Origin of the sequence: Bartonella sp. AD13SXNS, from assembly GCF_042196465.1 — a bacterium.
Taxonomy (GTDB): Bacteria; Pseudomonadota; Alphaproteobacteria; order Rhizobiales; family Rhizobiaceae; genus Bartonella.
Genome location: NZ_JBHIQI010000011.1, coordinates 1 through 53,518 on the forward strand (window position 1 = coordinate 1; position 53,518 = coordinate 53,518).

Here is a 53,518-nt window from a genome sequence, read left to right on the forward strand (position 1 = left end):
AATTTTGCCCCCTCTGTTGCTAAGCTATCCGCCGCCGCATAAAGCCTTTTGACATGACTTAACAAATATTTTTCCCATCGAAAAGCTGTTTGAAGGGCATCTTTATTGATTTCAAAACGCCCCCCTTCGGTTAATTCAAAAATCAATGCAAGACTTACTATGGTCTTAGGCATTTTCAAAAGATGCGCTTGTAAGCTTTCAGAAAGGTTATTCTCTTTGGCTTCTTTAAAAATCTTTTGCATCCATTCACGAAAGATCTCTTGAGCATCAGCAGAAAAACGCATCACAAGAGGGGGTTCAGGAGAACCAAGGGGTTTATATCATAATGAGAACGTATTAAGCTAAGAGGAGATGCCAAATTCTCAAAGGAGAAGTGCAATGCACCTTTACGAGTTTTTTGGACTTCATGATTTTTTGTACAACATTATGCCCCCCAAGATTATGTGCCCTTAAGCAGCTACAGTCGTTGATACAATATCCTCAGCAAGCATTTGTTCATCTTGCACATATATTTTTAGTATTTTTAATAATTTTTTTTTGGAAGATTTCTTGGTACGGCACGCGATACATCAGTGCTAACGTTCTCTTAAAAAACACCCAGATAATTAATCAGCTTCAAAAAACAACCTTACCAATGAAGTACTAGCTAGAGGGTTGCATGCACAACGCAATAATGGCACACTGATTCCCACAAGCGCGCTTCACATATTGCACGCATAGCCTGTACAGAGTCTACCGCTCCTAAATACTCAAATGTAAAAACGTAATGCTACTGGATCGTATAGTGACCGCAGTTGCACCCTTAAACACCGGTTCCTACCCATATCATAATGCTTGACAAAAGCATCATGCCATCATAGCAACGGCTTGGCGTAGGGGTTCCACAACATAGTTCTACAAATTGTTGACGCATTGCCAAGCTAACAGTTTTCTTGCCCACCTACGCCAATGAGACCATCACTATCCTCTTTTTGAATCGTAAAACAAAATGATTTCCCATGAGCGATAAACCATCTGCTCAAAGTCCAGCTAGCTCAAACTCATAGCATTCTAAACCTTTAGGCTCGCTCTTCCCCCAAGGGGGCATAGTCAGATATATCACTTCCCTCACCTCTTCACGCGCTGGGATAAAAAAATCTGAAACTACGAGGCAACGCTGCATTTGTATGCAGCGTTGTTGTTAGGAATAAGCTTCTATTAAGATAGTTCTAATGGGAAGCACCCACAGCTAATAGTATAGGGATTAATTTGGATTCTTTCGAAATGCTATATATAAATTTAATGTTCCGCCCCAAAACACACCATCAGTGAACCCACTTAAAAGACCAAAAAGAAGATTAAAATCAAATGCATATTTCAAATCAGGTTCAATATTGAGAAAAACAATCAATGTGAATTTGATGACAAAAGCGATAAGAATAAATATCAGCGTCAACGGCGTACCATGCCGAATAATTAAATCCGTTCCCTCTTTGATTTTTAAACGCGCAGTAGCACGCCAGAGCAACCAGCCAACGCCAAAGCCGATCATCAGCCCTGCCAACATTGCGATTGCTCCCCAGCGTGGGAAAGCCAGCTGGTTAATCACATCGCTTGCGCCCAAAAAAAGAAAGACTAACGGCAAGAGAAAAAGGCGGTAAACCTTCGTTTCCCTATCTTTCAATGCGATTATTCCCCTCGCAATGAGAAAAATAAGCAAAATCCAAGCCCATAAAGGGGTTCCGGTCAGAATGTTAAACAATGACATATTATGCTCCATGATGTTTGATGCGATAAAAATATTGCATGATGTTAGGAAGATATTTAGAAAAAAGAATACCAGTACAAATTAAACCCATAGTGATTAACCAAATCTGGGGGGGCCATGTAAAAAAAGCCACTAGAAGACCATTGGCAAAAAAGATGATTACCCAAATCCATGTAATATATTTATTGATGAGATAAAATAGGATATGTTTGCGTTTTTCTTCAGAAACACCAGCACTGGCATAAAAAATGGTAAAGGGTTTCTTTACCAGCAAGCTAATCAATGAAACCAGAGCAAGTGACAGATAGCAAAAAACTGTGGGGTAGTTCAGTAAAAGTGTAGACCATCCAGCGAAATAATTAACAAACAGGACAATAACTGTCAGAATGTTAGTAATCATCACGGGTTCTCCCTGCCGGACAATTTTAATATTCCTATGAAGAATACAAACAGAACTAAGAAAATGAGAAATGAAGTTTTTTTGATTGAATGAAAAAAGAAACCAGCAGGGATATCTCATTTGACAGTTTTTCCCTTCAAAAAAGCTATACAAACGAGAGATTTTCATTTAACCATTACTTTTAAAGATGTGTGAATAAACTAATGTAAAAAGCTTTGTTATAAGTATTTTATTGAGTTAGAAATCTATACCAATAACTTTGGCTTGCATCTTTTCGTAGAGCTTGCGCATAATCGTCATATTTTCTTTACGCACATCAATAATTGATTTTTCAATTGACGTTAAACGAGATTTATCTAAGTTTCCTAACCGTGCATAATGGGATGCTATTGCTTGACGTGCTTCATCGTAAGGCAATCCGCCTTTACGATTTTTGGGTAAACTATGAACTTCATTTACTGTCTTATATTGCGCAGGATTACTAACAAGGATTATGTGCTTCTTAATAATATCTATTTCCATTAATGCTGTTTTAAGACTACTAATCATAGCCTTACTATTGGCATATCTTAGCAGATCGTTTTCTACAAGACTACGCTCCGTATCAATAAGTAATGACAAACCACCGCTTTTCTCAATGTTACGAAGATAACTACACAAATCATTGCGCACATCATGTAGTTTCTTGGTCATCAATGCTTCATCAAGACTTTTTACATAGTTATTTTCGCGAACAAAAATACGTTCTAACTCCTCAAATTCTTTAGAAATGATGACCTCCTATGATAACATCTTTATCTAACCAATCGGGACCATATTCTTTATCAGCATCTTTAGTAGAAAATCCCATATCACGAATAAATTGTGCTCCATGCCGCTTTTTAAGAAACAGAAGTGTATGTGCTGGAGGTTCAGTCATTGCTAACCATTCCCACGCCGCTTTGCTATCGTTAGCACGGTCCGCTGCTTCTGATTCAGCAGTATAAATGCAGTTTTGATCTAACCCGCCTGCTCGTAACTCCTCACGTTCAGCATTCGTCATATAACTTTTGGGTAATTTCTTTTGCATAGGAAATTCCTTTCTGTAATCTGTCTTGAAATATTAATCTAATGGTTAAATCTGATCAATCAAATTTCCTATGAATTTTTCAATTTGTTGTTTGGAAATGAAAATAAGATATCTGTTTTTATCTTTGATCATTTTGATTGTTTGTATCAAAGAAACTTATCGTTTTTTCTGATACTTATACAGTTAATTGATGGTCTTTATTGAACGTGACAATTTTACGCATATTTACGAGTTTCTCCTGATGACAAGATACAGAAAATCAAAAACTTGGATTGTTAGAATATGCTAACAAAAATGCTTTTGCTTCACTCCATATTGAAGATAAACTATAAATAGAAGGAAAGCTTGGTGCTTTAATCGAAAGAACAGAGCAGGGGATTGTTATTGACACCTGAGTTTTTTGTATAACCGATTTTCTCTTGATGTTTTAGAAATTCTTAAAGATGTTAGTGAGCATAATTTATAAAGTACGCCAATTTATTAAGGAATAACAACCTATCATCATGAGCAAGACAACGGGCTATTTTAAACGCCCATACCCCCCGGCACAGCACGTGTAATGCCCTACGCATTCTTAAAAGAACACATCATTTTAAATTCTATAACGTTGCGTCACAGGACGGATTGTGCTATTCATATAAAGTGTGAAAATGAAAAGCCTTGTCCGTCCTTATGTGACAAGGTTTTCTTTTTATGCCGCGTCGTTATAACGTTGCTGTTTTGCTTGCTCGATGACATTGATAAGATCCGATTGTAACCAACGGGATAAAAAGCCAAATTTTAAAGGTTTTGGGAGAGAGCCATTGGTAACATGACGGCGGAAAGTTGAGACACTCATATGAAGCAATTTTGCACTTTCACGGTCTGTTAAAAGAATATCATTTTCTGTCATTCTAAAATCCTTTCATAATTAAAAATGGAAACAAATCATAAGTATTTATTAACCACATTTTGGTTTATTTAGAAAGATGTTTTATTTATAGAAAACAATATATTATCATATAAATTCTCATGTGATAAATTATGAGTCTAATTGAGAGGGAATGAGAGGGAAGAGAGCTAAAGTTATCCACAGATCATGGGGTTATGCACCCCATATCTTAAGATTGATCAGTGACATAAGCAGCCCATTTATCCATATAAACACGGCGCTGTTCTAGATAGTCAGTACGACGATAGGCACGTTCTACTTTACCGCCGACCGTATGACTTAGAATAGTTTCAGCGACCTCATAGGGGGCATCGGTTGTTTCAGCAAGCCAATTGCGTAAACTAGAGCGAAAACCATGGGGACGTGCTTCAAGTCCAATCTGTTGCATATATTTTGCCATACAATTCTCACCAAGAGAACCGCGACCGGTTGCAGAAAAGAAGAAATCATTGCGAGAAAGCCCGCGCGCTTGTTTTAAAATTTCTAATGCTTCAGATGATAAAGGCACACGAAATTCTGTTGTAGCATCACGCTTTCCTTTCATATTTTCAGCAGGAATAGTCCATATATCCCCATCAATCTGATTTTCACGAATATGACGCAAGGGATTAGTACGGACACCTGTAAGAATAAGCAAACGCAAAGCCAGTTGTGTTAGGGCTGTTTTTTGGCAAAGTGTTTTATAAAAAGCAGGAACATCTTTCCAATCCATTGCTGGTATATTTTGCGTTTTATGGAGTTGTTTGCCTAGGAGCGCGCGTGCTTTTGTTGTTGCTTGTAAATCAACATCCAACCCTAAGGCAGCAGCATGTTTGAGACAAAGTTTGAGACGTATCAATGCTGTCCGAGCAGTATCAGCTTTTGTATGCCATATGGGGGCAAGGGTATCGCGTATCTCTGTTTGTGTAATCTCAGAAACGGGAAAGCAGCCTAATTTGGGGAGAATATGAAGTTGTAAAGGCGCAAACCAACGCCCATCTTTACCATCATTTTTTAACTCAGCTTTCCGAGTTTCAAAAGTATCTAGTGCAATATCTTTTAAGTAATGGAGATTGCTTATTGCTTCACGCTTTTGTTTCTCACGTTCTTTAATAGGGTCACGACCTTCATGTAAAACAGAACGCCATTGGTTTGCTAATTCACGGGCTTTTTTTAAAGAGATATGTCTTAAGACACCCAATCCCATTTCGCGGCGCCGCCCATGAAGGGTATACCGTAAAATCCATTGAGCACCTCCATCTTTACGCTTGTGAAGTAGCAAGCCGGCTTGTGGTGTGCAAGCAAGTGATTTTGATTGATTCAAGATACACAGATTTAAGATGAGAGAATCCTACGTTATTTGGGATTCTTATTCGATATGAATAGTGCTAAATTATCATTATAAATCAATATGATTGTATCTTTAATAAGAAATAAAAGTTTGTATTTTGGCGTCGAGTAGAACCTTTTTTAAAGGTAATTTCACCGCAAGTAGTATTTCACAAAATTACAATTAAAACAGAAAAATAATTGAAAAATTTTTCTTCTGAGAAGCTGATTTACGCAACAACTATTCTTTATTTCAGCCCAAAAAAACCTTTTTAAAATTACTTGATAAAGCAGAGCATTGCATATTTCTTATTGTGATTAAAGTGAAATAGCCATTGAAAACAGGAATAATACTTTTTGAATGAACTTAATAATTAAAATGGAAACTAGCTGAGTACAAGAGTTTTTCGATTTATACCGGTAAGGCCAATTTATTTTCCAAACTGAATATTGCGTAATACAGTTAAATTGACTTTACAATTATAAAGTTGTAAATTTTTAGACTATTTACAAAATAATAATTATCTTTAATATATATCAAGGTACATAATAACAATATGAGGAGGATGTTATGTCATATAAAAAGCCGCAGGTGATTGGTACTGTGAATAGTGCAAGTTTAACTTGTTATAAACCATTGGCGCGAGATAGAAAAAAATAAAAAAGCAGGATAAGGGCGCAGCAGCGCCCTTATCCATTGTATTATTAAGAAACAATTTAGGAGGGGAGATGTTTCGTATTAATCTCGACGAGAATAGCATAACTAGATTAAATGATTTTCAGACTATTGTGCTTAATGATTCAGCTATAATTTTAATTGATTCAGTTTTTTTACAGAATCAGAAAATTGAAACTGTTGCGGCAAAGCTTAATGTAGAGACAGAGGTCTTAGCATCAGATTTTTCAATCTTGTTAAGAGAATTAGAAAAGAATGGTTTTCTTTTAAAAAAGGAAAACTTGATTAGTGCGTCAGATTCGATTTTTGATCTTAAAAAATTATGGGCACCTGTAACACCTATTATACATATTATCCAGAACTGCAATAGCCCTTGTATCATGTGCGATTGCTGGAAGATTAAGGAAAAAAATTGGCATACTCCAGAAAGTTTAATACCCTTATTTAGAATGTTGAAAGAAAAAGGAGCTGCCTCAGTGATGCTTTCTGGGGGAGAACCTTTAATGCATCCGAGGCTTAAAGATATTTTATTAACGTTGAATGAACTAGGTCTGCCTGTTGAATTAAATACCAATGGCATCTTATTGCATAAAAATTTATGGATTTTACAGTATGACATAAAAGAAATTGTTATTTCTATGGATTCGACTAGTGTCCAAGGATATTATGATATACGGGGGGCGAATAAATTTGATCGCGTGTGGGAAAACATTGAAACAGTTAAGAATCTTCAACCTCTGCAAAGTATAGGAATAAGAGCGACAGTTACCAAAGAGATTCTAGAAAATATTATTAATTTTATCGATTTTTGTATAAGCAAAGATGTCGATTATATCGGATTCAACCCGCTCGATACGTCGTCATTTTGTTTTTCTAGAAACAATAATACAAAGGATCGATCTAAGGCTTTAAGCAACAAAATTCTTCCGCCAAACGCCTCACTTTTTCATTTGAGAGATGAGTTATTAAGGAAAGAATCTCTCCTCCAGATTTATATAGATAAAAAGTTCCAAGAAAGGAAAATCTCATGGACGTCACAAAATTTTGTAAATTGTATTAATTATTACTTAGGCGAAAATTCTACGTACGTTTCGTCGTCGTTAATGTGTTTATTTCCATTTTCATCCTTGGTATTGGACTATAATGGAGATTTAAAAAATTGCTTTTATTCAGAAGCTTTTGGGAATCTACAAAATTATGAGGCAATAGATTGGTCTGCTCAAAGCGTTTTAAAATCTTTGAAAGAATCTGGCGCATGTAGCGGATGTCGTGGGAAGGTATTTTGTGGATAAGGTTAAGCAATTTAAGATTTATAGCGTTAGCAAGTCTACTGCTCTAGTGATTGCTGTTTTACCACTTTTTTTGTCGGAAAAATTGCATTTGTCGCAAGCGGATATTGTTTTAATCGGTAGTTATTTTTTATTGCTTCCTTTGATCTTAGAGGTCCCCTTGGGTTTATTATCAGATGTTTATGGAAGTAAGCGCGTTATTTATACTGGACTGTTTTTCTTTCTTTGCGGTTTTTTAGCTCTTTTTATGAATTATGCATTTTTTGCTTACGCTACTTATTTGTTGTGTATTACATTAGCGGCCGCTTGTTTCTCAGGTGCGGAAGATAGTTTACTCTTTTCTGTAGTACCAAAGCATCGCACACTGTTTTCCGTTAAGTCCGAAGTGGCTGCTGTTACCTATAGTATGACAACGGTACTTATTTTTTTAGGGGGAATACTTTATTATGTGCATCCTGCATTGCCTGTGATTTTTCAAGTCTTTTCATTAATTTTTGCTATTTTTATGTTTTCAAAACTGACGAAGGGATTAGATAGTTTTCATATCAACGCTCATCCGAGTATTTTCACAGTTATGTGCGCCAGCCGTAAAGAAGTCAAAAATCCTTATCGCTTCACTCTTATTTTTTTAAGTGCAGTTTCAGCTTTTGCTATTTTGGTTAATAATCGAACTGTTTCTATCGCATTTTCTGATTTTTTGCCGTTTCAACCTGCTATTTTGGTTTCGATTATTTTTATCATTGGGAATTTTTTTTCAGCAAGTTCCAATATGTTGTTTCAGAAGTATTTTTCAAAGTTTCAAAATCCTATTTTCCCCGTCTTAATGATTGGTTGTATGGTAACCATTGCTTTTTTTCTCATGTCATTTCAAATCATTGCGGCTCTTATATTAGGATTTTTACTGCTATGTGTTTTTAAATCTGCTTATCGATCTTATCTGTCGTCTCTTCTTATAAATTCACTGATTGATCCCAAAGCTATCGCGACTGTTTTATCATTTACAGCCATTATTACAGCTGTTGTATCCTTTGCATTCAGTTTTTTATACGGTCATGTTTTTTCAACATTCTGGCAAGCTAATTTGTGGTTGGCAGTAGTTATGGCTGTGATTTTTGGGGTGTCTGCTTTAATTATTTTTGTCAGAAAACAAGAAATCATTTGGTTACAGCCTGAAAATGCACAATCGTCAAAACAACATTTCTTGAAACGCAAGCATCAAGAGTTTTGCTATGGGCAAATTTATCCGGAAGCATCGTGCATTAATGAAAACATCAAGGATGGCTCTTTTCGACAAAGTCTCTATCCTGCACCAAATTTGATAACACTTTGCGATGAAGTCGTCGAATGGGAGTTTATCCGGGGTACTGTATTGAGCCAAATGGATTTGCTACATCAAAAGGCGATTATTGATCAAATCAATAAGATCTTTCAAGATCGATTAAGCAAGAATATAATCTTATCACATGGAGATTTACATCCTGATAATATCATTGTTACTCCTGATAGTTCTTTTATGGTAGTGGATTGGGATTTATGTCAAGAAGCCAGTCCGGAATTGGATATCTTAACATTTTTCACCAGTCCAAGATTATCTCTCAATTTAGAAGAACGGATAGACTATATTTCTCATTTGCTGTCTATATCAAAGGATGAAGCTTTACCAATGATAAAAGCGTTTGTGTCTAAAAAAATTTCTGATCTTTGTCTATACCAAAATATTTTCATGAAACAATTAGTATTGGATTATATGAGCTTGAATAAGGAATTTCATGGGCGATAATATTGTAATTTGTAATGAAAATTGCAGTGCGGGCTGCAATCATTGTTCGTATTCGATGGAATGTATGGTGAGAGATGATGCGTTGCTTGAATCTTTATATACAATAAATGACATAAAATCTGATTTTATTATTCTTTCTGGTGGAGAGCCTTTTGAGCTCGATTATAATTTACTTCATAAATATACTTGTATGTGTCTTATTTGTAAAAAATATTTTCGGATTGCAACAGGGGGGCACATCTCTATTCAACCATATTTGAAGCTATTAAAGAGTAATCCGTTCTTTTTAGGGATACAAATAGGCACAGATGTTATTTCAGAGATAAGAAATCTAGACAATAAAAAATATAAACAAACGTGGGTGCGTAACATAGAATGTATGAAAAAAGATAGCGTACCATATAGTGTAACGATTACTTTATCGGAAAGATTCGATTTGGCAAAAGTGTTAGCTCTAATACGCATCGCTACTCCCGAGTTCATTTTAGTTAATTTTGAAAATAGAAAAAAGTATGAGAATAGATTTCAGTTAAATATGATACGGGATTTTTTTTCTGGCTGTGAGATAAAATATGGATATACGCATCAGAGTTTACACCAATAAATATAAACTATCGGATTCTTTTCACAGTTCTTCTGGTGTGTTAGTTGAAAAAACAGAACTGATAATTTTATTTACTGCTCAGGATAAAGTTATTTCGCCCTTTGCTATGGAGTTGCCATTGTCACCTAGTCACGGAGAAATGCCGGACGATTTTATAAAATCTGTAAATGAACGATCAATAAATAAAAGTAAACACTTTGCAAATTCTTTAAGCTATTTCTTTGGGTTGGAAGATTTTTTTAAAAAAGTTGAAATGGCTAAAATTATTAATTCTGGATTAATGAAATCTATTAAAACGATAGGAATAGGTGCAATTATTGATGATGAGATACGTAATTACGATTTGATAAAATTGAAATCATCGAATCAGTATTTGGATGATACAATTGCAATTGTTAATGAAAACAAAAATGTAAAATTTATTATTGATTTCAATGCAAGTATTAATTTTGAGCAGTGGAATTATTTTATTGATAGGATAGATAAGAATAATTTGTTTGGAATAGAACAGCCTGTGAAATTTCCTTCAAAAATTCCAGATTTGGGTTTCTTAAATATCGCTGATGAGACATTCGTGAAATGTGGTTATGAAAAAATTCACGAATATGGCTATAATGCTTTTGTCTATAAGCCATTTGCAAGTAATATTAAAGAATTATATAAGTGTTTTGAGAATAAAAATAACTACGTTGGTATGGTTGGAAGTAATGTTTCAGGCCCTTTAGATTGTAGTTTTTGTAACATCATAAATCATTATATGCCTACCAAATTAGCAGGAAATCGTGCAAGTAATTTTGAAGCGCATCCGTTAAATAATAAAACTGAGGATTTAATGAGAATTCGAGAAAAAAAGATATCTCTCTCTGATGAATTGTTTATTTATCTTGATAAATTTTGCCAAAAGGTATCGGATTTATATTTTGATATGAATAAATTAAAAGAAATTGCTACAAATATATAGTATTTCCCACTCTGAAGCAGCTATGTTTCGTGAATAGATATAGGACATACCGATGGAAGAACGATATGGTGCTTGTCTCATGTATCGGGATCTTATATACTAAAAGTGTCCAAGATGGTGGCAAAATTGGCTTTGATTTTTTTGATATTAGCAGTAATTTAAGCAGCAACTTGCCTTTTTTATTCAAGATTTTTGATGAGAAAGAATTATAGGTATTTCAGTTTGATGTAACTCAAAATAAGCGAACGGTATTTTTAAGCTTGATGTTTATTATAAAGCTGAGCTCAACCCCAATCAAAACAGTATGGCAGGTGGACTTATTATCTTACTTAAAAGGGGCTAGCTAAGAAGCATACGCTTGTTATTATATCGAATGTTCTCAATTTGCATTCGATTAAACTTACAAATCAAGATGGCTTTTATTCTAATATCATCAATACCGGGCTTTATAGATTAAACATTCAAGCCCAATAGTTCGCAGAACAAATGAGCCATGCATCCAAAATGCCAATTACGAGTAATATAAATCCAGATGATATTGTAGCTGATATTCACGTAATACCATCAATACTCCCAAATGACTCCTATTATCGTAAGTTTTTTTTCTTTTCTCTTGAGATCATCACCAACGTCATAAAAATATATTTTACCATGCTGTTGCACGTTTGGATTTTTTACAAAAATAGAAATTTCCATAGAGTAGATCAAGATCCTAAACAAAAATATTAAAATATAATGTTTTTTATTTTTTATTATTTAAAAAATAACATAAACATTGGAATAACTCTCCAAAAGCAACAAAACTCTTTGTAAGAAGAACTCTGATCATTTTCTTTGAAAAAAGAGCAATGAAGAGAATATCACTAAAAAGAGCGTTGAGCGATTGGCTTGAAAAACTTTCAAAAGAGATTTCTCTATTGTGTGGTCCTATGATTTTTCACCAAGGTGAGCTATTCATAGCGTTTTGTAGGCCGACCGCCTTTTGGGTTTTGCCTTCATAAATTTCACGAAGATAGTTGCAACAGCATAAAAGCTCTAAAGTTTGTTAAATAATTCCTTATGTTTTGGATTGTTTTGGCTTAAATGCACCGCGCCACCCGTTACAGAACCCAACATGGCTTTTGCTGGTCTTTGATCTGTTTTGCAGCCATTGGCTTGTAAAAAGGTTCTATGAATGGCAAAGAAACCAGCCTCCTTAACAAGAGCAATCAACGCGGGCAATGTACCCCCAGAGGGGTGTAGACATTTGTCGTAAAAGCGTAAATCAGCAGGCAAATCACACATGATCCCCCGCATGCGTAAATAGGTTTCTGCTAAAGTATTTTTGATTGGTTGGCTTTGTTGCCAAATTGCTTTTGCTCTCTTTGCTTTCTGTTTTGCTCGTTTGAGATCAGCACAAAACTGTTTTGAGAAAGAAAGCGTATGAGCATAAGCTTTATCAAAAAGGCTTGTTTCCCAAGCAATCCAATTCTAATAAGCGCTTGTATGATCTCTCTAAAAGAGCAGCTAGCATGACAATAGAGTAAAAGACGCCCATCATGTCCATTGGCAAGGGATAAGCTAGGCAGCCTATCGTCATGAGCAGGGCAACGGGCTGTTCCATAACGCGCCCATGCCAAACCCCACGCAAGGCACGAGTAATACCCCGCGCATTCTTAAAAGAACACATCATTTTATCCTATAACGTTGCGTCACAGGACGGATTGTGCTATCTCTAGATTGATGAGTTTGAGAAAGCCTTGTCCGTCCTTACGTGACAAGGTTTTTTTATGCCACGTCACTTTGACGTTGCTGTTTCGCTTGTTCGATGATATTCAAGAGATCCGATTGTAACCAACGGGATAAAAAACCAAATTTTAAAGGTTTTGGTAAAGAGCCATTGGTAACATGACGGCGGAAAGTTGAGACACTCATATGAAGCAATTTTGCACTTTCACGGTCTGTTAAAAGAATATCATTTTCTGTCATTCTAAAATCCTTTCATAATAAAAAATAGAACCAAATCATACCTATTTATTAAGCACATTTTGGTTCATTTTTGAAGATATTTTATTTATAGAAAACAATATATTATCATATAAATTCTCATGTGATAATTTATGAGTCTTATTGAGAAAGAATGAGAGAGAAAGTTATCCACAGATCATGGGGTTATTCACCCCATATCTTAAGATTGACCAGTGACATAAGCTGCCCATTTATCCATATAGACACGGCGCTGTTCTAAATAGTCAGTACGACGATAGGCACGTTCTACTTGCCCCCCGACCACATGCCCCAGAATAGTTTCAGCAACCTCATAGGGGGCATCGGTTGTTTCAGCAAGCCAATCGCGTAAACTAGAACGAAAACCATGCGGGCAGGCTTCAAGTCCAATTTTTTGCATGTATTGAGCCATACAGCGTGCAGCGAGGGGACCGCGACCTTTAGCAGAAAAAAAGAAATCATTGCGAGAGAGCAGACGCGCTTGTTTTAAAATGTCTAATGCTTCTTTTGATAGAGGCACACGAAACTCTTTTGTTGTATCACGTCTTCCTTTCATATTTTCAGCAGGGATAGTCCATATATCCCCATTGACTCGATCTTTATGAATATGACACAAAGGATTGGTACGAACCCCTGTCAGAATAAGCAAACGCAAAGCCAGTTGTGTTAAGGTTGTTGTTTGACAAAGCGTTTGATAAAAGGCAGGGATATCTTTCCAATCCATTGCAGGTAAATTTTGCGTTTTATGACGTTGTGTACCTAAGAGCGCGCGTGCTTTTTCTACTGCTTGTAAATCAACATCCAAACCTAAGGCAGCCGCATGTTTGAGACAGAGATTAAGACGTATCAATGCTTTCTCTGCTGTTGCAGCTTTTGTATGCCATATGGGGGCAAGGGTATCGCGTATCTCTGTTTGTGTAATCTCAGAAACGGGTAGACAACCTAATTTGGGGAGAATATGGAATTTTAAGGGTAAAAACCAACGCCCATCTTTACCATCTCCTTTTAGTTCAGCTTTACGGCTTTCAAAAGCATCTAGTGCAATATCTTTTAAATAATGGAGATTGCTTATTGCCTCACGCTTTTGTTTATTGCGTTCTTTAATGGGGTCACGCCCTTCACGTAAAACAAAGCGCCACCCAGTTGCCAATTCACGGGCTTGTTTTAAAGAGACACCTCTCAAGGCACCCAATCCCATTTCACGGCGGCGTCCGTGAAGGGTATAACGATAAATCCATTGAGCACCACCATCTTTGCGTTTGTGAAGAAGCATGCCGGCAGATAGGGCTTTATTAGCAAGATTCAAGTTATGCAAATATGTGCAAGAGCATATTGATGTCTATAGCTTTTTATGATTCAATAAAAAAAGTAAGAATTAAAGAAAAAATCTCAAATCAAAAAATTAAGGTGGTCTAAAAGGTGGACCCAAAAAGGTGGACGGGCAATGTGTGAAAAGGTGGACGAGAAGGGAAATTAAGTGAGGGGGATTCATAGATTATCAGCATTGCTTGTAAAGTCTGCTTCTCAAGGTAAATATTGTGATGGAGCGGGGTTATGGTTGAATGTTCGAAAAGACAATACGCGCTCTTGGTTCTTTCGTTATACATACCACGATAAACGCCGTGAAATGGGACTCGGTTCAGTTGCACAACTTTCTCTGAAAAAAGCGCGCGAACTTGTCAAGCATTATAGTGCTATTCTCAGAGAAGGCAATGACCCTATTGTCTTTCGAGAACAAACCGTCTTAAAACAGCAAAGCAACATGTTCAGTGAGATTGCAATTGCGGCTTTTGAAAGTAAAAAAGCAGAGTTAAAAAATGAAGGCAAAAATGGGCGCTGGTTTTCTCCGCTGGAATTGCATGTTATTCCACACATAGGCAGCCTCTCTATAGAAAAATTAACGGCTAATATCATTCGCAATGTTCTTGCGCCCCTTTGGCATGAAAAAGCAGATACAGCACGAAAAGCGTTAAACCGTATTACATTTGCTTGAAATATGTGGCGGCTCTTGGTTTGGAAGTTGATCTACAAGCTTGTATGAAAGCACGCGCCCTTTTGGGAAAACCCCGAGCTACACCAACAAATATTCCTGCTATGCCGTGGCAAGAAGTTCCTGCTTTTTATCAGAGCTTGGATGATAATATCTTTTCAAATTTAGTATTGAAGTTACTCATTTTGACAGGAGTACGGTCATATCCATTGCGCTATTTGCGTCTTGAACAAATAGATAAAAATATATGGACAATACCAAAAGAAAATATGAAGGACATTGTAGGGAAAGTTTCAGATTCTCGAGTACCGTTAAGTGATGAATCTTTAAAAGTGATTGAAAAATCTCTTCCCTTTGAAAAAAATGGTTTTATCTTTTCTGGTCTTACAGGCAAGCCAATTTCTGATGCAAGCATGGCAAAATATATGACAGTTTGTGGTTTGACTTATCGCCCCCATGGTTTTCGTTCCGGTTTACGGGATTGGATAGCAGAAACAACATCAACACCGTTTGAGATTGCCAAAACTGTTTTTGCCCATTCAGTTGGGAGTTCAGTGACAAAAGCTTATATGCGAACGGATTTTTTAGAACAACGCCATGCTCTCTTGGAACAGTGGGCAGCATTTATATCAGGAGCGACTTGACAGGATTATAACAATGTGTCTATTGTCGAATCAGGTGCCTAGAAAACACCTTGGATGCATAGCGGATAGATTGCCGAAACAGTTTATTTTCCGCATATTAAAGGCTTTGACTCATTGTATGTTACACGCATATAATGGCTTTGTCGGGTGTAGTTACGCTATACAATACCTTTTATAGGGAAAGCGTAACGACGGACTATGCACCGTGTTTTCTAGCACCCGGCATTCTTTGTTGAGTGTCAATAGAAAACCTCTAACTGCATAGGAGTTCATTATGAACATTCTTATAAAAATTACGGAACAAACAGTTGATCAGGAAACTGTTCAGACAGTAAATGCACGCGAATTACACGCGTTTTTGGAAATAGGGAAAGATTTTTCTACCTGGATTAAAGACCGCATTCATCAGTATAAATTTGAAGAGGGTAGTGATTTTATAAAAACACAAGATTTGCGGTCCCCAAAATTGGGGACCGCAAAATCTAGAGCTGTTACAGCAATAGATTATCACCTCACTCTAGACATGGCCAAAGAACTCTCCATGGTTGAACGCAATGAGAAAGGTAGACAAGCTCGTCGTTACTTTATTGAGTGTGAGAAAAAGCTAAAAAGTCAATCTGGTGATTATGATAATGATACACGCTTTAATTTCCCAAAAGATTGGGATAAAATGTCTCCAACTAAAAAAGCTGTTTACATTTATAGACCTCTTCATATGCATCTCGTTAAAGCTTTTACGATAGCAGAAGAAAGCAGGCATTATAAAAAGCTTGTTGAAGAAGCAAAGCAGGTCTTAGCAAGATCTGTTACGAAAGCTGCTTAAGTTTAAAACCGATTTCATCTCCCCGTTTTAAAAGCGGGGAGGGGATAAGGCTTTCAGTTTTTGAAAACCACTGTTTGAGATGTGCAAAGACATTGTCTATGGCATCCATGAGACGTGCAAAATTAAGAAACCATTTTCTAAAGAATTTCGCGCGTCTCAGAGTATGTTTAGAGTCGGATATTTGGTTTTTGTGTAAAAATACTTACTAATGCATCCATAATACGTGAAAAATCAAGCGCTAATAAGAGTATAATGAGTACAATCCATTTCGTATAACGTGACATCACTTTTATACTTTTGTAGGTCATGATGATTTCTTGAAGGATTTCTTTTTCTGCTTCCGTAAGCTCTGTATCGTCTTGTGTTTTTTTTTCTAGCCATGTTTCCACCCACACACACGTTCACCCTGCTTGTTATGCTTTAAGATCTCTCTTGCTAAATTGGAACTGATGACGTCAATATCTTGCCTCTCTAAATAAATGGGCAACCAACCAACACAAGAAGAAGCGTATTTATTTGTCGCGCAACCAACGAGAGAGAGCAGTACGTACATCAGTATCACTTTTTTGATTAATTTCATTTTCTACCTCAAGACGGGTTGTGGCTGCTTTTAAAGCTTTTTCTGTTTGCTTTTGTTGCTCTGCTTTTTTCCCAAGATTAAAAGCTCTTGCTAAAATCATAAAAAAAGCGGCTAAAGCCGCGCCTGTTAGCATCAGATTTCTTTTCATCCATAAGATCATAGGCGGTGTTCCTGAAAACGTTTGGCAACAAAGAAAATGCCAGCACATGCGGCTAAAACCATGATAGTGGCGAGCGCCCATTGCACTGGACCATTGCCTGCTAATAAGCCTCCAAGCCCTGAAAAAGAACCAATAACTGGTGCAAGAGCTTCAGCTTTAAAAAGTCCCGTTGGTGCTTGCGTTTCTACGGTTTGGTAGTTAGAGGAAACAAAAGCACCTTTCGCCCACAAGCCTGCTTCTGCTGCACGCCGGTGTGCGAGACCTTCAAGACGCTTTCCGCCTGCTTTGGTCCATTTCTGTAGCTCTGCAGGGACAGCTTCATATTCACCTTGATTGAGCTTTTTTAACAGTGTCGAGTTACAAAAGGCTGTTGTTCCTACATTATAGCAAAAGGAGACTAAAGCCGCGAATTGTTCATCGGTTAAAGAAACTTGAACGGCTTGTTCAACGGCATTTTCAAATTGTCTTAAGTCTTGGCAAAGAAGTTCTTCTGCGTGTTTTTCAGTGATTGCCATACCTTTATGAACAAAAGGTTTTCCAGCATTGTTTGTATGTCCATAACCGATTGTCCACACCCCAATGGCGTCTTTGTAGGCATTGAGACGCAAACCTTCCCATTGTTTAATTAGTGCTAGCCCTTCTGGTGATATTTTTCGCATATGTTTCTCCATAAAAAAAGCCCCGCAAAAGCAGAGCTGGATTAAAAATTGATATTTTTCCCATTTGAAAGGATGGCTTGTTAAAACCTATGTAGCTTGTTCATTGGAACAAAAGAATGTATTTGACATTATCTATTATGTAGCATATAAACTACAAATGTTTATTGTGAAAAAAACACACTGTTTTACAGAGTGGTTAGACTCGTTAAAAGACAAACAAGTGCAAAAGAAAATTGCTGCACGTATTTTCCGCCTTGAATATGGGCTTCTAGGAGACGTGAAATATTTCCGTGGCATTGGTGAACTAAAAATAAATTATGGACCAGGCTATAGGGTTTATTTTGTAAAACAAGGGAAACAAATCATTTTGTTATTAAATGCTGGTGATAAATCCACACAACAAAAAGATATCGAAAAAGCCCTTCAATTAGTAAAGGAAATGAAACATGGAAATTACTAAATTTGATGTAAGTGAATATTTTAATACACCTGAAGATTTTAAGATCTTATTAGATGATGCTTTAGAAACCAAAAATAGCGGCTATATTGCACATGTATTAGGCATTATTGCGCGTAAACAAGGAATGACAGCTGTTTCCCAAGAGACAGGACTAAATCGCGAGTCTCTTTATCGTTCTTTAAGCGATAAAGGTGATCCACGCCTTTCTACTTTTCTTAGTGTTTTGAGTGCTTTAGATTTGCAAATGAGTTTAACACCTATTCAAAAGAATTGTAAGGAGCAGAAAGCTTTAGAAGAAGCATCTTAACCACCTCCCCACCTTTGAAGTGGGAAAGGGGCATATTTTTTACTTAAGCAACCTTTTTAATGGGGCTCTCTAGATTTGGTTCATAAGCGCGTAACAAAGAATCCATGCTATGCGGTAACTCTGAATCTCCAAAATCTGTGAGAATTGCTAAAATCTTTGTAATATTGGGTAGTTCATCCTGAAGTTTTGAAATCAAAGCTTTTTCTATTACACTCATAGTGTCAACCAGAGCAGTACAATCTTTATCGCTCATATTTTCATGTCTAGAAAATCGAGATAATGCCATCCATAAGTCACATAAGAAGTTGGTATCTATTTTCATTGTACACCTCCATGGATTTGTTCTCTCAAACATGCCAATCCTCTCGATGTGATTTTCGTTGAAGGGAGCACCTTCTCTAGTACCATCTGGTTTTTGAATGGTGATAGCAGGGCAGTCCATGAAACCTTTCTTAATTTTGTCTTGATAAGGTAACAAGGGAGCTCCTGGAGCCCGTCGATAGACCCAATCATGTTTACGCAAGTAATCCGTTAAATCCTTTGGTCGTACCTCCAACATCTTTGCTGCTTCGATAAGACCAAACAACCCATCAGAGCGTTTTAAACTATCTAAAGCTTCTGCTTTTGGAGCCAATTCGGCAATAACATGATCTTTCTGCTCAATTTGACTTTGTAGGTGATTCAAAACACCAAGTAATGCTTCGGGTTTGGAGTAGTCAACTTGTGATGCAGCTATCTGTGGTGTTGCTACTTGTTTCAAAAGCCGTTCACATTTGATAAAGTATTGACGCGCTTCATGTCCTTTATCATTACGCTCTATCATGGAAAGGTGTTTAGCCATGTCTAAGGTAATGTGGTATTCTATGCTTGGGCGCCCACCTTTTTCTAAATTTTTAGAAAAACCTATAAAGTCGATATTTTCTCGAAAATTACATTCTTTAATGCGATTTTTAATCCAGTCTGCAAACTTTGATGTAATCTCCAAAAATGCGTGCAAATCACGCGCATTGACGGTTTGAACAGTTTCTTGATCAATAACCTGTTCTGATATTGGAATAAGAGTGTTCATGTGAACTCCTTGTGGGTTAGACGTTTGTTAATGACACTCGAAAAGAGTGCCGGGTGCTAACAAACACGGCCACAAGCCCGTCGCTATGCTTTTCCCATAAGGGTATTTTATGGCATAGCTACACCCGACAAGCCATTTATATGCTACAGCATACAATGAGTCAAAGTCTTTAATGCGCGGAGAAGAGATTGTGTCGGCAATCTACCCGCTTGTGGATTCAAGGTGTTTGTTAGGCACCTGATTCGATTATTCATATTGTCGCCACATTGTCAAGTGGCTTCTGATAATTTTTTGATATTTTTGCTAATTGATATCCTCTTCATCCATATGGATAACGCCTTCGCCTTCATCACATGCGTTAGGTGGGGCGTTTGGGTCAAGGGTATCATCTTTGTCTGGTGTGGTGTTTGCAACGTTTCCAGCTGTGTTTTCTTGGGTTTCATCAAAAAGCTCGCAATCTATTTTTGTAGTGTAACCACCCGTTTTATCAAGTTTGTGCTTAACACTTTTGATGCGCCATTCTGCTGGAATATAGGGGCGGAAAGGGGGTTCCTGAACAAGCTTTGCTTCTGCTTGTACAAAGGGATCACCACCAATATCACATGAGAAAGAAGATTTCCCACGAGATGATTTATTGCGATAAGCCGCAATGGCTGCAACAGCCTCTGATTGATTGTGGTAGGTGTATTTGAGTTCATGAAACGGCGGATTACCAACTTTGACTTCTTTTTTTTCACCACTGCGGATATCATGATAGGTTGCGAGAACACCGCCTTTTTTCTCTTTGTCTTCTTCTTCTTTCTCAGATTCTTTTTCTGCTTTTTCTGATTCAGATGATGGTGCTGTTCTGTCATTGTCATCCATATGGATAAAGTTTTCATCATCATCAATCTCTTCTGGTTCTCGTGCATCAGCAGCGGCTTTTTGGTCGTCTCCCACATCTGTTTCTAAGCCATTTGCTGCTCCTGCTTCATCACGCGCACTGTATTTAAAATCCCAAGAGGTACAGAGTTTTTCATGGATAATAACAACGGGGAGTGTTTCACCAGTGATGGCTTTGCCTTCCCCCCCGTTTAGCCAAAACAAGCTTGCCATCAACGGGTTTTGCTACCGCATCATAGTCTTCTGCAAGGCGCGTAGCAAAAGCCATATCGCTTTCAGAAGTTTGATCAATGTGACGCACAACAATTTTAGCAAGAGCAGGGTCAACTTTTGGTGTATAGCCATTGCGCTGTGCTATCTCTTGAACAATACTTCCAAGGGTTTGCTGGTGATAGGATTGGCTTTTGGGGGTTCTGTAAGACGTGTTCATTGATGCGGCGCGCCCTGTCACGCTTAAGCTTTGTGGTGGGCTGCTTACAGAGATTTCATCAATCAGATAGGCTCCCATATCGCGATTTTTGCCCCCTTCATAGCCAAGTGTGACAGAAATGATTGTTCCGATGAGAGGAATATCAAGAAAGCCATTGTCGCACTCACGGGCGCGGTCATCAAGCTCTATGGTAATGCGGTCACTTTTGTCTTCTGCTTCATCGGTAATTTCAATTGATAAAACATAATCCATGAGCGTTTTGGTGATGTCTTCTCCATTTGCCAGAACCATGCAAAAAGGTTTCATGATTTGCTACCCCAAATTCTGATCACTGGTGTGGCTTTCGGATAGGGGAGGGTTGGTAAGAGTATCGTGATACCTGCTTTTAAAATGGGTCCATAGTCTGCAAGACCAAAATTTGCTGCATAAACGCGTTCAACAGCAAGGGCTTGTTGACCCTTTGCATAGTATCTCCAGCAAATGGCATCAACCATATCGCATTCTTTTGTCACGTAAAGATCACTCATAGCTCTTCACCATATTCTCTCAACTTTATTGTAAATTCTTGTTTTTTTGGGGTGCCATTATGATGAAAAACGCTTTGTTTTTCCTCTACGGAAAGAATGACAAACTTGCCTAAAATCTTGCCTTTGCCGGTTACAAGAATGTGAGGTCCTTCATGTGCCATTTGTCGCAAATATTCGAGTTGTCTATGACCACCTTTGAAATCTGGATAAATCACACCAGTTAAAGAAAATTCTGCATTTGCTACAGCAGGCAATTGAAGCGCTGCTTTGCGTCCCAATCGCCCTTGCTCGACCCATGGAATGCCATAAGACATGTCAAGGGTTTGATAAGCAGCTGTTTCAATGGAAAAGATAAAACCACCCAAAGCTAACATCATGGCGCTTAATCCGAAAGGCTAGAGGCTATAGCCAAGCGTTGCTGCTTGGCATAGCGTTCAAGGGCTTGATTGACTGCGTCTCTGATTTCATCTTTAAGACCATTGGGGACAGAAATATTTAAATTTGAAATCATCACGCGGGCATCTACTTCTACCGGCTTATGAACGGTAATGGGCTTGGGAGCTTTGAAGGCGCTCACTTTTGCATTTGTAGCCTGCATTTGTCCTGTTTCGACTACGCTTGTATTAAAGCCACTTTTGCGTTTTTCAGGGGGGGTATTTGTAACCACTGCTGTATCCAGCATTCTTTTTGCCTGTGTATTAGTTTCTTCGGTAAAGGTTTTAATGGTCTTCGTTGAAGTTTTGTCTATTGAGACATTAAACCCTAACTTTTCTTTCATCCAGTTTGGCATCCAGCTGGTTAATTTGCTTACCATGCTGCTAAACCATTCAGACAGAGCTTTCCATTGGCTTTTGATGCCGTCCCATAAGCTACCAATGAGATTGGCACCAGCTTCCATTAAATCAACGCCAAGCAACCATTTAATGAGTTCATTGATTCCTTTTGCTATCCAATAGAGTGGTGAAAAGTTTTTAAAGAGCGTAAAGAGGTTATTGAAAATGTTACTACATAAGCTGTAAAAAGAATTCCATAGCTTTCCTAAGAAGCTTATTACGGTATTCCAGTTTTTGTAGAGTAGATATCCAGTAGCAATAAGCACTGTAATGCCGCCTATTATCCAGCCTATGGGAGTAGACATCATGACGATGCGAAGCGCGGCGAATGCTGTACCAATTACAGCTAATGATGCTACCAACAAGCTTTTTATTTTGTCCCAATATTTGTAAAGCACATATAGAACAGCAATAAGCGCAACAATGCCACCAATTACCCAAGTGATAGGAGAGGACATCATGATGATACCAAGCTTAACAAACGCTGCACCAATTACAGCTAATGATGCAACCAACCGGAAATCTATTTCATCCCAGTATTTACACAGTGCAATAACTGCTGCAATACCACCAAGTATCCAGCCGATAGGTGTGGTCATGATTGCATAGCCAAGCGTGACAAATGCGGCTCCTACGGCTGCTAATGCGGCAATGAGTGGACCAAAAATGAACGAACCAAGTGCCACAAGTCCTACCTTAAAGAGGGTTATTTCACCAATCAACGGCTCCATCCATTGAAACCAGCCTTTAATTCTCTCTGTAAGATCACTGATTCCTCTTCTCAAATCAGAGGTAGGATTAAGCAAATCATTAAAGACTTTTTTACGCTTTTAGCCCAGCTCGCAACGGTTGTTTGAATGAGGTCGCGGTTTTCATCAATTAGGCGAGAAAAACCGTCAATCATATCATTGATGACGGGCATGAAACGCGCGCCAATAAAGCTCGCGATACCGCCTATTTTTTTCTTAAAGGCTCCCATCTTGTTACTTAAGTCCGCTGCATAGCGTGCGACATCGGCACCTATCAGCCATTTTCCTTTCCGCGCTTTTGCAAACAGTTCTTTGATAGGTGCCATCCCTTGCGCAAGCATGGTCGCCATTTCTTTACCATCGCCCCCAAACAGCAGAGCGGCAATATGCTGTCTTTGTGCTTGATTTTTCATCTTACTCATCTTGTCGGTAATTTCTTCTAACAAGACAGAAGTGGATTTGAGTTTTCCAGAAGTGTTTTTGACAGAAATGCCAAGTGCTTCAAAGCCCATCATGCCTCTTTTTGGTCCAGCATAGGCTTGTGCCGAACGCCTATTTAAAACCGCTAAGGATTGTTGAAAAAGTTCGGCAGAAGTGCCTGAATTATCGGCTGCATCACCCCATAATTGAAGTGCCGTAACACTCATATTTAAGTAGTGTGATGCGTGATAAAGACTATCTCCCAGATGCATGGTTTTCATGGTGAGGGCGGTCACACTTGCCACAAGACCACCACCAGCAAGCCCTAAGACACCAGTAAAGACAGAAGCACGACTTGCCGCTGTGCTAAGAGCACCTTGAACACCATGAAGGCTTTTTGTCATGTTTTTTACAGCAGCAGAAAAGCGCGGAATACCCAAACTATGTGATAATTTTTTTGAAAGTGTATCGAATTTCTTTTGTACACGTTTAAGAGGCGCGGTGAGTTCGTCTTCAAGAGACAATTTCACCTTTGCATCGGCGACTTTTTCACTCATTTTGTCTTATACCTTTCTGCTGCTTGTTTTCGCCAGAATATGAGTTCTTGTGGTTCCATTTCCATCATGTCTGAAAGGGACCAATAGAACACAATGGTAATATCGGCTATGAGTTTAGCGGCGGTTTCCCAGTCGAGGTATCCCGCCGTTTGATAAAAGACTCCAAGATCTCTCCAATGCTTGCCAAATCATTGATGTCGAGTTCGCTGATAACCTCATGCGGCCATTCAGAAAGGCGTGCGATCATAGTGATTGTTTGCTCTATACCTTCTTTTTTGTCGATTGCTTGCAAATCTTTTGTTTTGGGGCGCCGTAAAGTAATTGTGGTGTGCTCTTTTCCTTCAAATGTGAGAGGTTCAAGCAATTGATATGTAACATTTTTTTGTAGTGTCATTTTTATAATCCTAAATTGTTTCTATGGTCTGCGAGTTGATTGACGCCATTGAATTTTCTCACCAAGTTGAGGACATCTATCTCAACGATTTCAACGTCCTTCTGGACATATTTGAAATACTGCAATGTGAATGTAGCTGTAGAAGTTGCTTTGCCTCCCGGTTGCCATTCTGCCATTTCAAAGCCTTTGCAAAGCCCTCTCATGGTAATGACAACACCTTCTGCGGGTGTGCCTTGAGCTTGCATTGAACTGCGCAATGAAATGTTGACATCGGTGCGCCCTAAGAGTGCCATCAACTCTGGAGAGCAATCAGAAATGGTCATGCTAAGCGTGAGGGTTTCAAGACCAAGGTCAACTTCAATGGAGCTATCCATGCCACCGCCGCGATAACTTTCAACAACCAAACTCAAATTCGGTAGGGTGACACTTTCACATTTTGCTTGATAGGGAATGCCGTCGACAAAAATGTTAAAATATTTCAAAACTCTTGGTAAAACGGGGATAGCCATTAAAAAATCTCCTCTAAATAATCATTCACAATGCGTGAACGGAATGTGATGTGTTCTGCTGGTGTTGTGGGGGTGAATTCGACATTGAAATAGACTCTACCGCTTTCAATAGCGCTTGCTGTGTTAAGCTCTAAATCAGGCGTACAGCGTCCACCAAGAATAGCGCCTTGTGCTTTTAAATCACGCAAATAGGCATTGACGCTTTCACTGACATCATTCATGTAGGTTTTTTTGATATTGCGGTCGACAGCCCATAGATGTCCGCGCAAAATGGCATCATTGATCATATCTGCGGTGCGTACCACGGATAAGAAAGCAAATTTTGTATCGATTGAGAGTGTGCGATTGCCTCAGAGACGATAGCCATTTTCGCGAATAATGGTTGTGATGTTTTGTTCATTGAGAAGGTTGGCACGGCTTGATCTGTCCCCAATGGAAAAATCAATGGGGCACGCAGTTCCCACAATGCCATTAATCACTTTATTGGAAGGGGAATGCCAAAAGCCATGGGTAAAATCCGTTTTGGCAATGATACCAGCAACCGCTGCACTTGCTGGCTGTTCTATGATCTTTCCATCACGATTTATCTTTACAAACGGGTCAATGAGAATGGCGCGTTTTGAATCAAAATCCTTTGCTGTGCTAAGAGCTGCTTCATCTGTTGTGTTGGGTGCATCAAGCACCACAATGGCGCGCAAACGCTCGGCAATGCCAATCAATTCTGCGGCGACGGGGTTGGCAGTCGCACCCGTTCCATTCTCTTCAATACCCACACTGGAAGGGCGCTGATGTGTAAAGCCTGGAGCAATCAGAATGCGTGGTGTTTGTCCTACAATGGATTGTGCTCCAATGAAAGCATGAACACCTTCATAAGCGCCATTTGCGTTTACACCACCTAGAATATTGGTGAGTGTCGCATTTTCGTTGTCACCTTCTTGCACGCGTACGACAACGACAATAGCCCCCACTTGCTTGAAAATAAGATCAAGGGCATTGGGTAAGGTCCCTTGACGCTTCCCCGTTTTATCGAGTTTTGCGGCTTGTGAAAGAGAGCCCGTTACCAAAACGGGTGTGTTAAGAGGAAATGTTCGGTCATCGGCATCGGGTGCTGTGCCAACAATTCCGATAACGGCAGACTGAACCGCGCGAAGGGGGCGGGTGCCGTCGTCAACCTCGACAACTTCAACACCGTGTAGAAAACCTGTTGCCATTTTATACTCCTTTAAAATATTGGCTAATGAAATGAATGGGAAAAAATGAGGGGATGATTGCTGTGTTTTAAGCGCCCAGCATTTATAGATGAAATTAATAAAAATATTGAAAGATGCTTGACATTATTTCTGCAATGTGTATCTTCGAATCAGGTGCCTGAAAAACACCGAACGATAAGCGGATTGATTACCGAAATAATCTCTTCCCGCCGAAATTTAAAAACTTTGACTCATCACATGCTTTGTAGCATATAGTGATTTTGTCGGGTGTGGTTACACTATACAATACCCTTTGGGAAAAGTGTAACGACGGACTTATCGCCGTGTTTTTCAGCGCCCGGCACTCTCTTTAGAGTGTCAATGAAAAACATCTAACGATAAAGAGTTCTCATGAACACACTTATAGAAATATCAGAACAGGTTATTGATCAAGAAACTGTTCAAACTGTTAATGCGCGTGATTTGCATGCGTTTTTAGAGATAAAAGCCCGCTTTAATGATTGGATTAAAAATCGCATTAAAGAATGTAAGTTTCAGGAAAATATAAACTTTATAACGCTTACTAAAAATTTAGTAAACGGTGGGAAGGTAAAAGAATACCACATTACCTTAGACATGGCTAAACACCTTTCCATGATCGAACGTAATGATAAAGGACATGAAGCACGTCAATACTTTATCAAATGTGAACGACTTTTGAAACAAGTAGCAACACCGCAAATTGACTATTCCAAACCCGAAGCATTACTTGGTGTTTTGAATCATCTACAAAATCAAATTGAGCAGAAAAATCATGTTATTGCCGAATTGGCTCCAAAAGCAGAGGCTTTGGAAGGTTTAAAACGCTCTGATGGGTTGTTTGGTTTAATTGAAGCCGCGAAGATGTTGGAAGTACGACCAAAGGATTTAACGGATTACTTGCGTAAACATGATTGGGTGTATCGACAGGCTCCAGGGGCGCCTTTGTTGCCTTATCAAGATAAAATCAAAAAAGGCTTTATGGATTGCCCTGCTATCACTATTCAAAGACCGGATGGTACAGAAAAGGTGCTCCCTTCAACAAAAATCACATCGAGAGGATTGGCATGTTTGAGAGAGCAAATCCATGGGGGTGTACAATGAATACCAGTATTGATTTCTTATGCGATTTGTGGATGGCGCTGTCTCAGTTTTCCAATCATCGAAGCATTGGAGATGAAAATTGTAATGCCATAGTTGAAGTTATGGAATTGATAGAAAAGGTTTTGATTTTAAAACTTCAAGATGAGATGCCAAGCATGCTTAAAATCTTAACAGTTCTAACAGATTTTGGTGATTCAGAGTTACCGCATAGCATGGATTCTTTGTTGCGCGCTTATGAACCAAATTTCGAGAGCCCCATTAAAAAGGTTGCTTAAGTAAAAAACATAACCTCTCTTCCCTGCTTTGAGTGGGGAAGAGTTTAATAGATAGCCTTGAGAAAGGCTTATTCCAGTTACAAAAGGGTGCTTTTTTCTCCAGTACGTTGTAAAACATCTTTACATAATACATATTATACGTACAATACGTATTATCTATTAAAAGGCTATCGTTATGAAAAAATATAGTTTTACAGATGTAAATCGCGGGGCAGGCGATATTTTAGACGAGGCTATGTCAACACCTGTTGCTTTGACAAAACGAGGGCGTGAAAAAATCATTATGCTTCCTGTCGATTTATATAATGAATTAATGAAATCTCGTTCTAGTGTACAATCTTTTTCCTATGCAGATGCACCGCAAAATATATTAGATGATTTAGATCGTGGTTTAGATGACATTTTAAACAGTGATGAACATGTTTAAAGCGGGGGATGTTGTTCAATATTATTATTTATGGCACGAACAAGCGCAAAAAGGTGAACATTCAGGACGTAAAGCGCGTCCTTCCTGTGTTATGGTTAAAACTGAAAGCCATTTCTTTTTGTTTCCTATCACTTCTCAAGAGCCTATTAATTTACAATATAGCTTAAAAGTACCTGAGATAGAATGTAGACGTGCGGGGTTGCAAAAGCAATCTTGGGTGCGTGTTGATGAATTTAATGTTGTTCCTTGCGAATCTTTGTTTGACTTTGAAGATTTAAAACCACAAGGGCGTTTTAGCCTCGCTTTCGTGCGTAAAATTGCACTTAAAATTAAAGAAGTTAAAGCAATAAAACCACTTGGAAAAGTCTCTAGAGATTGAGTCACAAAGTCAAACAGCGTGGAGTATTGGAACTTTGCTAACATCTGTTTCACGTTCAGCATGCCACGCATCATAATTGGCTTGCATACGTAACCATATGGCAGCTCCATTCCCAAACATTTTGCCAAGACAAGCCGAAAGAGAAGGAGATATAGGCTTTTCGGCATTTAGAATATCATAGAGATGTTGGCGTGATATACCAAGCATCTGCGCAATTTCTGATTTTGTTTTGCCTGTTTCAGGAATAATTTCTGCTAAAACTTCTCCTGGATGAGTAGGACAGCGGTTTTTATCTCTTTGTGCAGGAATGTCATCCATAACTGTATCCTTTCTTAATAAAGTGAATACGAAGTTTAAATTCTATTGTCATTTTGCTCTCCAAATTAATGAAGAGACCATAACAACCATCATCATGCTCCATAAGACTGACACTGTCAGTCAAAAAAGCCCTTTAAAGGGCTTTAACAGGCTTTGAAAGAGTGATAAAAGGATTTAAAAATCATACAAGCTCGCTTATACAATAGCTATCCATTTGACTTGCGCTACCTTTGGTTATGTAATTAATCTTTCCATAATCTTATAAGGACAGCGCCATCAGCTCCAGCGCCACTTGAAGAAGAATCAGAGTGAGCACCAGCACCGCCGCCGCCAAAACCACGCCCTGCTTTTCCTGAACTATAGTAACCTTTGCCGACTCCTCCAGAGCCACCTCTTGATGTATCACCTCCAGCATCGCCGCCATTGCCGCTTGTTTGACTCGTAATTCCACTCGTTCCAGCATAACCATTTCCCCCTTTGGCTAATCCTAGATGTCCGTCTGTTGCTAAACCAAAATTTCCACCAATGCCCCCAACACCACCAGCTCCTGAGTAATGTGAATACGTTTTCTGATTATAATAAGCACCCCCACCACCATGTCCTCCTGTAGCGGTAATAAAATTTTTACCAACGGTCGTTGTTCCTCCAGAATTACCTGTTGCACGGAGTGATGCAACAGAAGTTCCACCCTTACCAATTGTGATATCTTCATGATCCTTTAAACTGGCTTTATAGCCATACCAGACTGAACAACCGGCACCACCACCTCCTCCTCCCAAATATGGCGTATCCGCTCCGCCACCACTACCACCGCCACCCCATGCTTGGATTTCTAACCTAGTTTGGTCTGTTACCCAATCGGGCCATTCAATTTTCCCATCTTGCGTATAGAGCAATTCAGCATCGGCAATAATGAGTTTATTAATCAAATCTTTTTTGATGTTTTTAATTTCCTGCTTGAGAATATCTATGTCTGATTTCGTATAAACAAGATCTCCATCGACCCTCAAAGGTCCTTTAAGAAAGCTTCCGCTTGCGCTTAAACTGGTGACCACTTCATTGTTATGCATAAGGTTTAGTGATGAATTACCCAAAAGTTCTAAGCCACCACTCATGGTGACTTTGCTGGTAAATTTATTGTAATTTTTCCATTCATTTGGGCTTGTGAGGCGCCCATAGCTGGTCATATCTTGATTAATCTTAGCTCTAAAATCATCAAGCCCCACGATATCTTCGGTTTTATGTTGGTGCGCACCTAACAGGGAGACAGCACTGCCAAAGGTAAAATTATTATTGCTTGATTTATAGAGAACATAATTGTTAGCCGCATCTTTTGCCCCCTCGATATCACTTAAATCGGCAAAAGTGAAGGTTTTATCCGCTGCCATCTTGGCTTTGAGAGCGCTTTCTAGATCTGCAACATCACTTATTGTGTGCGTGTGTTTTGAAGGTGCTTTTTCGTTTACCTTTTCCTCAATATCAACAATGGCTTGATCAATTTTGGTCAAGTTTTCGCGCAAGATGGGGAATTCAGAACTGATAAAACGCCCCTCTTTAGGCAATTCCATGTCGAGTTTTTTGGTTTTTGTCATCTCTCATTTTCCCATTATAATATGCCAGCGCCAAAATCACTCACCATGGACCGCGCAGCAGGTCCACCGGTAAGGGTCAATTTCAAGCGCGCTTGTTTGGCTGTTTTGTCACTGCTCACAAATTTTCGTTCTGTCCAAAGTGGTTCAGCGAGTTGTTCTGTTTCGTCAAGTTTCAAAGGGGTGAAACCACCATCATCCAGTTGCATCTCCAGTGAAAAGGTTGCACCACCTGGTAAAAAGGTTTTGATATAGCTGGTCAATCGTGCTTTTTCACCAAAGGCAAAAGCACGCGTGACATAGGTCGCTTCCTTATGGATCTTCCCCGCAATCAATTGAACAGGCGCAAACAAGACGGGTGAGAGCTTTTCGGTGCCTTTGAGAATAGCGCGAAGCTTGACCTTTTCACTGATATATTCAGTAAGACTGAGCAATTGAAAAGGCAGCAGTTGATAAATTGTGCCGTTGTTTCGTTCAATTTCAAAGATGACAGAACACTCACTTGAAGGCAACTCAATGGCTGCGCGTACTTGCAAATCAGAGCAGTCCACAAGGTCAAAGGTGCCAAGATCAATGGTTTTTTCTGTTTGCCTATAGCGTGCCGCCAGCACTCGAAAGGCTAAGGCTTCATCTTGATGGGCTGTCCAACTTTGTGCGTTAACAGAAGAAAAGCGTGGACCGGTCACGTAAGGGTGACTTGAGACATATCTCTGGTGTTCTGCATCAAAATCTCCAAGCTTTGCTAGTGAGACGGCATGATCAGCATCATCGGTTTTAATGACAAAAGCAGTGAGACGGTCATTAGGGACTAACAAGGGGACATCATAGCGTGCTTCTGCCCAACCTAGCTTTGCGCCCTTCATAGAATAAAAGCTTTGTGCTTGAATATCGGCGGTAGGATAGCCGTTTTCGGTTGTCACCAAATCAATCACCAGATCATGGTTCTGATTGCCGATTTTGCAAAGATGAAAGTCAATTCCTATGATTTGCCGTGTTTCATCGGGGGTAAAGACTTGCGCTTGTGGGTCAAATTGCGTCCATATCTTCACCGTGGTGGTGCGCCGCATCACTTTCACATCAATCAGACCTTGACCGGTAAAAAGCCCCGTTGCAATGGTTCCACCTTTTCCCCGTGCCACAACGTTTTTTGTGCCAGCCGTAATATTTTGTGGAATCGTGAAAGTTCCCTCAAGGGCGCCTTGTCTATCGGCAACAAGGCGGCTCGCTGGCAAGATATCCACACCATCAAAGGTAAGACTTTCCAAGATTTCGCTACTGCCAAAACCTTCAATTTTAAAGTGAAGGGTAATTTGTCTTAAAAAGTCGATTTGTTCTTGGTGTGTGTTGATGAAATTATCGCTTACTTCTGTTCTACGTATGGTACTGCCGCGATGTTTTCCCATAATGATTTGATTGGTCACGCTTGAGAGCCAATCGGTGCGTTGTTCATGCCAAAAGTCTGTTGCGGGTTCAAGGGTTACTGTACCAGGCAGGGGTGCAAAATTTTGATAGGGGTTGATCTTTTCGCAAGCCGTTGTCAACTCTTGTGCAATGATCACTTCATTTGCCCAGTCAAGGGTGACAGGCGCTTTTAAAGGAGCAGTATAGAATGTTGGGTCAATGGCAAGCTGCAAAATGCCGTTTCCTACTGCCCCTGTTTGTTGAAAGCCTTCATCTCTGTAAGAGTCATCAAGAAAGGGATCAGCGAACGTGCCTTTTTTGGCAACAGGCTCTTTAGAGTCTACATTGCTTTTAATGCGCTCTAACTGCATCAACCGGTCAAGGGAAAGCACCCGTTGAAAATAGCGCCACATCTCATCATAGGGGGCAACACGGGTGCCATCATTAACCACAAGGGGGGTACTAAGCCAATTGTTGGTAATGGTTGCGAGCGACAACACCTCATCAGGGACACTAGGTGCCATGGGTTGGTCTGAAGAAATCCCTTTGATATAGACGACATTTCCCCCTGTGTTGAGACCAATACGGTCAATGCGGGGGAGTTTGTAAGTGTAACTGACAATGATATCACCATTCTCAGCACCCCCTGAGACAGTGATTTCCTGCGCTGTTACCTTATCAGCCGTGATTTTTGCACGATAGCGATAAGTCACCTTATAGCTGCTCCCTGCTAAAGGTTCGTCTCCCACGGGTGCCCAATCAATGGTGTCTCCGGTTTTTTTAAAATCCGTTCCTTCTTTAAATTCTTTAGTTCCTTGAACAATTTTGATAAACGCGGTGATGCTTTTATCAGGAACACCATCACGCCCTGCGGCAACCGCACCACGGGTGACGTTAACGGTTTTTTCTTTTGTCAACAAAAGAGACTGAATATCAGCAAGAGGAAAATAATAGGGTTTAAAGGTGAAACTTGTTTTCCCTTTTGGGGGCGAAAAAATATGCGTTTCGCTAGGAACAACGCTTGTCGAAAAATCTTACATCTCTTCATGGCGCAAGGCGGCAAGGCGTTTGCGTTTAAAACCATTGATATTGGCTTCTCCTTCTTGAATACTAAAGACTTGGCAACCGTTATTTGCTCCCAATGCGCTCACACGGCAGCCACTCACGATATAATGCCCATGGGCGCGGTCGTACGTCGCAATAGCTTGCATGGCGGGTTCAAGGAGTGAGGGCGATTTTTGATCAATCAAAACGCCATCTTGTAAGATATAGACCGGAAAGAAAGCCCCTTGCTGCTCATCATCTTTGAGAGCCCAGACAAGTTTTGCTACTTCACGTGCCGCTCCGGGCTCTCCTTCTGCCAAACTGCCGGCAACTTGCCCCAACAGCTCTGGATCATCCTCATATGTCACCCATTTCTTTTGTAGCTTTACACCAATTTCCACACGCCCAATCATGGAAATATTCTCCAAGACAGCATTTGAGACAGGAAAGATATCGCCTGCGATATAAATTTTGCCCTCTGTTAACGTGACAGTCCTTGTCTCTTTATTGACAAAAGCATCAGTGTGTTCAACACGGTCTCCTTCTTTTGCCACAAGGCGTCCCAAACGGTCATGACGCCCCCTGATGATGGTTTGAACCTCATTGAGTTCACCCGCTTGAAGAAAAGGGCGCCTGCCATAAAACACCACGCTTTGTTGTTCATCTTTGCCTACCGATCTGTCAATTGCAAAGGGTAAACCACTTTCATGCTTCATGTTAAAACCTCAATAAAATTTTGAATTGTTCGCGAACATCAGCACGCAAAGGAATATTGATAGGTGTTTTGAGAATTTCTACACCACCACGCAATTCATCAGCCCCTAACCAAAGCTTGCCAGGAGGGGTTTGTTGTGCAAGAGAGCCATGAACGAGAAGGGAAACAGCGGCGGTTTGTTTGTCCTCAACATCTTCAAAATCTGTGCGGGCTGCCAGAAAAAGCGCCGTGCCCATCGAGGAGGGCTGGAATCTGTTACCACAATGGCTATACACACCATCCAAAGCCTGTTCGACAGGCGCTACAGCATAGCATCTGCGATACCCAATCACGCTATTTTGGCTGTCTCTTAACACGAGATAAAGCGTGCGGTTGCTAAACCACTCTGCCATGAGTATATCGCGTTCATGTTTTTTAACTGAACACCAAGGAAAATTTGCCAAATCCCATGGGTAATCAATTTGGTTCCAGCTTAACTCCTCGTCGAAGTCATCTATCCAATTGCCAATAAGCTTGCCTTCTTCTTTTGTGAGGGTATGCTTGATTTCTGTTGTGCGTCCAAAGGAAAACAGAGTTCCCCCAGCTTTTAAGTGCACACCACTCTCGAAGTCCAGCATGCACTCATCCAGTCGTGACATATTGCATTCAACAGCTTGCACATCATAACCATAGGTCCCACGACGAAAATCAGAGCGCAAACTTTTGGAGAGATCTGTAATCGCTTCAATAGCTTCAAGGCTGTTTTGTTTAGGGAGGCTGTCAAAGTAAAGTTGAAAGGAATTTCACCATGCACGCTCTGACCAAGCGGGCTTAAAACGCGCAGAAAGCTCTAACCATTGAAGCCCCATCTCTATTGCCATAACAGACCCGCGCAGGCGTTGCCATGCAAGCCCTTGGTCAATCAAATCATAGAGGTTTGGAACATAAGGTGTCAGTTCACCAAGTCCATATTCTTCAATCAACCACGGCAAAAAGCGGGGAGGGCGCGTGATCAATTTAGCACGTGAAATCCCCAAAACAGACCCATCAACATCTTGATAAAAGTCGCAAACATCGGCAAGGCGTTTCTCAAATTCTGTTGCATGGGTGGGGAGGAGGGAGCCAACCATTAGCGTGCACGCCCTTTAAAGTTTAAGGTGATTTTGCCAATCGATAAGATTTCTTCATCACAAACTGCACTGTCCTTTGTGGGTGTAATGGCAATCACTTTCTGGACACCAGGGATCATCAGTTTTTAAACCCACCACGAGAGGCTTAATTCACGACCAATGGCTTGTTCTTGTCTCCATGCTGCTCTTAAATTTGCCTCCATTGTCGTGAGAATTTTCAAAGATATTTCCGGTAACAGCCAAACATCTGCTTCTAAGTCCAGCACTTTTTTGACAGCAGCATGCACAATAATCGTATCATTGGTCATGATGATATTTTTTCTGTGAAGAGCTTGTGAAACTGTTTGTAAGAGATCTTCAGAGGCTGTTCCTTCTTCATTGTTGCCAAAAAGAGCAACATAGATGGTTGGGTCTTTGCCTTTACGATAGATAATGGCATCTTTCACTCGACTATCGGCTGTTAAGGCGATAAGCTTGTAATAGGGTTCTGTTCCACTTCCGTTTCCTCCACGGGCATGAAGCTGTATGCGTTCACGATATCTCTCGTCACTTTCCCCTTCCATGCGGGCAATACCATGCCAGTTTCCCAAAGCATCAAGAGATTCACCGATTGCAAAATCAAGAATGTTGTTGCGTGCTGCCTCATTAATACGCTGTCTTAAAAGCAATTCTCGATAGCTAAAAGCCTCTATGACTTTTACGGCTGGATCACTTTCCAAAAATGTATATTCGGGTAAAAGCTCTTTTAAATGGGTAAGAGCCGCTGCGCGGATTTCCTCAAAAGAAAGTTCTGTAATAATTTCCGGTTTTGCAAGCGCTTTACTCATTTTATCAATAATCCTTCCATGGTAATGGGCTTACCGGATGGCAAATAAATGCCTTCAAAGGATAAAGAAATGTGTCCATTCTCACTCCTTTTAAAATCGATTTTTTTCACTTTAAAACGCGGTTCCCATTTGTCTAAAGCCTCAGCAACGGCGGCATAAAGGGCAACGGCAAAAGCATTATTCACTGGTGCATCAATGAGTTCTGCAACGCGTGAACCATAATCACGACGCATTACACGCGAACCAATCCGTGTTGACAAAATATCAAGAATTGATTGGCGTAAATGATCAATGCCGGTTAATGGCTTTCCCGTTGTACGGTCCATTCCACTGTTCAATTGGGACCTCCAGTCATCGCGCCACCAGAATAAACACCGCCATGAACATGGGTTGCTCCTACATTGGTGCCGTTATGCTTTAAGCCACTTGAATGAATGGAAACACCATCTTGCGAATGGAGTGAAATGTTCCCATCTGCTTTTACAGAAATGTTGCCCTTTGCCTTTAAACTCAGATCACGTTCTGAAGTGATTTGTATACTCTCCGGTGCGCTAAGCTCTAGCTTACCAGCATCTCCTTTGAGAGACACGCCATCAGAGATTGTCAGAATAAACTTTCCACCCGATTTGATATTAAGGGCATAGGTGTTTTGTTCATCATCATATTCAAGGCTGGTTCCATCAGGGTATATCGTTCGGTGAATGCTGCCCTTATCGGCTGCTTGATTAGCATCGGTGTGAAGTGAACCAACAATCATCCCTTGCGATAAATCCCCTGATGATGAAACAACAATCACTTGCTCTCCAACATCGCGTCCTTCATAGGAGCGTGTTTTACCGGCGCGGGCTTGTGTGTCTGGAATCCAGTCACTGATGAGATTGCCACTTTTTACCCGATAGCGTGCGTTTTTATGGTCGATATGGCTAATCTTCCCCACCATAACCATATTTGCCACACGTCTCTTTAGATCTGTGATTTCTTTATCACGTCGCTCTAACATGTCCACCTTCAATTTTATGGTATTTGTCTTCGTTTCCCACACCTGTTTCGGGTTTAAAACCGACAAGGGGTTCAACAACTCTTTCGGTTGTATTTCCTTCATAAGGGCAGGGGATATTGGTGACGTAAGTCACGTCAAAGGTTAGAATCGCACCATGGAGCGCTAGGGCGCCATTATCGCCAAAGGCAAAAGCAATATTTTGCAGGCGGCATGTCTCAACGGTGTTGTTAAAATTGGGATTGGCATAGAAAATTTCCTCAACTTGCCATGCTAATTGGTCAATAAAACGTGCACCATCTTCACATGTTGCATAGCATTCAACATCTAGCGTTAAAACTCGCCGCCTTAAGCCAAAATCATGTCCATCTTCAATTGTTTCACTTTGTGTTGAGATATTAATAGCTGGCATTGCTTCAATAAATAAATTGAAGTCACGCATATTGAAAACATTGTCACCAGCTGCCGTCTTTGCTGCTTTGATCAACGCAACAAATGTTTCTCTTATCGTCTCTCTCGGATGCATGGGGGCTCCTGTTATTTAACATTTATCCTTTTCTTTATATTGGTATCGTGTTATGATACGTAAAAGAACGAATAAAGGTGATTTGGTGATTGAATCTTTTGCTGATAAGCGGTGTAAAGATCTTTTAGAAGGCAATCTGCCCAGAGGCTTTCCCACCACTCTAGTGCGTATAGCCCAAAGAAAGTTGTTTATGCTCGATAAAGCAGTTGATCTTAAAGATTTGCGCAGTCCTCCGGGAAATCGTCTAGAAGCGTTGAAAGGAGAGCGTAAAGGTCAATATTCTATCCGTATTAATGACCAGTTTCGTATTTGTTTTGAATGGCGCTCTAATGGTGCCTATGAAGTTGAAATCGTAGATTATCATTGATCTGTAGGAGGTCGAGATGAAAAATTATATAGCGATTCATCCCGGAGAAATTTTACGAGAGGAATATTTAAAAGAATATGCTCTCTCTGCTTATGCTCTTGCAAAAGCATTAAATGTTCCACGCACGAGAATAGAACGTATTGTTGCTGAAAATAGTCCAGTGACTCCCGATACAGCACTAAGATTAGCCTATTTTTTTGATACTACTGCTGAATTTTGGCTTAACATGCAAGCTGCTTATGACGTTAGTATATTACAAACTGAAAAAGCAGACGAATTTGCCAAAATCAATAAATTTGAATGTAGGGTTTAACCACTCCCTACCTTTAACGATAGGGAGGGGAGTTCTATTTTTTTAATTAAGCAACCTTTTTAATGGGGCTCTCTAAATCTGATTCATAAGTTCGCAACAAAGAATCCATACGATGTGGAAGTTCTGAAGCTCCAAAATCTGTCAAAATTGCCAAGATTTTTGTAATATTGGGCACGTCATCTTGAAGCTTTAAAACTAGAACCTTTTCTATTGCATTCATAGTTTGAACCAGAGCACTACAATCTTTGTCGCTCACATTTTCATCATTAGAAAATTGAGATAATGCTATCCATAAATCGCATAAGAAGTTGGTATCTATCTTCATTGCACACCTCCATGAATTTGCTCTCTTAAACATGCTAATCCTCTGGAGGTGATTTTCGTTGAAGGCAGCACCTTTTCTGTACCATCCGGTCTTTGAATGGTGATAGCAGGGCAGTCCATGAATCCTTTCTTGATTTTATCCTGATAAGGTAACAGAGGCGCCCCTGGAGCCCGTCGATAGACCCAATCATGTTTACGCAAGTAATCCGTTAAATCCTTAGGTCGTACTTCCAACATCTTCGCGGCTTCAATTAAACCAAACAAACCATCAGAACGCTTTAAACCATCAAGTGCTTTTGCTTTTGGTGCTAATTCAGCGATAACATGATCTTTCTGCTCTATTTGGCTTTGTAAGTGATTCAAGACACCAAGTAATGCTTCGGGTTTGGAATAATCAACTTGTGATGCAGCTATCTGTGGTGTTGCTACTTGTTTTAACCGTTTTTCACACTCAATAAAGTATAAACGCGCTTCTCTACCTTTCTTATTGTTCTCAACCATAGAAAGTTCTTTGGCTACACTTAAAGTCAGATGATAATCTTTACGATTGTGACCACCCCTGCCTTTGCTTCCCAAAATAGGGAAGCAAACAAAGTCTTGATTTTCTACCAAATTATATTTGTTGATACGTTCAGTAATCCAGTCCGCAAATTTTTTACCTACTTTTAAAAAACTATGCAATTCACGTGCATTTACTGTTTGAACAATTTCCTGTCCAACAGTTTGTTCCGATATCGGAATAAGAGTGTTCATTATGAACTCCTGTGTAATTAGACGTTTTTGATTGACACTCAATAAAAGAGTGCCGGGTGCTCAAAAACACGGTACACAGTCCGTCGTTATGCTTTTCCCAAAAGGGTATTGTATAGCATAACCACACCCGACAATGTCATTATACGCATGTAGCATATAACAAGTCAAAGTCTTTAATGCGCGGAAAAGAGATTGGTTCGGCAATCCACCCGCTGTGTATTTAAGGTGTTTTTGAGGCACCTGATTCGATTATTCATATTGTCGCCACATTGTCAAGTGGGAACGTAATATTTTTATAACAATAATCAAAACAGCTTGCTAGACAAAGGTGCCTTATTATTTCTGTTCTCGCAAGATCAGCTTATACATACCGGATTCAGAGGCTTGGACATCTGTGACCACGAAGTGTTCTTGAGATGGGGCTTTGTTGTTTTCAGGAGAGATGACCACAATACTATCTTGAGGTTTTGGTGGGACTCCCCCGATATCATTGATACAAAGGTCAAGTTCCTTTTTTGCGATTGTCGTGGGGATTCTGCCACCAGCCTCCGATTCCGAATGTTTAATGCCATAAATCGCTGTAATTTGAAACGATTGTTGATTATCCTTTCGCGTGTAGATGATGGGCTGCCCAAAAGTGTTGCGCACATCTTTAACCATTTGGTTTAGCAGCCCGTGCCATCGCATGTTATTTCGCTCCAATCACTGCTTTAAAGAGCATTTCAGGACGCGTGCAAATATAAAGCGGATAGCTATAGACCTCCGGTTTTACCCATGCATTACGGTCGTGGTCGACGATTAGCATCGTGTAGAGAGGTCTTCCAATCGTGTTGGCAAAATCCAAGCTTTCACCAGGAGCAAAGGTTTTTTGGAAGACACCAGGCGCATCAACAGGAAAGAATTGACATTCATCAGGCTTAATGCCTATAGCGCGTTTTGTTCCAGCTTTTGCATTCAGATTATAGTTATGAATACTTCGGTAATTGATAAAGGTTACACCAGCAAAGTCAAAACTACCAAAGCTCCCTGAACCAATTGCACTTGGTGTTGCAACACCTCCAGCGCTATTCAACGTTTGTGCAAGAGCTGTGTTGAGATAGGTCTCACGAATTGTTTTATGGTTTTTCAATTTGGAGAAAAACTCATTTCCACAAAGCCCAATAATGCGTGAACGGTCAGTGAATGCACCCTTTGAAGCTTCAATCATTTTCATAATGACTTGATCAACATGGTCCGCAACATTGGTTGTCTCAACATTCAGTTTAAAGTCAATCGGCTTTGGTGGAGTAATTTCCCATTCCTTGTACCAATCAACAATGACAGAGCCATCGGCATCAAGGACGACACCTTGAACAGCGCCGAGTTGCATATTTTCCCATGTCAATTCGATTTCAGAAATCAGTTTCTTTTGTTTTCTGGCAATATATTTCATTGCCGTTTCGAGTTGATCTTCTGTACCAAATTCACGCCGGTTCTGGATTTCCTCTGATTTCACCGTGTCACTTTTGGCAATCCGTGTTGTTTTGAAAAACCGAAGATTACGCCCATCTCTGTCACCTTCTGCTAAGGGGGCGCCACGTTCACTGGTTTGAATCAAGGACAATGTATTGTCCCGTCTTTCAATACCAACCACTGTGGTACTTGTTTCCACTTCTTCAAAAAGATCAAGAGAACTAATAAGCCCCGGTTGAAACTCATAGTTTTCAATCGCTTTCATCATTGTGGTGGCAGAGAAAGCGTCGTGTTTAAAAAAGTTCATATCCATGTGCGCATTCTCCTATCGCAATAAAATATTGTTATGGTCTTCGAGAGACTGAATGGCAGCACTTTTTTGTTCATCTGTAATGGCATCTGGCCATAGCAATTCAGAAGCTTTTACAGTGCATAAGCGTGCTGTCATCACGGCACGTTGATCTGCTTGAGAGGCATCAACAGTGGCAAAAGAAATTCCAGCAGGGATTTGGCTGCCATCTGATGCTGCTGGATTAAGGGGGGCATATTTTTCTGATGCTGTAATTTTCCCCATGACAGTTCCTGCTTCAATGAAGGCTCCTGATGCAAAAACCACTTCTTCGTTTGACATATCCGTATCGTAGGGTCCAAGATAAGCGCCATTGCGTACGTCTTCATAAATAATATTATTCATTTTATTGCCCTCCAAGCTGTGTTCCATTTTGTATGAATTTTTGCCTTACTCGTTTCATCACTGTGAGGAACCGTGGGTGATAATTTAAAAGATGAACTTTTCGAGACAGCAGCAGTTAAAACAACATTTTTTGCTTTCTCAACATTCATGCCGCTTTTAATGGCTTTTGCGGCATCAAAAGAAACGCCTAGGCGCTTTGCTTGCCTTTCAAGGTTTATCAGTGCCTTGCCACGTTTTCTTTCCTTTTCAAGAGCAGCTTTTATGCTTTCTTGTTTATCTTCGTCCTCATCTTCGTCTTCGTTTTCTTCTTCATCGTCAAAGACTTCGGCATCTTCGTCAATGTCGCTCTCGTCCTCTTCATCTTCATCTTCGTTGATGATGTCGACAATTTTTTCATCATCCTCTTCTTGGGCGCGGTATTGTGTGCGTGCCATGTGTTTTTTCCTTCTTTTGTTGCTGTTGGGGTTTGTGATATGGAAGCCGTTAAGGCTTCCAAAGCTTGCGCAAGGGTACCCTGCGCATCTGCTAATCCAAGCTCTAAAGCTTGGGTGCCTATAAAAGTTTCTGCTTTTGTGTCACGAATTGCGTCCGCACTCAGAGGTCTGTTTTTTGCAACCCAATCGACAAACATTTCGTAGAGCAGGGCGCAATCGGCTTGCATTTTTATCTGTGCTGTATCGCTCAAGGGTTCGTGAGGATTGCCATGCGTTTTGTGATCACCTTCAAAAACGAAGGTCCATTTAAGCCCGTGTTTCTCATCTGCACGGGATTGGTCAAGATGAGCGCAAACAACCCCAATCGAGCCCACAACACCCGTGCGGGCAACCCATATTTGAGAAGCCGCACAAGCAATGGCATAAGCCGCTGAACAAGCAAATTCATTGGCATGCGCCCAAATGGGTTTATTGTATTGTTTTGAAAGGGTTTGAAACTCTTCAACCAAATCAAAGATGCCACCTGCTTCTCCACCACCACTGTCAATATCAAGTAAGACAGCCTTCACATCAGGCTGTGCCATGGCTTCACGAAAGGAAGCTCTTAACCCTTCATAAGAAGTCAATCCCGATAAAGCTCCAAGCCATGCACCGCGGCGTACAAGCGTGCCATGAACCGGTATTATAGCAACATTGTTTTGCACCACATAGGTTTCTGGTGGTCTTAAAGCTTCTGTACTCCCTTGCGAATAAGCTTCAATGGGAAACTTTTCACTTGCAAAAAGCCGTGGAGCAAGAGCATTGAGAATAATATCAAGCTTTGTGGAGGCAAGCATGTGTGGAACTCCAAAAAGCCGTGATGCCAAAAACGGCATGTCGAGATTATTCACCATTTGTCTGCGCCTTACTGTCTTGGTTGTTTTCATAAGTCTCAGAAGTCTCTGAATCTTCATCACCAATCGCTTGATTTTCACCAGAAGGCGCTGCCATATCCGTGTCAAAAGATAAGCCGCGTGCACGAGCGTCTGTGTGCTCTTCTTCAAGTTCGGCATGAATGCTGTCGATATCAAAGCCACGCTCGGCAAGTGCCATGCGTCGTGTTTTCAAGCCTGCACGAATTTCTTCTTTTTCCGCTGAGATATCCTTGTTTGGATCAATCATTTCAAGCGGGGATGCAAAGCTTTCACATTGCAGCCATGGCAAGGAATTTTCTTCCCACCCTGGCAAATTGACACATCCAGAAAGCACTGCCATTTCAACAAAACGTTCCCAAACAATGCGGTTAAACTGAAAGGCGATGATATGTTCACGCCATTGTTTGACATGCCGTCTAAACTGAATGATAGAGGTTCGCACATTGGAAAAATTCCCCCGCGTAACGTCTCCAGTCACAACGGCATAAGGCATATTGAGAGCCGAGCAAATTTTTGAAATATTGCGAAATTGGAAAGCCTCATAAGAACCTCCAACCTCAACAGGGTTAGAGAATGTAACCTCTTTATTCTCTCCTAAATAAAGAGATGCACCGGGTGCAATGGCAGGTGCTTCGTATTCTTCTTCAACGTCGTTTTTATCACGATTATCGGATAATTTTGCGACGTTTGGGGAATTGTCCTTGACAAACGCTGCGAAAAGAGCCGCCGTCCTTTTTCGATCAAGTTCTGCATCATCATAGGATTCGAGTTGAAAGATCTTTGTCATACAGCGCGTTATTTTGGGAGAACCGCGCAATTGTCCGGCAATCCGGCGTTCTTTGATATGAAGGACCATTTCAGTAGGCACACGTATGCGCTCTTGGCTCTTAAAGGCTCTGTTTGCAGGACAATCATCATAGGGATGATGTTCCCAGAAATGATAAGCAACGCGCTTACCACTGGCATCGAATTCAATTCCCATACGAATGTAATTGCCTTCAATTTCAGCAGGTCCATTATAGGTGAGATCCAGCATTTCAGTAGGATAAACTTGCAACTGAAGAGGCACACCAGAGCGCCCATAAAGGTCAACATAATGCAATCTTACAAAGCATTCGCCGGTTAAAAAGACCTCTCGTGCAATGGTTGCTTGCAGCCCATAAAAGCTGGCATCTTCGTCGTAGTCTGCTTCATCAGCCCATTGCCACCATAAGTCTAAAAGCTTTTTCTTTTCTTCTTGAAAACCTTCAATACGAGGATAGGGTTTAATCCCATCACTAACAGCCGCAGAGACCCATTCTTCTGTTGCAGACCCATAAAGAGATTCATTATCATAGAGCCATCTTGAACGAGCAACAATGGTATCACCGCATTCTTCAATCGCTTTATTGATATGTTTCTTTGCGGGGTCAAAACCACCCATACGGCGGCTTTTGCTTGCCGCTTCAAAATGGGGATTGTGTTGACGAGAAATTTTAAAAAAGCCCGTGAGTTTATTGATAAAGCCAGCCATTAATAGCCTCGTGATATATTAAAATAGAAAACGCGTGAACGCTTGCGCCCTTCAAGGTTGGCTATTTGTGTGTTCAGCATCTCAAGCGCTCTGCGCAGTTCCTCAACAGAGCGGTTGCTTACTTGCTTATCGCCATGGCGCACCGATTGTGCTCCCGAATAAAGAGCTTCTTCAATTTGTTCACGCCGCCTTTTTAAACTTTCCAGTCTGTTAATTTTGCTGTTAAATTGTCCTAAAGTTTCATCCACAAATTACCTCCAATCCCCTCGCATATAAGGATTCATCACTGTTCTGGATTGTTTCCTTTGAGGTTTTGCTATCTGAGATCTTCTTGGAGAAGTGAATGAAGAAATCCCAGATGTTGGTTGCTCTACAGAACCTTCAATTTTAAGTTTTTCCAAACGCTCTTCTAAGATATCAACTTCTCGATTAAGGTTTATTCCCGCCGAAATCAGACCTTGTAAAGCCGCATAAGCATAGACCCTACAATCCAAGGCTTCATTTCTTGCCTTTTCGCTTTTTTGCCATTCAATACGCTTGAAGCCTTTGAAATATTTGATGACTTTTCTTTCAGCGGTTAGCTGGTCAAAATATTCCTGGTCAAGGCTTTTGTGAAAGTGTGTTGCACCAGCCCCCGTTGCTTCAGGACCCGATTTTTTAAACCGTGCTGTAATGATATCTTTCGCGGCATCAACCCCAACAATATAAAGATTAATCTGTCCTTTATTGTTTTTGCTTGGTCGGCGTGGCCATACCGCACGCCATCCCGCTTGCCCCTTAATCCCCCAAATGCGCCGCCCCTCACGCGGGCGCACATAATTATAAACCGCCTGTGTATGTCCACCACCGGTATCAATACAAGCTGCTGTTATCCTAATCCCCTCTTTATAGCCTGGATGTGGCCAGCGTTTTGCAAGATATTCATCCAATTGGTCCCACACTTCAAAAGAAGAGGGATCACCAAGGATCACTTGATAATCAATATGCCAACTTTCTTCACTACGCCCCCATCCCACCACTTCAAGCTCTAAACGGTCATTTTGCACATCAATGCCTGCTGTCAACACGACGGCTTGTTCTGGTGCAAGGGGATACTCTTCGCGTTTTGCATAGAGGCTGTCTGGATCAATAACTTCGCCTGTTCTGTCCTCCCATGGCTCTCCAAGCACTGTATTGACAAAAGGCTGTAGAAGAGCTGGATCATCTTTGGCATTTAAAAACTCTCTTGCACATTCCCCCCATGTAAGCCAAGGAGAATAGAGTGCCGAAATATGATAAGAACGCAAATTGGGTCTGCTTGACTCACTGGTTGGGACCCAGCATGCGCCTCTTTCTTCACACATGAGATCTGTTTTTCGGTGCTCGGCATGTTCATGACCACAATGCGCACAAACAAAAACAGCTTTTTCGGGAGCCCCTTTCGGCCATTTGATTTGTGACCAAACAATCGGCTGGAGTGTACCACATGCATCACAAGGCACGTTGTAATATCGCTGGTCTCCTAGTACAAAATCCTTGGCAATACGGCTTGTGTCACGATGGGTGGGTGTGGACAATTTAAAGATCTTTCGTTGTACAAAGGTTGATGTGCGCTTTTCCGCAATCATCACTGGATCACCTTCGTTATCGACACTGAGAGGATAACCATCCACTTCATCCAAAATCAGATAACGAATGGGCATAGAACGCAGACCAGCCGCACTGTTTGCTCCTGTAAGCATCAGTGCTCCACCATCAAACTCTTTCGAAAACATGGTATTCCCACTGTCACGTGCTCGTGCTGGGGCTATGCGTTCACTTAAAACTGGACTTGCCATAATCATGGGATCAAGCCGCGTCTTTGAAAGCTTTTTGGCCGTCTCAACGGTTGGCATGACATAAAGGGCAGGTCCTGGACTATAATGAATAGCATAACCGCAGAAATTTAATCCTGCCTCTGACATGCCAACCTGCGCCCCTTTCATGACAATGGTTGTTTCAATTGGCACGTAAGAAGAAAGATTATCCATGATTTCGCGCAGATAGGGGGTCCGTTTTGTTCTCCACAGTCCAGGTTCAGCACTGGCTACCGTGCTAAGGTATCTATTCTTGTCCGCCCATTGGGAAACCGTGTATGGTGGGTCCGGTTGTCTTGCATCATTGGCATAGGCGAAAAATTCTGTAACAGCATTCTCATCCATTATTCATTCTTTGCTCGCCCCAAAAACTCTCTCATTCTGGAGGTTGAGGATCATGATAAGGAACTGGAATATGAACAGCTTCAAGCAAAGCCTTTCGTATGTAATAATCAATGGCACCGATTAGGCTTGCAGCATCACATCCAACCTGTGCGGCAATGCTTGCACCAAATCGATGAGGAAAATTCAACATAGCGTCACGGTGAGCTCTTCCAAACTCACGCGCTGCTCTCTTGACTTCTTCACGGTCAACGGTTGTTTCGCGTAAGCGTTCAAGGGCAATCTTCTCGCTTTCAAGGGCAACTTGCATTCGCTCCAGTTTAATCTTGTATTCATTGGCACCCTCTGTAGAGACTTGTTTGATCTTTGTTCGCGGTTGACCATCCGGTGCTAAAAATGGAGCAGGGCGTTTTGTTGGATTCTCATTCCAGATAGCTGTTGCAAGCGCTTCATTGACAGAACCATCTTCAAAAAGAGCTTTATCAAATTTCCCTGTCTTAAATCGAGAAACCACTGCATTAGGAGAAACACGCATCTTTTTGGCAAACGCACGAAGCGATATCCCCTCACGAACTTTCTTGGTCATAGTTGCTCCTTTCTTGGATTTCCTTCCCAATTACGAATAATTGACAATCAGGTATAATCGGGTATATATTCCGATATGCGAACGGATACACTTCAAGTCACACAAGAATTGTTGGCTTTTAAAAAAAACTTTGCGATAAGATGTGGCTACACAAAAGAAGATTTAGAAGCTGTGGATTCTCCACCATTGACAGATGAAGAGCTTGCACGCTTAAAGCCAGCTAAAGGCGTTTTACCAGCCTCCTTTTTAAAGTCTGTAACAGAAGAGCGCCGTAAACGTGGGTGAAGTCTTAAAAAAAGCAAGCGGTTGTTAAGATAACCACCTCCCCACTCTAAAAACAATGCTTTACAGTTGAAATTAAACTTCAATTGTATTACATTGAAATACAGTTGAGAGAGGAGAAGTCATTATGGCTACCAGTCGCATGGTTCAGGCACGTGTACCGGAAGAAATTCAAAATGTCGCTAGTCAAGTTATTCAAGCCTCTGGTTTGTCAGTAAGTGATGTCGTGAGAGTGTTGATGACACGTATTGCGCAAGATAAAGCTATTCCTTCTTTTTTGTTTCAACCCAATGCAGAAACCATAGCGGCTTTTGCCGAACTTGATGAAGGCAATTTAAAAAAGTTTCATTCCGTAGACGAATTATTTGATGATCTTTATGCGGACGATTGAACGTACCACCATTTTCAAACGTGATTTTAAGCGTGAAATGAAAGGGCAACATCGGCATCTTTTAGATACTGATTTACGCAAAGTCATCACAGCATTAGCAAATGATCAACCTCTAGAGATACGGTACCGTGATCATGCATTGACTGGAAATTGGAATAATTACCGAGATTGTCATATTCGACCTGATCTAGTGTTGATTTATCGCTTGATTGATCAAGACCGATTGATTTTAGTGCGTCTAGGCTCTCATTCACAACTTGATCTTTAGATCACCTCCCCATTTTGAGAACGGAGAGGGGATTTCTGTTTTTTGAATTTAAGCAACTTTTTTAATGGGGCTCTCGAAATTTGGTTCATAAGCGCGCAACAAGGAATCCATGCTATGCGGTAATTCTGAAGCTCCAAAATCTGTAAGAATTGCCAAGATCTTTGTAATATTAGGCACGTCATTTTGAAGTTTTAAAACTAGAACCTTTTCTATTGCATTCATAGTTTGAACCAGAGCACTACAATCTTTGTCGCTCACATTTTCATCATTAGAAAATTGAGATAATGCCATCCACAAATCGCATAAGAAGTTGGTATCTATTTTCATTGCACACCTCCATGAATTTGTTCTCTTAAACATGCTAATCCTCTGGAGGTAATTTTCGTTGAAGGGAGTACCTTTTCTGTACCATCAGGTCTTTGGATAGTAATAGCAGGGCAATCCATGAATCCTTTCTTGATCTTGTCCTGATAAGGCAACAGAGGTGCTCCTGGAGCACGTCGATAGACCCAATCATTTTTACGCAAGTAATTGGTTAAATCCTTAGGTCGCACTTCAAGCATCTTTGCGGCTTCTATCAAACCGAACAGCCCATCAGAACGCTTTAAACCATCAAGTGCTTTTGCCTTTGGTTCTAATTTAGCAATGATATTGTCTTTCCGCTCGTTTTCATCTTTTAAATGCGTTAAGACACCAAGCATTACTGCTGGACTGGAGTAGTCGATCGATTGAACATAGGATTGCTTTATCTCGCCCCTACGCCATGCAACAAATAACTTAATAAGCATATAACGGACTTGAGAAGATTTTTCTGTATTCGATAATGTCGCAATCAATAACGCTTGCTCTTCGTTAAGCCAATATTCTGTTACGTTATTGCCCTTTATTACGTGCGCCACAGTGGCGCACCTCCCAAACCGTTCTATTTCTTGCATATTTCTTGTAATTAATTTTCTAACGTCACGTGTACGAACAAACCCTAATTTTTCTGCTAAGTCCACATCGCGAACACGAGGCTCGTTTTCGACTTCTCGTAATTTGATTAATTTGTCTTTATTGGTAGGTAAGTATGTGCTATTATTCATTGTAATTGACCTCTTTCAGGTTAGTTAGATGTAAAGCGTTAGAGAGAGTTTTTGCTGACTTATGCTCTAGCGCTTTTTCTTTTTTGAGAATGTTAATTATTTCAGATGAAAGAGAGCGATCATTCTCAGTCGCCCGATTAAACAACCACTCCTTTAATGTATGTGGCATATTTATTTTATATTGGATCGTTTTCATTTTACCTCCATATGCACATATTCAGTACCATAAAGGTACCTTGTGTCAAGTGTATTTTAGGTATATTTTAGGTGCATGACAAAAAAAGATCGTGTGCAATTTAAATTTCTCATTCCAATTGAACTGAAAAATCAATTGGAAGAGCTTGCGGAAGCAAATCATCGTAGCCTTACGGGTGAAATTCTTGCTCGTTTAGAAGATTCTATCCGCACTACCGTTACATTAAATCACCTACTGGCAATGAATTCAGAAGATCTCAAAAAGCTCCTTGAACAACCACTCGTGAATAAAAAAAAATAAGATGCCACACATAGCCCCCTCAAAACGCTTTAAGCCTTCAAGCGCTTCTGCTTTTGATGCTAATTCGGCAATAACATGGTCTTTCTGTTCTATTTGACTTTGTAAGTGATTTAAGACACCAAGTAATGCTTCAGGTTTCGAATAGTCAACTTGTGGTGTGGCTACTTGTTGTTCTAATTCTTGCCAGCGGTCTATGATTTTTGCTCGTAAGGCAGTGCTGTAACCCGAAACAAGAATTAAACATTCACGTTTGGGTAGGTTATAACAGTTTTGAGGCTTACCTTGTTTATCTAAATAGGTGGATCCAAATTTGGATTGACCCCCTTCAGGGTATAGTTCTCCTAACATTTGCCGAATATCACGCATGATATGAGCGTGTTGTTTACCACACAACTCAGCAATTTCACGACTAGACATAGTCTGAGTAACAGCACTATTAGCAGTGCTTTCTTTAATTTCTATAAGTGTGTTCACTGTGAACTCCTTGGTAATAGAGGTTTTCTATCGACACTCTAAAAGAGTGCCGGGTGCTAGAAAACACGGTACCAAGTCCGTCGTCACACCTTTCCCGTGAGGGTATTGTATAGTGTAACTACACCCGACAAGACCGTTATATGCTACAGCATATAATGAGTCAAAATCTTTAATGTTCAGAAGACTGATTATTTCGGCAACCAATCCGCTTGGTATTTTAAGGTGTTTTCTAGGCACCTGATTCGACAATAGATATAATGATACTGTCTTGTCAAGTGATAAAAAACTTTTTCTAAAAAATAATCCCATATTGTACAGTAACATACTGAAATTGTTATTTATCAATGAGTTAAGTGTACAATGTACAGTCAATTTGAAAATTCTGTCGCTAGCGATAGTTTGCGCTCGCCTGCCCCGCAACGAAGCCAACCCGCTGGGAAGTACCTTTTGAGTTGATTTTATTGATTTTTTTATGAAAAAAACAAAGCATAAGTGATAATCTGTTTTTAAAATTGTAATAAGAATATGTAATGCCTAAACTCATAAGAATATGGAATATATAGATAAAGCTTGAGAACATGATCTAGCCTTTTTTATTAGCAGCGTATTCTTGACGAGAAAGTTGTCTCTGTATGTTTTTGGTTAATCTTTCATTGGCATATTGTGCAATAGCACTTGCAATCTCTGGCTTGGACATCACTTTAGCAATTGAAGGTCCTTCTTGTTTTGCAATGGGAAATTTATCTCCATCCGCTCTTTGAAATACATTACCATTCAGCTTTTTTAATTCAACACGCTTTGGAAAACTGCCTCCCTTGATAAAACCATGGGGTAAGATTTCTTTCTTTCCAAACAGTGTGTAAGTTACGCCGCGTTTTGTTTCGTTTACTTTAAAAAATTTAAGAGGTATTGGTGTTCCAGAACCAATGATATCTGTCTCAAGAAACCTTGCTGTCGCCTTTTCTTTAATATAAATACCTTGCTTAACACGCTTTGATTTGGCTGATGAGATGTCGGCAATTTGCTTTTCAGTAAAGCGTTCAACTTGTTTTGCTGCAGTGTTTAGAGGCCCAATTGAGGCGAGGGGCTTGAAGGCTTGTGAAGGTATCTTTTGCCTGTTGAAGATACCATTTTTGGTGGATGATTAACTTCAACTTTTAAGCCTTTTTTGGGGTAGGTGTTGATGGCTTGGAAGTTTTAGGTGTTTTGGGTTGTTCGAGTGGAATTTCCTCAGCTGCTGATTCAGTTGATGTTTGTACGGCTTCTTGTTCTATCTGCTTAATTTGTTCAACTACCTTGTCAGGTTTTATTTTTGTTTTAACATCAACAAAAGGTTTAGCAGCATTTGCACGCTTGAGACGTGCGTAGACTTGATTGGAAATCTCCACAAATGGATTATTGGGAGTTGAAGTTTCAAAACGAACAGTGCTTTTATTATCGCCAACAACACACATTGGCTTGGTGATGATTGCTTTCATCATTGCTCCTTTTGAGTCATAATTAATGACATAATTAGTCAAATATTGATTTTTATTTTGTGAAAAATTAATTAGCCAGAATTAGCAAGAAAACAGGGCTTTCTAGCCACGCTTCAAGTTGACATTTTGCTGAATTTTTGGGGATATTTTTGAATTTTAGACGCAATACGACTACTGCCATGCTGTCATTAAATACGATTTTTTACACTATGTCAACAAAAAAATCATGATCTTGTATTTTTTTTATTTTTTTACCTAAATATGGTGTTTTAAAAGATGTTCTTTATTTTCCTTTAATACAACATTTATGTTGCATTGAAACATTTTAGATGTTATATTATTATAATGAATAGTCAAGAATTGAAAAGATATCTTACAAAGCATGGTTGCAGTTTTACTTCAGGGAAGGGAGGGCATTTGCTTGTAAAGCGTGGTTCTAAAAAGTCCGTTTTACCTATGCATGGTACGCGAAAAGAATTAGGAACAGGATTAGTCCAGAAGATTCTTAAAGATCTTGACCTAAAATAAGCCTGAATATGGAGGTGTAAATGAAATATGCAATCAAATTTATCAAAGATGACAATGATACTCTTCTAGTCGTCTCTAAAGACTTTCAGGAATTTATTACCTATGGTAACGATGAAAAAGAAGCTTTGGAACAGGCTAAAAATGCACTTTTAACAGTCATTATGGGGCGTTTCCAAGATCGTGAATTTATTCCCTTTGGACATCGTGATATTGCCTATCCTTTTGTTGAAGTATCTTCATTGGTGACTTTAAAAATTGCAATACATAACGCTATGATTGAAAAAAACTTACGCAAAGCTGATCTCGTACGTCTTTTAAAACTTCATCCAATACAAATTGACCGATTGTTGGATTTAAACCACGCAACCAAATTAGATGCCTTAGAATCTACTCTCATTGCTCTTGGAAAAGAGATCTCTATTAATATTCAAAATGCTGCTTGAATTTAGCGGTTTTGTGTAAAATGCTTATGAAGCGCATTAAGAACGACACACAGTGAATTAACAAGATATGGTAACGATTGCTCTTCTACAACAACGTATTGTAGTGCGGCATAAAGATTATGCTGTCTATAAAGGCATTGTGCTTCTTTTAGCACCTCTTTCATTGCTTCATAGTAATGAGTAGTTTTTTCAATCCATTGTTTTTTTGCCTCTTCATTTAAAGATGGAGTAAAGTCATCATAAATTGCATTTGGTAAGGCTTTTGCACAGAGGTAATTATTTCTCACTTCAAGATATTTTTGTGCAGCATCATACTGATCTTGATTAATCACACCTTGCAGATAAAGCTGTCCGATATAGGTAGCCGAAAGCGGATTTTTAGCATCTTCTATGGTCAAACCAAATCGCTTGGCACGCATTTCAATTGCCAATTTATCAATCGGTTCACGCGGTATTTTTGCTCGCGAGATACGACCATTGGGTTCTCTGAGACATCCATTAATACGAGGACGTCCACGTTTTGCACGTTTTTTTCTTTTTGTCATATTTTTTTCAATCAGAATGGTATGCTATCATTATTAATGAGTGCACTATGATCAGCAGCCCCTGAAGCGATAGCATAATTTTGAGAAGTAATAGGTGAAGGGGTAGGGGATGCCGATTGATCTTTTTTGGCATCAAGCAAATACAACTCGCCTTTGAATTGTGGTAAGACAATCTCTGTTGTATAACGGTCATGCCCATTTTTATCTTGCCATTTGCGTGTCTGTAATTTTCCTTCTATGTAAACCTTTGAACCTTTGTTGAGATATTGAAGTGCAATTTTTGCTAAATGTGGATTAAAAACCACAATGGAGTGCCATTCCGTTTTATCTATTTTTTGATTGGTCTTTTTATCAGTATAGCTTTCAGAAGTTGCTATACTAAAATTGACTATTTCAGCTCCAGAAGTCATGGTTTTGCTTTCGGGGTTAGCACCGAGGCGTCCTATTAATGTCACTTTGTTTAGCATGTTTTTTGTTACCTTAAATTTGTATTTAAATATGTAAAAAATCTTAGCATAATTTTATTATTTTTTCAATTATTTCAGTTAATTAATCACAGTTTTTTAAAGTATTACTTTATAATCTTATTTGATAAACTCACTCAATAGCTGTGTTATAAAAAGGCAAGGCTTTTTTGCTTGATTTATTATTGACAATCGAACCTTTTTGTGCGATATTGGTTTTATCAAATTAAGGGGAGGCTAAATGAAACGAGAAGCGCTGCTTAGAGAGTTACGCAAAGAAGCCAGAAAAAGAGGTCTTCATTACAGTGAAGCTCCAGATGCAGGCAAAGGGTCACATTATTTGGTAACTTTTGGAGACAAAACAACTGTTATAAAATCGGGTGAATTAACGCCACTTTACGTGAAGATAATAAAAAAACAATTGGGAATATGAAACTCGTATTTCATACGTTTTTAATTTTTCGTTTCAAAAATATTTTGATCATAGTGAGGAGACCTAAACATGGAATATACGTATCAAGCAAAATTTGAAACTGATCCGGATGGTGGTTTTATTGTGACTTTTCCAGATGTACCTGAAGCAATAACAGCTGGAGAAAATAGAGTAGAGGCATTAGAGAATGCTGTTGAAGCTTTAGGGTTGGCATTACGGAGCTATTCTATGCGCGGTCTGCCTTTGCCTACACCACGGCAGTACAAAGACCTTGTAGAAGTTACGGTAGATGCGTGGAATGCTCTTAAGCTCGCAGTGGTAGAAGCCTTTAATGAAGCGAATATTACAAAAACAGAATTGGCACATCGTTTGGGTAAAAAAGAAACAGAAGCAAGACGCATTCTTGACCCCAATTATCCA

Annotated in this window: 65 protein-coding genes and 11 pseudogenes (1 of these 76 cut by a window edge); 23 read left to right on the forward strand and 53 right to left on the reverse strand. The window is 39.9% G+C overall.

Going from position 1 to position 53,518, the window contains the following annotated elements; translation table 11 throughout:
- From ACFIMQ_RS07110 to ACFIMQ_RS07135, 6 genes are all read right to left on the reverse strand, one after another.
- On the reverse strand, positions 1-284 hold a 284-nt coding region (locus ACFIMQ_RS07110; protein WP_375703684.1), incomplete at its 3' end, for a DUF3987 domain-containing protein.
- Positions 285-802: 518 nt separating this feature from the next.
- On the reverse strand, positions 803-940 hold the full coding sequence (locus ACFIMQ_RS07115; RefSeq protein ID WP_375703685.1) for a hypothetical protein: 138 nt from the start codon (positions 938-940) through the stop codon (positions 803-805).
- A gap of 303 nt (positions 941-1,243) precedes the next feature.
- Positions 1,244-1,747 (reverse strand): DUF6622 family protein, encoded by a 504-nt coding sequence (locus ACFIMQ_RS07120; protein ID WP_273790365.1) that lies wholly within the window; start codon positions 1,745-1,747, stop codon positions 1,244-1,246.
- 1 nt (position 1,748) lies between these two features.
- The gene (locus ACFIMQ_RS07125) at positions 1,749-2,147 is read right to left on the reverse strand and encodes a hypothetical protein (protein WP_375703686.1); all 399 of its coding nucleotides are present in this window, start codon (positions 2,145-2,147) and stop codon (positions 1,749-1,751) included.
- A 237-nt stretch (positions 2,148-2,384) separates the two neighbouring features.
- Positions 2,385-2,840, reverse strand: coding sequence for a hypothetical protein (locus tag ACFIMQ_RS07130; protein WP_375703687.1), 456 nt, complete (start codon positions 2,838-2,840; stop codon positions 2,385-2,387).
- A gap of 70 nt (positions 2,841-2,910) precedes the next feature.
- Complete coding sequence (locus ACFIMQ_RS07135; protein ID WP_375703688.1) at positions 2,911-3,216, reverse strand: hypothetical protein; 306 nt, start codon at positions 3,214-3,216, stop codon at positions 2,911-2,913.
- A 210-nt stretch (positions 3,217-3,426) separates the two neighbouring features.
- Here ACFIMQ_RS07135 and ACFIMQ_RS07140 point away from each other — a divergent pair.
- Positions 3,427-3,679, forward strand: a pseudogene (locus tag ACFIMQ_RS07140) (recombinase family protein); the annotation flags it as partial.
- A gap of 228 nt (positions 3,680-3,907) precedes the next feature.
- Here ACFIMQ_RS07140 and ACFIMQ_RS07145 read toward each other — a convergent pair.
- Together ACFIMQ_RS07145 and ACFIMQ_RS07150 are read right to left on the reverse strand one after the other, a co-directional pair.
- Positions 3,908-4,108, reverse strand: a complete 201-nt coding sequence (locus ACFIMQ_RS07145) for an AlpA family transcriptional regulator (RefSeq protein ID WP_004860538.1) — start codon at positions 4,106-4,108, stop codon at positions 3,908-3,910.
- Between the two features lie 208 nt (positions 4,109-4,316).
- The gene (locus ACFIMQ_RS07150) at positions 4,317-5,450 is read right to left on the reverse strand and encodes a tyrosine-type recombinase/integrase (RefSeq protein WP_375703689.1); all 1,134 of its coding nucleotides are present in this window, start codon (positions 5,448-5,450) and stop codon (positions 4,317-4,319) included.
- A gap of 734 nt (positions 5,451-6,184) precedes the next feature.
- Here ACFIMQ_RS07150 and ACFIMQ_RS07155 point away from each other — a divergent pair.
- The 4 genes from ACFIMQ_RS07155 to ACFIMQ_RS07170 are packed head-to-tail and all read left to right on the forward strand — an operon-like array spanning position 6,185 to position 10,765.
- Positions 6,185-7,423 (forward strand): radical SAM protein, encoded by a 1,239-nt coding sequence (locus tag ACFIMQ_RS07155; protein ID WP_375639723.1) that lies wholly within the window; start codon positions 6,185-6,187, stop codon positions 7,421-7,423.
- Complete coding sequence (locus ACFIMQ_RS07160; protein ID WP_375703690.1) at positions 7,416-9,200, forward strand: MFS transporter; 1,785 nt, start codon at positions 7,416-7,418, stop codon at positions 9,198-9,200. Before ACFIMQ_RS07155 ends, ACFIMQ_RS07160 begins: the two co-directional genes overlap by 8 nt.
- Entirely contained in the window at positions 9,190-9,804 is a 615-nt protein-coding gene (locus ACFIMQ_RS07165; RefSeq protein ID WP_375703691.1) for a hypothetical protein, read from the forward strand. The genes ACFIMQ_RS07160 and ACFIMQ_RS07165 overlap by 11 nt, the downstream gene beginning before the upstream one ends.
- Complete coding sequence (locus ACFIMQ_RS07170) at positions 9,773-10,765, forward strand: hypothetical protein (protein WP_375703692.1); 993 nt, start codon at positions 9,773-9,775, stop codon at positions 10,763-10,765. Before ACFIMQ_RS07165 ends, ACFIMQ_RS07170 begins: the two co-directional genes overlap by 32 nt.
- 1,059 nt (positions 10,766-11,824) lie before the next feature.
- On the opposite strand, the pseudogene ACFIMQ_RS07175 reads toward ACFIMQ_RS07170, so the two are convergent.
- The 3 genes and pseudogenes from ACFIMQ_RS07175 to ACFIMQ_RS07185 form a co-directional block, all read right to left on the reverse strand.
- Positions 11,825-12,437, reverse strand: a pseudogene (locus ACFIMQ_RS07175) (virulence-associated protein E); the annotation flags it as partial.
- A 95-nt stretch (positions 12,438-12,532) separates the two neighbouring features.
- The gene (locus tag ACFIMQ_RS07180; RefSeq protein WP_375703693.1) at positions 12,533-12,733 is read right to left on the reverse strand and encodes a helix-turn-helix transcriptional regulator; all 201 of its coding nucleotides are present in this window, start codon (positions 12,731-12,733) and stop codon (positions 12,533-12,535) included.
- A 199-nt stretch (positions 12,734-12,932) separates the two neighbouring features.
- Positions 12,933-14,024, reverse strand: coding sequence for a tyrosine-type recombinase/integrase (locus ACFIMQ_RS07185; RefSeq protein ID WP_375703694.1), 1,092 nt, complete (start codon positions 14,022-14,024; stop codon positions 12,933-12,935).
- A 204-nt stretch (positions 14,025-14,228) separates the two neighbouring features.
- Between ACFIMQ_RS07185 and ACFIMQ_RS07190 the strand changes: the two are divergent.
- Together ACFIMQ_RS07190 and ACFIMQ_RS07195 are read left to right on the forward strand one after the other, a co-directional pair.
- Positions 14,229-15,385, forward strand: a pseudogene (locus ACFIMQ_RS07190) (tyrosine-type recombinase/integrase).
- Between the two features lie 274 nt (positions 15,386-15,659).
- Positions 15,660-16,208, forward strand: a complete 549-nt coding sequence (locus ACFIMQ_RS07195; RefSeq protein WP_375703695.1) for an antA/AntB antirepressor family protein — start codon at positions 15,660-15,662, stop codon at positions 16,206-16,208.
- 167 nt (positions 16,209-16,375) lie between these two features.
- On the opposite strand, the gene ACFIMQ_RS07200 is transcribed toward ACFIMQ_RS07195, so the two are convergent.
- The 4 genes from ACFIMQ_RS07200 to ACFIMQ_RS07215 are packed head-to-tail and all read right to left on the reverse strand — an operon-like array spanning position 16,376 to position 17,607.
- On the reverse strand, positions 16,376-16,597 hold the full coding sequence (locus ACFIMQ_RS07200) for a hypothetical protein (protein ID WP_375703724.1): 222 nt from the start codon (positions 16,595-16,597) through the stop codon (positions 16,376-16,378).
- Positions 16,582-16,788: a hypothetical protein gene (locus ACFIMQ_RS07205; protein WP_375703696.1), complete on the reverse strand. Its 207-nt coding sequence runs from the start codon at positions 16,786-16,788 to the stop codon at positions 16,582-16,584. The genes ACFIMQ_RS07200 and ACFIMQ_RS07205 overlap by 16 nt, the downstream gene beginning before the upstream one ends.
- On the reverse strand, positions 16,721-16,948 hold the full coding sequence (locus tag ACFIMQ_RS07210; protein WP_375703697.1) for a hypothetical protein: 228 nt from the start codon (positions 16,946-16,948) through the stop codon (positions 16,721-16,723). Before ACFIMQ_RS07210 ends, ACFIMQ_RS07205 begins: the two co-directional genes overlap by 68 nt.
- A complete protein-coding gene (locus ACFIMQ_RS07215; protein ID WP_375703698.1) occupies positions 16,945-17,607 on the reverse strand; it encodes a lysozyme in 663 nt (220 codons plus the stop codon). The genes ACFIMQ_RS07210 and ACFIMQ_RS07215 overlap by 4 nt, the downstream gene beginning before the upstream one ends.
- A 157-nt stretch (positions 17,608-17,764) precedes the next feature.
- Here ACFIMQ_RS07215 and ACFIMQ_RS07220 point away from each other — a divergent pair, with 157 nt between their 5' ends.
- Both ACFIMQ_RS07220 and ACFIMQ_RS07225 read left to right on the forward strand, forming a co-directional pair.
- Positions 17,765-18,067 carry a type II toxin-antitoxin system RelE/ParE family toxin gene (locus tag ACFIMQ_RS07220; protein WP_375613971.1) on the forward strand — a complete coding sequence of 101 codons (303 nt, stop codon included), beginning with the start codon at positions 17,765-17,767 and terminating at the stop codon, positions 18,065-18,067.
- Positions 18,054-18,374, forward strand: a complete 321-nt coding sequence (locus ACFIMQ_RS07225; protein ID WP_375614238.1) for an addiction module antidote protein — start codon at positions 18,054-18,056, stop codon at positions 18,372-18,374. Before ACFIMQ_RS07220 ends, ACFIMQ_RS07225 begins: the two co-directional genes overlap by 14 nt.
- A 43-nt stretch (positions 18,375-18,417) precedes the next feature.
- Here ACFIMQ_RS07225 and ACFIMQ_RS07230 read toward each other — a convergent pair whose 3' ends face one another.
- The 10 genes and pseudogenes from ACFIMQ_RS07230 to ACFIMQ_RS07275 form a co-directional block, all read right to left on the reverse strand.
- Complete coding sequence (locus ACFIMQ_RS07230; RefSeq protein ID WP_375628357.1) at positions 18,418-18,696, reverse strand: hypothetical protein; 279 nt, start codon at positions 18,694-18,696, stop codon at positions 18,418-18,420.
- Positions 18,693-19,443, reverse strand: a pseudogene (locus ACFIMQ_RS07235) (antA/AntB antirepressor family protein). Before ACFIMQ_RS07235 ends, ACFIMQ_RS07230 begins: the two are co-directional and overlap by 4 nt.
- Positions 19,444-19,746: 303 nt before the next feature.
- A pseudogene (locus tag ACFIMQ_RS07240) lies at positions 19,747-21,061 on the reverse strand (late control protein).
- Entirely contained in the window at positions 21,058-21,282 is a 225-nt protein-coding gene (locus ACFIMQ_RS07245; protein ID WP_375703699.1) for a tail protein X, read from the reverse strand. The pseudogene ACFIMQ_RS07240 and the gene ACFIMQ_RS07245 overlap by 4 nt, the downstream one beginning before the upstream one ends.
- Complete coding sequence (locus ACFIMQ_RS07250) at positions 21,279-21,659, reverse strand: phage tail protein (protein WP_375703700.1); 381 nt, start codon at positions 21,657-21,659, stop codon at positions 21,279-21,281. Before ACFIMQ_RS07250 ends, ACFIMQ_RS07245 begins: the two co-directional genes overlap by 4 nt.
- 5 nt (positions 21,660-21,664) lie before the next feature.
- Positions 21,665-23,841: pseudogene (locus ACFIMQ_RS07255) on the reverse strand (phage tail tape measure protein).
- Complete coding sequence (locus ACFIMQ_RS07260) at positions 23,838-23,909, reverse strand: GpE family phage tail protein (protein ID WP_081485993.1); 72 nt, start codon at positions 23,907-23,909, stop codon at positions 23,838-23,840. Before ACFIMQ_RS07260 ends, ACFIMQ_RS07255 begins: the two are co-directional and overlap by 4 nt.
- Positions 23,910-23,947: 38 nt before the next feature.
- The gene (locus tag ACFIMQ_RS07265; protein WP_375703701.1) at positions 23,948-24,235 is read right to left on the reverse strand and encodes a phage tail assembly protein; all 288 of its coding nucleotides are present in this window, start codon (positions 24,233-24,235) and stop codon (positions 23,948-23,950) included.
- Between the two features lie 2 nt (positions 24,236-24,237).
- Positions 24,238-24,744: a phage major tail tube protein gene (locus ACFIMQ_RS07270; RefSeq protein WP_375703702.1), complete on the reverse strand. Its 507-nt coding sequence runs from the start codon at positions 24,742-24,744 to the stop codon at positions 24,238-24,240.
- Positions 24,744-25,955: pseudogene (locus ACFIMQ_RS07275) on the reverse strand (phage tail sheath subtilisin-like domain-containing protein). Before ACFIMQ_RS07275 ends, ACFIMQ_RS07270 begins: the two are co-directional and overlap by 1 nt.
- A 390-nt stretch (positions 25,956-26,345) precedes the next feature.
- Between ACFIMQ_RS07275 and ACFIMQ_RS07280 the strand changes: the two are divergent.
- The 4 genes from ACFIMQ_RS07280 (at position 26,346) to ACFIMQ_RS07295 (ending at position 28,158) form a co-directional block, all read left to right on the forward strand.
- On the forward strand, positions 26,346-27,077 hold the full coding sequence (locus ACFIMQ_RS07280) for an antA/AntB antirepressor family protein (protein ID WP_375703703.1): 732 nt from the start codon (positions 26,346-26,348) through the stop codon (positions 27,075-27,077).
- Positions 27,074-27,352 carry a hypothetical protein gene (locus tag ACFIMQ_RS07285; protein ID WP_375639653.1) on the forward strand — a complete coding sequence of 93 codons (279 nt, stop codon included), beginning with the start codon at positions 27,074-27,076 and terminating at the stop codon, positions 27,350-27,352. Before ACFIMQ_RS07280 ends, ACFIMQ_RS07285 begins: the two co-directional genes overlap by 4 nt.
- 175 nt (positions 27,353-27,527) lie before the next feature.
- Positions 27,528-27,779 (forward strand): type II toxin-antitoxin system Phd/YefM family antitoxin, encoded by a 252-nt coding sequence (locus ACFIMQ_RS07290; RefSeq protein WP_375703704.1) that lies wholly within the window; start codon positions 27,528-27,530, stop codon positions 27,777-27,779.
- Positions 27,772-28,158 (forward strand): hypothetical protein, encoded by a 387-nt coding sequence (locus ACFIMQ_RS07295; protein ID WP_375641101.1) that lies wholly within the window; start codon positions 27,772-27,774, stop codon positions 28,156-28,158. The genes ACFIMQ_RS07290 and ACFIMQ_RS07295 overlap by 8 nt, the downstream gene beginning before the upstream one ends.
- Before the next feature lie 9 nt (positions 28,159-28,167).
- Here the strand turns inward: ACFIMQ_RS07295 and ACFIMQ_RS07300 are convergent, their stop codons facing one another.
- The 9 genes and pseudogenes from ACFIMQ_RS07300 to ACFIMQ_RS07340 form a co-directional block, all read right to left on the reverse strand.
- On the reverse strand, positions 28,168-28,476 hold the full coding sequence (locus ACFIMQ_RS07300; protein WP_375640095.1) for a HigA family addiction module antitoxin: 309 nt from the start codon (positions 28,474-28,476) through the stop codon (positions 28,168-28,170).
- A complete protein-coding gene (locus ACFIMQ_RS07305; RefSeq protein WP_375703705.1) occupies positions 28,469-28,600 on the reverse strand; it encodes a hypothetical protein in 132 nt (43 codons plus the stop codon). The genes ACFIMQ_RS07300 and ACFIMQ_RS07305 overlap by 8 nt, the downstream gene beginning before the upstream one ends.
- 118 nt (positions 28,601-28,718) lie before the next feature.
- Complete coding sequence (locus tag ACFIMQ_RS07310) at positions 28,719-30,068, reverse strand: Bgr_08870 family protein (RefSeq protein WP_375616738.1); 1,350 nt, start codon at positions 30,066-30,068, stop codon at positions 28,719-28,721.
- A 14-nt stretch (positions 30,069-30,082) separates the two neighbouring features.
- Positions 30,083-33,226: pseudogene (locus tag ACFIMQ_RS07315) on the reverse strand (DUF4815 domain-containing protein).
- Between the two features lies 1 nt (position 33,227).
- Positions 33,228-34,334, reverse strand: a pseudogene (locus ACFIMQ_RS07320) (phage tail protein).
- Positions 34,334-35,161 (reverse strand): annotated as a pseudogene (locus ACFIMQ_RS07325) (baseplate J/gp47 family protein). Before ACFIMQ_RS07325 ends, ACFIMQ_RS07320 begins: the two co-directional pseudogenes overlap by 1 nt.
- Complete coding sequence (locus tag ACFIMQ_RS07330) at positions 35,158-35,499, reverse strand: GPW/gp25 family protein (RefSeq protein ID WP_375616742.1); 342 nt, start codon at positions 35,497-35,499, stop codon at positions 35,158-35,160. The pseudogene ACFIMQ_RS07325 and the gene ACFIMQ_RS07330 overlap by 4 nt, the downstream one beginning before the upstream one ends.
- Positions 35,496-36,161, reverse strand: a complete 666-nt coding sequence (locus tag ACFIMQ_RS07335) for a phage baseplate assembly protein V (protein WP_375703706.1) — start codon at positions 36,159-36,161, stop codon at positions 35,496-35,498. Before ACFIMQ_RS07335 ends, ACFIMQ_RS07330 begins: the two co-directional genes overlap by 4 nt.
- Positions 36,145-36,684, reverse strand: a complete 540-nt coding sequence (locus ACFIMQ_RS07340) for a hypothetical protein (RefSeq protein ID WP_375703707.1) — start codon at positions 36,682-36,684, stop codon at positions 36,145-36,147. The genes ACFIMQ_RS07335 and ACFIMQ_RS07340 overlap by 17 nt, the downstream gene beginning before the upstream one ends.
- Positions 36,685-36,736: 52 nt before the next feature.
- On the opposite strand from ACFIMQ_RS07340, the gene ACFIMQ_RS07345 reads away from it, so the two are divergent.
- Both ACFIMQ_RS07345 and ACFIMQ_RS07350 read left to right on the forward strand, forming a co-directional pair.
- A complete protein-coding gene (locus tag ACFIMQ_RS07345; RefSeq protein ID WP_375610725.1) occupies positions 36,737-37,051 on the forward strand; it encodes a type II toxin-antitoxin system RelE/ParE family toxin in 315 nt (104 codons plus the stop codon).
- Positions 37,052-37,067: 16 nt separating this feature from the next.
- Positions 37,068-37,364, forward strand: coding sequence for a HigA family addiction module antitoxin (locus ACFIMQ_RS07350; RefSeq protein ID WP_004861504.1), 297 nt, complete (start codon positions 37,068-37,070; stop codon positions 37,362-37,364).
- Between the two features lie 46 nt (positions 37,365-37,410).
- On the opposite strand, the gene ACFIMQ_RS07355 is transcribed toward ACFIMQ_RS07350, so the two are convergent.
- The 11 genes from ACFIMQ_RS07355 to ACFIMQ_RS07405 form a co-directional block, all read right to left on the reverse strand.
- Positions 37,411-37,689, reverse strand: coding sequence for a hypothetical protein (locus tag ACFIMQ_RS07355; RefSeq protein WP_375703708.1), 279 nt, complete (start codon positions 37,687-37,689; stop codon positions 37,411-37,413).
- The gene (locus ACFIMQ_RS07360) at positions 37,686-38,441 is read right to left on the reverse strand and encodes an antA/AntB antirepressor family protein (protein ID WP_375703709.1); all 756 of its coding nucleotides are present in this window, start codon (positions 38,439-38,441) and stop codon (positions 37,686-37,688) included. The genes ACFIMQ_RS07355 and ACFIMQ_RS07360 overlap by 4 nt, the downstream gene beginning before the upstream one ends.
- A 336-nt stretch (positions 38,442-38,777) precedes the next feature.
- Entirely contained in the window at positions 38,778-39,128 is a 351-nt protein-coding gene (locus tag ACFIMQ_RS07365) for a hypothetical protein (protein ID WP_375703710.1), read from the reverse strand.
- A 1-nt stretch (position 39,129) separates the two neighbouring features.
- Entirely contained in the window at positions 39,130-40,206 is a 1,077-nt protein-coding gene (locus tag ACFIMQ_RS07370) for a major capsid protein (RefSeq protein ID WP_375703711.1), read from the reverse strand.
- 12 nt (positions 40,207-40,218) lie between these two features.
- Positions 40,219-40,587, reverse strand: coding sequence for a head decoration protein (locus ACFIMQ_RS07375; RefSeq protein ID WP_375607153.1), 369 nt, complete (start codon positions 40,585-40,587; stop codon positions 40,219-40,221).
- Entirely contained in the window at positions 40,584-40,964 is a 381-nt protein-coding gene (locus ACFIMQ_RS07380) for a hypothetical protein (RefSeq protein WP_375703725.1), read from the reverse strand. The genes ACFIMQ_RS07375 and ACFIMQ_RS07380 overlap by 4 nt, the downstream gene beginning before the upstream one ends.
- Complete coding sequence (locus ACFIMQ_RS07385; protein WP_375703712.1) at positions 40,847-41,914, reverse strand: S49 family peptidase; 1,068 nt, start codon at positions 41,912-41,914, stop codon at positions 40,847-40,849. The genes ACFIMQ_RS07380 and ACFIMQ_RS07385 overlap by 118 nt, the downstream gene beginning before the upstream one ends.
- The gene (locus ACFIMQ_RS07390) at positions 41,904-43,448 is read right to left on the reverse strand and encodes a phage portal protein (protein WP_375703713.1); all 1,545 of its coding nucleotides are present in this window, start codon (positions 43,446-43,448) and stop codon (positions 41,904-41,906) included. The genes ACFIMQ_RS07385 and ACFIMQ_RS07390 overlap by 11 nt, the downstream gene beginning before the upstream one ends.
- Positions 43,448-43,696, reverse strand: a complete 249-nt coding sequence (locus tag ACFIMQ_RS07395; RefSeq protein ID WP_375610732.1) for a phage head-tail joining protein — start codon at positions 43,694-43,696, stop codon at positions 43,448-43,450. Before ACFIMQ_RS07395 ends, ACFIMQ_RS07390 begins: the two co-directional genes overlap by 1 nt.
- 3 nt (positions 43,697-43,699) lie before the next feature.
- The gene (locus ACFIMQ_RS07400; RefSeq protein ID WP_375703714.1) at positions 43,700-45,628 is read right to left on the reverse strand and encodes a phage terminase large subunit family protein; all 1,929 of its coding nucleotides are present in this window, start codon (positions 45,626-45,628) and stop codon (positions 43,700-43,702) included.
- 31 nt (positions 45,629-45,659) lie between these two features.
- Positions 45,660-46,211 (reverse strand): hypothetical protein, encoded by a 552-nt coding sequence (locus ACFIMQ_RS07405; protein WP_375616753.1) that lies wholly within the window; start codon positions 46,209-46,211, stop codon positions 45,660-45,662.
- Between the two features lie 75 nt (positions 46,212-46,286).
- Between ACFIMQ_RS07405 and ACFIMQ_RS07410 the strand changes: the two genes are divergently transcribed.
- The 3 genes from ACFIMQ_RS07410 to ACFIMQ_RS07420 all read left to right on the forward strand — a co-directional run bounded on the left by ACFIMQ_RS07410 (position 46,287) and on the right by ACFIMQ_RS07420 (position 47,152).
- Positions 46,287-46,496, forward strand: coding sequence for a hypothetical protein (locus ACFIMQ_RS07410; protein ID WP_375703715.1), 210 nt, complete (start codon positions 46,287-46,289; stop codon positions 46,494-46,496).
- Between the two features lie 124 nt (positions 46,497-46,620).
- The gene (locus ACFIMQ_RS07415) at positions 46,621-46,884 is read left to right on the forward strand and encodes a type II toxin-antitoxin system RelB/DinJ family antitoxin (RefSeq protein ID WP_039757918.1); all 264 of its coding nucleotides are present in this window, start codon (positions 46,621-46,623) and stop codon (positions 46,882-46,884) included.
- The gene (locus ACFIMQ_RS07420; protein WP_375628921.1) at positions 46,871-47,152 is read left to right on the forward strand and encodes a type II toxin-antitoxin system YafQ family toxin; all 282 of its coding nucleotides are present in this window, start codon (positions 46,871-46,873) and stop codon (positions 47,150-47,152) included. Before ACFIMQ_RS07415 ends, ACFIMQ_RS07420 begins: the two co-directional genes overlap by 14 nt.
- Positions 47,153-47,200: 48 nt before the next feature.
- On the opposite strand, the gene ACFIMQ_RS07425 is transcribed toward ACFIMQ_RS07420, so the two are convergent.
- Genes ACFIMQ_RS07425 through ACFIMQ_RS07435 form a run of 3 tightly spaced genes read right to left on the reverse strand, consistent with a single transcriptional unit; the run spans position 47,201 to position 48,433 of the window.
- Positions 47,201-47,479 (reverse strand): hypothetical protein, encoded by a 279-nt coding sequence (locus ACFIMQ_RS07425; RefSeq protein ID WP_375628917.1) that lies wholly within the window; start codon positions 47,477-47,479, stop codon positions 47,201-47,203.
- Positions 47,476-48,237 carry a phage antirepressor KilAC domain-containing protein gene (locus ACFIMQ_RS07430; protein WP_375703716.1) on the reverse strand — a complete coding sequence of 254 codons (762 nt, stop codon included), beginning with the start codon at positions 48,235-48,237 and terminating at the stop codon, positions 47,476-47,478. The genes ACFIMQ_RS07425 and ACFIMQ_RS07430 overlap by 4 nt, the downstream gene beginning before the upstream one ends.
- Entirely contained in the window at positions 48,230-48,433 is a 204-nt protein-coding gene (locus ACFIMQ_RS07435; RefSeq protein WP_004859798.1) for an Arc family DNA-binding protein, read from the reverse strand. The genes ACFIMQ_RS07430 and ACFIMQ_RS07435 overlap by 8 nt, the downstream gene beginning before the upstream one ends.
- A 75-nt stretch (positions 48,434-48,508) precedes the next feature.
- Here ACFIMQ_RS07435 and ACFIMQ_RS07440 point away from each other — a divergent pair, with 75 nt between their 5' ends.
- Positions 48,509-48,733, forward strand: a complete 225-nt coding sequence (locus ACFIMQ_RS07440) for an Arc family DNA-binding protein (RefSeq protein WP_375628914.1) — start codon at positions 48,509-48,511, stop codon at positions 48,731-48,733.
- Here the strand turns inward: ACFIMQ_RS07440 and ACFIMQ_RS07445 are convergent.
- The 3 genes and pseudogenes from ACFIMQ_RS07445 to ACFIMQ_RS07455 form a co-directional block, all read right to left on the reverse strand.
- Positions 48,680-49,207 carry a Rha family transcriptional regulator gene (locus ACFIMQ_RS07445; RefSeq protein ID WP_375680959.1) on the reverse strand — a complete coding sequence of 176 codons (528 nt, stop codon included), beginning with the start codon at positions 49,205-49,207 and terminating at the stop codon, positions 48,680-48,682. The genes ACFIMQ_RS07440 and ACFIMQ_RS07445 overlap by 54 nt on opposite strands.
- 583 nt (positions 49,208-49,790) lie before the next feature.
- Positions 49,791-50,361, reverse strand: a pseudogene (locus ACFIMQ_RS07450) (hypothetical protein).
- 3 nt (positions 50,362-50,364) lie between these two features.
- Positions 50,365-50,685: a hypothetical protein gene (locus tag ACFIMQ_RS07455; RefSeq protein WP_375607176.1), complete on the reverse strand. Its 321-nt coding sequence runs from the start codon at positions 50,683-50,685 to the stop codon at positions 50,365-50,367.
- Positions 50,686-51,030: 345 nt separating this feature from the next.
- Here ACFIMQ_RS07455 and ACFIMQ_RS07460 point away from each other — a divergent pair, with 345 nt between their 5' ends.
- Both ACFIMQ_RS07460 and ACFIMQ_RS07465 read left to right on the forward strand, forming a co-directional pair.
- The gene (locus ACFIMQ_RS07460) at positions 51,031-51,213 is read left to right on the forward strand and encodes a type II toxin-antitoxin system HicA family toxin (protein ID WP_019220217.1); all 183 of its coding nucleotides are present in this window, start codon (positions 51,031-51,033) and stop codon (positions 51,211-51,213) included.
- 20 nt (positions 51,214-51,233) lie between these two features.
- Entirely contained in the window at positions 51,234-51,656 is a 423-nt protein-coding gene (locus ACFIMQ_RS07465; RefSeq protein ID WP_375607163.1) for a type II toxin-antitoxin system HicB family antitoxin, read from the forward strand.
- 2 nt (positions 51,657-51,658) lie between these two features.
- Here ACFIMQ_RS07465 and ACFIMQ_RS07470 read toward each other — a convergent pair whose 3' ends face one another.
- A complete protein-coding gene (locus ACFIMQ_RS07470; RefSeq protein WP_375703717.1) occupies positions 51,659-52,201 on the reverse strand; it encodes a hypothetical protein in 543 nt (180 codons plus the stop codon).
- Positions 52,202-52,212: 11 nt separating this feature from the next.
- A complete protein-coding gene (gene ssb, locus ACFIMQ_RS07475) occupies positions 52,213-52,668 on the reverse strand; it encodes a single-stranded DNA-binding protein (protein WP_375703718.1) in 456 nt (151 codons plus the stop codon).
- 238 nt (positions 52,669-52,906) lie between these two features.
- On the opposite strand from ssb, the gene ACFIMQ_RS07480 reads away from it, so the two are divergent.
- Together ACFIMQ_RS07480 and ACFIMQ_RS07485 are read left to right on the forward strand one after the other, a co-directional pair.
- The gene (locus ACFIMQ_RS07480; protein ID WP_038473479.1) at positions 52,907-53,098 is read left to right on the forward strand and encodes a hypothetical protein; all 192 of its coding nucleotides are present in this window, start codon (positions 52,907-52,909) and stop codon (positions 53,096-53,098) included.
- A gap of 69 nt (positions 53,099-53,167) precedes the next feature.
- Positions 53,168-53,518: the 5' portion of a type II toxin-antitoxin system HicB family antitoxin gene (locus ACFIMQ_RS07485; protein ID WP_375633209.1), read on the forward strand. Its footprint extends 78 nt past the window's final position; only the first 351 of its 429 coding nucleotides appear in the window; it begins with the start codon at positions 53,168-53,170; its stop codon lies beyond the right edge, outside the window.

Bases quoted from the DNA above. Each gene is read 5' to 3' on its own strand.
- ACFIMQ_RS07120 (WP_273790365.1), bottom strand. From the start codon at position 1,747: ATGTCATTGTTTAACATTCTGACCGGAACCCCTTTATGGGCTTGGATT.
- ACFIMQ_RS07125 (WP_375703686.1), bottom strand. From the start codon at position 2,147: ATGATTACTAACATTCTGACAGTTATTGTCCTGTTTGTTAATTATTTC.
- ACFIMQ_RS07130 (WP_375703687.1), bottom strand. From the start codon at position 2,840: ATGACCAAGAAACTACATGATGTGCGCAATGATTTGTGTAGTTATCTT.
- ACFIMQ_RS07135 (WP_375703688.1), bottom strand. From the start codon at position 3,216: ATGCAAAAGAAATTACCCAAAAGTTATATGACGAATGCTGAACGTGAG.
- ACFIMQ_RS07145 (WP_004860538.1), bottom strand. From the start codon at position 4,108: ATGACAGAAAATGATATTCTTTTAACAGACCGTGAAAGTGCAAAATTG.
- ACFIMQ_RS07155 (WP_375639723.1), top strand. From the start codon at position 6,185: ATGTTTCGTATTAATCTCGACGAGAATAGCATAACTAGATTAAATGAT.
- ACFIMQ_RS07165 (WP_375703691.1), top strand. From the start codon at position 9,190: ATGGGCGATAATATTGTAATTTGTAATGAAAATTGCAGTGCGGGCTGC.
- ACFIMQ_RS07170 (WP_375703692.1), top strand. From the start codon at position 9,773: ATGGATATACGCATCAGAGTTTACACCAATAAATATAAACTATCGGAT.
- ACFIMQ_RS07180 (WP_375703693.1), bottom strand. From the start codon at position 12,733: ATGACAGAAAATGATATTCTTTTAACAGACCGTGAAAGTGCAAAATTG.
- ACFIMQ_RS07185 (WP_375703694.1), bottom strand. From the start codon at position 14,024: ATGCTTCTTCACAAACGCAAAGATGGTGGTGCTCAATGGATTTATCGT.
- ACFIMQ_RS07195 (WP_375703695.1), top strand. From the start codon at position 15,660: ATGAACATTCTTATAAAAATTACGGAACAAACAGTTGATCAGGAAACT.
- ACFIMQ_RS07205 (WP_375703696.1), bottom strand. From the start codon at position 16,788: ATGAAATTAATCAAAAAAGTGATACTGATGTACGTACTGCTCTCTCTC.
- ACFIMQ_RS07210 (WP_375703697.1), bottom strand. From the start codon at position 16,948: ATGATCTTATGGATGAAAAGAAATCTGATGCTAACAGGCGCGGCTTTA.
- ACFIMQ_RS07215 (WP_375703698.1), bottom strand. From the start codon at position 17,607: ATGCGAAAAATATCACCAGAAGGGCTAGCACTAATTAAACAATGGGAA.
- ACFIMQ_RS07220 (WP_375613971.1), top strand. From the start codon at position 17,765: ATGTTTATTGTGAAAAAAACACACTGTTTTACAGAGTGGTTAGACTCG.
- ACFIMQ_RS07225 (WP_375614238.1), top strand. From the start codon at position 18,054: ATGGAAATTACTAAATTTGATGTAAGTGAATATTTTAATACACCTGAA.
- ACFIMQ_RS07230 (WP_375628357.1), bottom strand. From the start codon at position 18,696: ATGAAAATAGATACCAACTTCTTATGTGACTTATGGATGGCATTATCT.
- ACFIMQ_RS07245 (WP_375703699.1), bottom strand. From the start codon at position 21,282: ATGAGTGATCTTTACGTGACAAAAGAATGCGATATGGTTGATGCCATT.
- ACFIMQ_RS07250 (WP_375703700.1), bottom strand. From the start codon at position 21,659: ATGATGTTAGCTTTGGGTGGTTTTATCTTTTCCATTGAAACAGCTGCT.
- ACFIMQ_RS07265 (WP_375703701.1), bottom strand. From the start codon at position 24,235: ATGACACTACAAAAAAATGTTACATATCAATTGCTTGAACCTCTCACA.
- ACFIMQ_RS07270 (WP_375703702.1), bottom strand. From the start codon at position 24,744: ATGGCTATCCCCGTTTTACCAAGAGTTTTGAAATATTTTAACATTTTT.
- ACFIMQ_RS07280 (WP_375703703.1), top strand. From the start codon at position 26,346: ATGAACACACTTATAGAAATATCAGAACAGGTTATTGATCAAGAAACT.
- ACFIMQ_RS07285 (WP_375639653.1), top strand. From the start codon at position 27,074: ATGAATACCAGTATTGATTTCTTATGCGATTTGTGGATGGCGCTGTCT.
- ACFIMQ_RS07290 (WP_375703704.1), top strand. From the start codon at position 27,528: ATGAAAAAATATAGTTTTACAGATGTAAATCGCGGGGCAGGCGATATT.
- ACFIMQ_RS07295 (WP_375641101.1), top strand. From the start codon at position 27,772: ATGTTTAAAGCGGGGGATGTTGTTCAATATTATTATTTATGGCACGAA.
- ACFIMQ_RS07300 (WP_375640095.1), bottom strand. From the start codon at position 28,476: ATGGATGACATTCCTGCACAAAGAGATAAAAACCGCTGTCCTACTCAT.
- ACFIMQ_RS07310 (WP_375616738.1), bottom strand. From the start codon at position 30,068: ATGACAAAAACCAAAAAACTCGACATGGAATTGCCTAAAGAGGGGCGT.
- ACFIMQ_RS07335 (WP_375703706.1), bottom strand. From the start codon at position 36,161: ATGTTAGAGCGACGTGATAAAGAAATCACAGATCTAAAGAGACGTGTG.
- ACFIMQ_RS07340 (WP_375703707.1), bottom strand. From the start codon at position 36,684: ATGCATCCGAGAGAGACGATAAGAGAAACATTTGTTGCGTTGATCAAA.
- ACFIMQ_RS07345 (WP_375610725.1), top strand. From the start codon at position 36,737: ATGATACGTAAAAGAACGAATAAAGGTGATTTGGTGATTGAATCTTTT.
- ACFIMQ_RS07350 (WP_004861504.1), top strand. From the start codon at position 37,068: ATGAAAAATTATATAGCGATTCATCCCGGAGAAATTTTACGAGAGGAA.
- ACFIMQ_RS07355 (WP_375703708.1), bottom strand. From the start codon at position 37,689: ATGAAGATAGATACCAACTTCTTATGCGATTTATGGATAGCATTATCT.
- ACFIMQ_RS07360 (WP_375703709.1), bottom strand. From the start codon at position 38,441: ATGAACACTCTTATTCCGATATCGGAACAAACTGTTGGACAGGAAATT.
- ACFIMQ_RS07365 (WP_375703710.1), bottom strand. From the start codon at position 39,128: ATGCGATGGCACGGGCTGCTAAACCAAATGGTTAAAGATGTGCGCAAC.
- ACFIMQ_RS07370 (WP_375703711.1), bottom strand. From the start codon at position 40,206: ATGGATATGAACTTTTTTAAACACGACGCTTTCTCTGCCACCACAATG.
- ACFIMQ_RS07375 (WP_375607153.1), bottom strand. From the start codon at position 40,587: ATGAATAATATTATTTATGAAGACGTACGCAATGGCGCTTATCTTGGA.
- ACFIMQ_RS07385 (WP_375703712.1), bottom strand. From the start codon at position 41,914: ATGGTGAATAATCTCGACATGCCGTTTTTGGCATCACGGCTTTTTGGA.
- ACFIMQ_RS07390 (WP_375703713.1), bottom strand. From the start codon at position 43,448: ATGGCTGGCTTTATCAATAAACTCACGGGCTTTTTTAAAATTTCTCGT.
- ACFIMQ_RS07400 (WP_375703714.1), bottom strand. From the start codon at position 45,628: ATGGATGAGAATGCTGTTACAGAATTTTTCGCCTATGCCAATGATGCA.
- ACFIMQ_RS07405 (WP_375616753.1), bottom strand. From the start codon at position 46,211: ATGACCAAGAAAGTTCGTGAGGGGATATCGCTTCGTGCGTTTGCCAAA.
- ACFIMQ_RS07410 (WP_375703715.1), top strand. From the start codon at position 46,287: ATGCGAACGGATACACTTCAAGTCACACAAGAATTGTTGGCTTTTAAA.
- ACFIMQ_RS07415 (WP_039757918.1), top strand. From the start codon at position 46,621: ATGGCTACCAGTCGCATGGTTCAGGCACGTGTACCGGAAGAAATTCAA.
- ACFIMQ_RS07420 (WP_375628921.1), top strand. From the start codon at position 46,871: ATGCGGACGATTGAACGTACCACCATTTTCAAACGTGATTTTAAGCGT.
- ACFIMQ_RS07425 (WP_375628917.1), bottom strand. From the start codon at position 47,479: ATGAAAATAGATACCAACTTCTTATGCGATTTGTGGATGGCATTATCT.
- ACFIMQ_RS07430 (WP_375703716.1), bottom strand. From the start codon at position 48,237: ATGAATAATAGCACATACTTACCTACCAATAAAGACAAATTAATCAAA.
- ACFIMQ_RS07435 (WP_004859798.1), bottom strand. From the start codon at position 48,433: ATGAAAACGATCCAATATAAAATAAATATGCCACATACATTAAAGGAG.
- ACFIMQ_RS07440 (WP_375628914.1), top strand. From the start codon at position 48,509: ATGACAAAAAAAGATCGTGTGCAATTTAAATTTCTCATTCCAATTGAA.
- ACFIMQ_RS07455 (WP_375607176.1), bottom strand. From the start codon at position 50,685: ATGAAAGCAATCATCACCAAGCCAATGTGTGTTGTTGGCGATAATAAA.
- ACFIMQ_RS07460 (WP_019220217.1), top strand. From the start codon at position 51,031: ATGAATAGTCAAGAATTGAAAAGATATCTTACAAAGCATGGTTGCAGT.
- ACFIMQ_RS07465 (WP_375607163.1), top strand. From the start codon at position 51,234: ATGAAATATGCAATCAAATTTATCAAAGATGACAATGATACTCTTCTA.
- ACFIMQ_RS07470 (WP_375703717.1), bottom strand. From the start codon at position 52,201: ATGACAAAAAGAAAAAAACGTGCAAAACGTGGACGTCCTCGTATTAAT.
- ssb (WP_375703718.1), bottom strand. From the start codon at position 52,668: ATGCTAAACAAAGTGACATTAATAGGACGCCTCGGTGCTAACCCCGAA.
- ACFIMQ_RS07480 (WP_038473479.1), top strand. From the start codon at position 52,907: ATGAAACGAGAAGCGCTGCTTAGAGAGTTACGCAAAGAAGCCAGAAAA.